Annotated in this window: 41 protein-coding genes and 1 tRNA gene; 16 read left to right on the top strand and 26 right to left on the bottom strand. The window is 72.2% G+C overall.

Annotated features, from left to right (window positions below):
• Positions 1 to 516: 516 nt before the first annotated feature.
• The 4 genes from ABZS42_RS17730 to ABZS42_RS17715 are packed head-to-tail and all read right to left on the bottom strand — an operon-like array spanning position 517 to position 6,402.
• On the bottom strand, positions 517 to 1,755 hold the full coding sequence (locus tag ABZS42_RS17730; RefSeq protein WP_355146458.1) for an MFS transporter: 1,239 nt from the start codon (positions 1,753 to 1,755) through the stop codon (positions 517 to 519).
• Between the two features lie 39 nt (positions 1,756 to 1,794).
• Positions 1,795 to 2,376: a nicotinamidase gene (locus tag ABZS42_RS17725; protein ID WP_355146456.1), complete on the bottom strand. Its 582-nt coding sequence runs from the start codon at positions 2,374 to 2,376 to the stop codon at positions 1,795 to 1,797.
• A 43-nt stretch (positions 2,377 to 2,419) separates the two neighbouring features.
• Positions 2,420 to 3,706, bottom strand: coding sequence for a nicotinate phosphoribosyltransferase (locus tag ABZS42_RS17720; protein ID WP_355146454.1), 1,287 nt, complete (start codon positions 3,704 to 3,706; stop codon positions 2,420 to 2,422).
• Between the two features lie 17 nt (positions 3,707 to 3,723).
• Positions 3,724 to 6,402 (bottom strand): LuxR C-terminal-related transcriptional regulator, encoded by a 2,679-nt coding sequence (locus ABZS42_RS17715; protein ID WP_355146452.1) that lies wholly within the window; start codon positions 6,400 to 6,402, stop codon positions 3,724 to 3,726.
• 204 nt (positions 6,403 to 6,606) lie between these two features.
• On the opposite strand from ABZS42_RS17715, the gene ABZS42_RS17710 reads away from it, so the two are divergent.
• From ABZS42_RS17710 to rdgB, 9 genes are all read left to right on the top strand, one after another.
• A complete protein-coding gene (locus tag ABZS42_RS17710; protein ID WP_355146450.1) occupies positions 6,607 to 8,163 on the top strand; it encodes a hypothetical protein in 1,557 nt (518 codons plus the stop codon).
• 148 nt (positions 8,164 to 8,311) lie between these two features.
• The gene (gene clpS / locus ABZS42_RS17705) at positions 8,312 to 8,602 is read left to right on the top strand and encodes an ATP-dependent Clp protease adapter ClpS (RefSeq protein ID WP_355146448.1); all 291 of its coding nucleotides are present in this window, start codon (positions 8,312 to 8,314) and stop codon (positions 8,600 to 8,602) included.
• Positions 8,603 to 8,663: 61 nt separating this feature from the next.
• Positions 8,664 to 9,164 (top strand): DUF2017 domain-containing protein, encoded by a 501-nt coding sequence (locus tag ABZS42_RS17700; RefSeq protein ID WP_355146470.1) that lies wholly within the window; start codon positions 8,664 to 8,666, stop codon positions 9,162 to 9,164.
• Positions 9,165 to 9,213: 49 nt separating this feature from the next.
• A complete protein-coding gene (locus ABZS42_RS17695) occupies positions 9,214 to 9,702 on the top strand; it encodes a M67 family metallopeptidase (RefSeq protein WP_355146446.1) in 489 nt (162 codons plus the stop codon).
• Positions 9,703 to 9,768: 66 nt separating this feature from the next.
• Positions 9,769 to 10,134, top strand: a complete 366-nt coding sequence (locus ABZS42_RS17690) for a MoaD family protein (RefSeq protein ID WP_355146445.1) — start codon at positions 9,769 to 9,771, stop codon at positions 10,132 to 10,134.
• 10 nt (positions 10,135 to 10,144) lie between these two features.
• Positions 10,145 to 11,110 (top strand): cysteine synthase, encoded by a 966-nt coding sequence (locus ABZS42_RS17685; protein WP_355146443.1) that lies wholly within the window; start codon positions 10,145 to 10,147, stop codon positions 11,108 to 11,110.
• A 241-nt stretch (positions 11,111 to 11,351) separates the two neighbouring features.
• Positions 11,352 to 12,095: an MBL fold metallo-hydrolase gene (locus tag ABZS42_RS17680; RefSeq protein ID WP_355146441.1), complete on the top strand. Its 744-nt coding sequence runs from the start codon at positions 11,352 to 11,354 to the stop codon at positions 12,093 to 12,095.
• Positions 12,096 to 12,225: 130 nt separating this feature from the next.
• On the top strand, positions 12,226 to 12,951 hold the full coding sequence (gene rph, locus ABZS42_RS17675) for a ribonuclease PH (protein WP_355146439.1): 726 nt from the start codon (positions 12,226 to 12,228) through the stop codon (positions 12,949 to 12,951).
• Between the two features lie 52 nt (positions 12,952 to 13,003).
• Positions 13,004 to 13,621 carry an RdgB/HAM1 family non-canonical purine NTP pyrophosphatase gene (gene rdgB, locus ABZS42_RS17670; RefSeq protein WP_355146437.1) on the top strand — a complete coding sequence of 206 codons (618 nt, stop codon included), beginning with the start codon at positions 13,004 to 13,006 and terminating at the stop codon, positions 13,619 to 13,621.
• A 110-nt stretch (positions 13,622 to 13,731) separates the two neighbouring features.
• Here the strand turns inward: rdgB and hutH are convergent, their stop codons facing one another.
• The 6 genes from hutH to ABZS42_RS17640 all read right to left on the bottom strand — a co-directional run bounded on the left by hutH (position 13,732) and on the right by ABZS42_RS17640 (position 21,965).
• Positions 13,732 to 15,267, bottom strand: coding sequence for a histidine ammonia-lyase (hutH, locus tag ABZS42_RS17665; protein WP_355146435.1), 1,536 nt, complete (start codon positions 15,265 to 15,267; stop codon positions 13,732 to 13,734).
• The gene (gene hutI, locus ABZS42_RS17660) at positions 15,264 to 16,499 is read right to left on the bottom strand and encodes an imidazolonepropionase (RefSeq protein ID WP_355146468.1); all 1,236 of its coding nucleotides are present in this window, start codon (positions 16,497 to 16,499) and stop codon (positions 15,264 to 15,266) included. The genes hutH and hutI overlap by 4 nt, the downstream gene beginning before the upstream one ends.
• A 2-nt stretch (positions 16,500 to 16,501) precedes the next feature.
• On the bottom strand, positions 16,502 to 17,860 hold the full coding sequence (locus ABZS42_RS17655) for a formimidoylglutamate deiminase (protein WP_355146433.1): 1,359 nt from the start codon (positions 17,858 to 17,860) through the stop codon (positions 16,502 to 16,504).
• A 346-nt stretch (positions 17,861 to 18,206) separates the two neighbouring features.
• Positions 18,207 to 19,418, bottom strand: a complete 1,212-nt coding sequence (locus ABZS42_RS17650; RefSeq protein WP_355146431.1) for an allantoate amidohydrolase — start codon at positions 19,416 to 19,418, stop codon at positions 18,207 to 18,209.
• Entirely contained in the window at positions 19,415 to 21,100 is a 1,686-nt protein-coding gene (hutU, locus tag ABZS42_RS17645; protein ID WP_355146429.1) for a urocanate hydratase, read from the bottom strand. The genes ABZS42_RS17650 and hutU overlap by 4 nt, the downstream gene beginning before the upstream one ends.
• Before the next feature lie 13 nt (positions 21,101 to 21,113).
• A complete protein-coding gene (locus ABZS42_RS17640) occupies positions 21,114 to 21,965 on the bottom strand; it encodes a MurR/RpiR family transcriptional regulator (RefSeq protein ID WP_355146427.1) in 852 nt (283 codons plus the stop codon).
• Between the two features lie 180 nt (positions 21,966 to 22,145).
• On the opposite strand from ABZS42_RS17640, the gene ABZS42_RS17635 reads away from it, so the two are divergent.
• Positions 22,146 to 23,981 (top strand): trypsin-like peptidase domain-containing protein, encoded by a 1,836-nt coding sequence (locus tag ABZS42_RS17635; protein WP_355146425.1) that lies wholly within the window; start codon positions 22,146 to 22,148, stop codon positions 23,979 to 23,981.
• 58 nt (positions 23,982 to 24,039) lie between these two features.
• Here ABZS42_RS17635 and ABZS42_RS17630 read toward each other — a convergent pair whose 3' ends face one another.
• Positions 24,040 to 25,020, bottom strand: coding sequence for an acyltransferase (locus ABZS42_RS17630; RefSeq protein WP_355146423.1), 981 nt, complete (start codon positions 25,018 to 25,020; stop codon positions 24,040 to 24,042).
• A 192-nt stretch (positions 25,021 to 25,212) separates the two neighbouring features.
• Here ABZS42_RS17630 and ABZS42_RS17625 point away from each other — a divergent pair, with 192 nt between their 5' ends.
• Positions 25,213 to 27,396 carry a sialate O-acetylesterase gene (locus ABZS42_RS17625; RefSeq protein ID WP_355146421.1) on the top strand — a complete coding sequence of 728 codons (2,184 nt, stop codon included), beginning with the start codon at positions 25,213 to 25,215 and terminating at the stop codon, positions 27,394 to 27,396.
• A gap of 39 nt (positions 27,397 to 27,435) precedes the next feature.
• Here ABZS42_RS17625 and ABZS42_RS17620 read toward each other — a convergent pair whose 3' ends face one another.
• The 6 genes from ABZS42_RS17620 to ABZS42_RS17595 all read right to left on the bottom strand — a co-directional run bounded on the left by ABZS42_RS17620 (position 27,436) and on the right by ABZS42_RS17595 (position 34,810).
• Positions 27,436 to 28,743 carry an O-antigen ligase family protein gene (locus tag ABZS42_RS17620; protein WP_355146419.1) on the bottom strand — a complete coding sequence of 436 codons (1,308 nt, stop codon included), beginning with the start codon at positions 28,741 to 28,743 and terminating at the stop codon, positions 27,436 to 27,438.
• A gap of 1 nt (position 28,744) precedes the next feature.
• A complete protein-coding gene (locus ABZS42_RS17615) occupies positions 28,745 to 30,121 on the bottom strand; it encodes an oligosaccharide flippase family protein (RefSeq protein WP_355146417.1) in 1,377 nt (458 codons plus the stop codon).
• Positions 30,118 to 31,182 carry a glycosyltransferase gene (locus tag ABZS42_RS17610; RefSeq protein WP_355146415.1) on the bottom strand — a complete coding sequence of 355 codons (1,065 nt, stop codon included), beginning with the start codon at positions 31,180 to 31,182 and terminating at the stop codon, positions 30,118 to 30,120. Before ABZS42_RS17610 ends, ABZS42_RS17615 begins: the two co-directional genes overlap by 4 nt.
• Positions 31,182 to 32,141 (bottom strand): glycosyltransferase, encoded by a 960-nt coding sequence (locus ABZS42_RS17605; RefSeq protein WP_355146413.1) that lies wholly within the window; start codon positions 32,139 to 32,141, stop codon positions 31,182 to 31,184. The genes ABZS42_RS17610 and ABZS42_RS17605 overlap by 1 nt, the downstream gene beginning before the upstream one ends.
• A 65-nt stretch (positions 32,142 to 32,206) precedes the next feature.
• On the bottom strand, positions 32,207 to 33,568 hold the full coding sequence (locus ABZS42_RS17600) for a sugar transferase (RefSeq protein ID WP_355146411.1): 1,362 nt from the start codon (positions 33,566 to 33,568) through the stop codon (positions 32,207 to 32,209).
• A 297-nt stretch (positions 33,569 to 33,865) separates the two neighbouring features.
• Positions 33,866 to 34,810: an LCP family protein gene (locus ABZS42_RS17595; protein WP_355146466.1), complete on the bottom strand. Its 945-nt coding sequence runs from the start codon at positions 34,808 to 34,810 to the stop codon at positions 33,866 to 33,868.
• A gap of 365 nt (positions 34,811 to 35,175) precedes the next feature.
• Here ABZS42_RS17595 and ABZS42_RS17590 point away from each other — a divergent pair, with 365 nt between their 5' ends.
• Positions 35,176 to 35,994, top strand: a complete 819-nt coding sequence (locus ABZS42_RS17590) for an MOSC N-terminal beta barrel domain-containing protein (protein ID WP_355146409.1) — start codon at positions 35,176 to 35,178, stop codon at positions 35,992 to 35,994.
• 49 nt (positions 35,995 to 36,043) lie between these two features.
• Here ABZS42_RS17590 and ABZS42_RS17585 read toward each other — a convergent pair whose 3' ends face one another.
• The 5 genes from ABZS42_RS17585 to bcp form a co-directional block, all read right to left on the bottom strand.
• On the bottom strand, positions 36,044 to 36,445 hold the full coding sequence (locus ABZS42_RS17585; protein ID WP_355146407.1) for a nuclear transport factor 2 family protein: 402 nt from the start codon (positions 36,443 to 36,445) through the stop codon (positions 36,044 to 36,046).
• 57 nt (positions 36,446 to 36,502) lie between these two features.
• A complete protein-coding gene (locus ABZS42_RS17580) occupies positions 36,503 to 37,036 on the bottom strand; it encodes a GNAT family N-acetyltransferase (RefSeq protein ID WP_355146464.1) in 534 nt (177 codons plus the stop codon).
• A 102-nt stretch (positions 37,037 to 37,138) separates the two neighbouring features.
• A tRNA-Leu gene (locus ABZS42_RS17575) sits at positions 37,139 to 37,213 on the bottom strand.
• Positions 37,204 to 37,800, bottom strand: a complete 597-nt coding sequence (locus ABZS42_RS17570; RefSeq protein ID WP_355146405.1) for an HNH endonuclease signature motif containing protein — start codon at positions 37,798 to 37,800, stop codon at positions 37,204 to 37,206. The genes ABZS42_RS17575 and ABZS42_RS17570 overlap by 10 nt, the downstream gene beginning before the upstream one ends.
• A 30-nt stretch (positions 37,801 to 37,830) precedes the next feature.
• A complete protein-coding gene (bcp, locus tag ABZS42_RS17565; protein ID WP_355146403.1) occupies positions 37,831 to 38,304 on the bottom strand; it encodes a thioredoxin-dependent thiol peroxidase in 474 nt (157 codons plus the stop codon).
• A 161-nt stretch (positions 38,305 to 38,465) separates the two neighbouring features.
• Here bcp and ABZS42_RS17560 point away from each other — a divergent pair, with 161 nt between their 5' ends.
• From ABZS42_RS17560 to ABZS42_RS17545, 4 genes are read left to right on the top strand one after another with little or no spacing between them, the layout of a single operon-like run.
• Positions 38,466 to 39,182 carry an energy-coupling factor ABC transporter permease gene (locus ABZS42_RS17560; protein ID WP_355146401.1) on the top strand — a complete coding sequence of 239 codons (717 nt, stop codon included), beginning with the start codon at positions 38,466 to 38,468 and terminating at the stop codon, positions 39,180 to 39,182.
• Positions 39,179 to 39,613 (top strand): PDGLE domain-containing protein, encoded by a 435-nt coding sequence (locus ABZS42_RS17555; protein WP_355146399.1) that lies wholly within the window; start codon positions 39,179 to 39,181, stop codon positions 39,611 to 39,613. The genes ABZS42_RS17560 and ABZS42_RS17555 overlap by 4 nt, the downstream gene beginning before the upstream one ends.
• Before the next feature lie 5 nt (positions 39,614 to 39,618).
• Positions 39,619 to 40,389 carry a cobalt ECF transporter T component CbiQ gene (gene cbiQ / locus ABZS42_RS17550; protein WP_355146397.1) on the top strand — a complete coding sequence of 257 codons (771 nt, stop codon included), beginning with the start codon at positions 39,619 to 39,621 and terminating at the stop codon, positions 40,387 to 40,389.
• Complete coding sequence (locus tag ABZS42_RS17545; protein ID WP_355146395.1) at positions 40,386 to 41,159, top strand: ABC transporter ATP-binding protein; 774 nt, start codon at positions 40,386 to 40,388, stop codon at positions 41,157 to 41,159. Before cbiQ ends, ABZS42_RS17545 begins: the two co-directional genes overlap by 4 nt.
• On the opposite strand, the gene ABZS42_RS17540 is transcribed toward ABZS42_RS17545, so the two are convergent.
• Genes ABZS42_RS17540 through ABZS42_RS17525 form a run of 4 tightly spaced genes read right to left on the bottom strand, consistent with a single transcriptional unit; the run spans position 41,123 to position 43,946 of the window.
• Positions 41,123 to 42,340 (bottom strand): hypothetical protein, encoded by a 1,218-nt coding sequence (locus ABZS42_RS17540; RefSeq protein WP_355146393.1) that lies wholly within the window; start codon positions 42,338 to 42,340, stop codon positions 41,123 to 41,125. The two genes, ABZS42_RS17545 and ABZS42_RS17540, sit on opposite strands and share 37 nt — an antisense overlap.
• Complete coding sequence (locus ABZS42_RS17535) at positions 42,337 to 43,053, bottom strand: thioredoxin domain-containing protein (RefSeq protein ID WP_355146391.1); 717 nt, start codon at positions 43,051 to 43,053, stop codon at positions 42,337 to 42,339. The genes ABZS42_RS17540 and ABZS42_RS17535 overlap by 4 nt, the downstream gene beginning before the upstream one ends.
• The gene (locus ABZS42_RS17530; protein ID WP_355146389.1) at positions 43,046 to 43,570 is read right to left on the bottom strand and encodes a MauE/DoxX family redox-associated membrane protein; all 525 of its coding nucleotides are present in this window, start codon (positions 43,568 to 43,570) and stop codon (positions 43,046 to 43,048) included. Before ABZS42_RS17530 ends, ABZS42_RS17535 begins: the two co-directional genes overlap by 8 nt.
• A 34-nt stretch (positions 43,571 to 43,604) precedes the next feature.
• Complete coding sequence (locus ABZS42_RS17525) at positions 43,605 to 43,946, bottom strand: hypothetical protein (RefSeq protein WP_355146388.1); 342 nt, start codon at positions 43,944 to 43,946, stop codon at positions 43,605 to 43,607.
• Positions 43,947 to 44,133 lie beyond the last annotated feature (187 nt).

The following is a 44,133-nucleotide window of genomic DNA, read 5'->3' as shown; positions in this document are numbered from 1 at the left end:
GGCCCGGCCCGGTGGGGTCCGGCGTGGTCCGGCGCGGCGTGGTGCGGCCTGGCGGGGCCTGGTCCGGTTCGGTGCGGCCCGGCCCGGTGCGGTCCGGTCCGGTCCGGGGCGGTCCGGGGCGGTCCGGCCCGGGTCCGGTCCGGTGCGGCCCGGTCTGGCGGCGCGCTGCGGTGCGGTTGGGCTCGGCCCAGGCCGGTGCGCCTCAACCGGGTCCGGTTTGTCCTCTGGGTCCGGTCAGGATGGGTCCTCGTTCGGCCCGGACACGCTTGATCGACTCGCCTTCAAGGAAGTCGGGGCTTTCTCGCCACTGGGACAGCCCGACTTCCCTGAAGGCGAGTCGATCAACGGCGCGTCGGTCAGCTGCGGGTCGATCAACGGCGCGTCGGTCAGCTGCGGGTCGGTCAGCGCACGGGTCGGTCAGCGCACGGGTCGGTCAGCGCATGGGTCGGTCAACTGCGGGTAGGTCAGCGCACGGGTCGGTCAACCGACGGCTGTGCCGGGGTCGGGCGGTGAGCCTCAGTGGATGGCGGAGGCGTACTCCGGCTCGGAGCGGACCGCATCGGCACGGCGGCGGCGCAGCTCGATCGGAAGCACCGCGAGCGCCACCAACGCTCCGATCACGCCGGTGACGGCGAAGCCCCACCAGGGTGCCCGAGCGTCGATCACCGCGCCGGCGAGCGGAGCGCCGACGGCGAGTCCGACGGTGACGGCGGAGCCGTGCACGCCCATCGCCTCGCCGCGTACCTCGGCGGGCGCGAGCCGGCTGACCGCGTCGGCGGTCGCCGCGAGGGTGGGGGCGCAGAGCGCACCGGCCGGAATCATCGCCAGGGAGAGCAGCCACCAGTGTGATCCGCCGAGCCCGACCGGGATGGTGCACAGGCTGAGCGCGGCCATCAGCGCCAGCGGCGAGATTGCCCGGTGCGTCGCACCGTACGCGAAACCGCCGACCAGTGACGCGACCGCCCACATGGCGAGGACGAGGCCGGTCCAGCCGACCTCGCCGCTCTCCCGCAGTACGGCGACCACCGCCACGTCGGTGCCGCCGAGCACCAGGGTCGCGGCGAGGCTGACCGCGAGTACGGCCAGCAGCCTGGTGGTCACCCACTCGCGTCGGGGTACCTGCCGTCGGGGCGTACCGGGTTCCTCGAGGCCGTCGGCGGTGGGCGGGTTGAGCAGCCAGAACGCCACCCCGGCGGCGACGATGCCGGCTCCGACGAGGTACAGGGTGTGTCGTGCCGTGATCGTCGTGGCCAGGGCCACCGCCAGCGCCGGTCCGACCATGAACGACAGCTCCACCGACATCGAGTCGAGGGCGTACGCGGGCCTGCGGCGTTCCTCGGGCACCAGCGCGGCGACGGACTGCCGCACCACCGAGAAGATCGGCAGGGCGAGCGAGCCGGCGATGAAGGCGGCCGGAAGCAGCAGTGGGTAGGGCAGCGAGGGCGCGGTGGACCAGAAGACGGCCTCGACGATCCCGGTGAGTACGAGCACCGGCCGCAGCCCCCGGCGGTCGATCAGCCGGCCGAGCAGTGGACCGCCGATCGCCCCACCGACCGTGACCGCGGCACCGACCAGCCCGGCCGCCCCGTAGCCTCGGCCGAGGTCCTGGAGGACGTAGAAGGTGAGCGTCACTCCGGTCGCGGTGAGCGGGATGCGGGCCAGTACCGCCACGAGCAGCAACGACCGGAGACCGGGCAGGGCGAGCGCCTCCCGGTAAGGCTTCAAATTCACGACGGTCCGTACCTCCGGCGTCATCCTCGCCGGAGATACGGCGGTCGCCAACCGATTACCTGGTCATGCGTTCCTGATCACAGGTTCCCCGCGTAGCGTGACCCCGGCGCCGTTCATGGACCGCAGCGCCACGTCGGTGGTGGCCGGGGCGACGGCCGCCGTGAGGTCCAGCAGCACGGTGGTGGTGAAGCCCTCCCGGGCGGCGTCCAGCGCGGTGGCCCGTACGCAGTGGTCGGTGGCGATACCGACCAGCTCCACCGAGTCCACGCCGTGCCGGCGCAGCCAGTCGGCCAGGCACTCGCCGTCCGCGGCGTGCCCCTCGAAACCGGAGTACGCGGCCGCGTGCTCCCCCTTGTGGAAGATCTCCTCGATCCGGTCGGTCTCCAGCGCCGGATGGAACTCCGAACCGGGGGTGCCGACCACGCAGTGCCGAGGCCAGGTGTCGACGAAGTCGGGGGGATTTCCGAAGTGCGCCCCCGGGTCGACGTGGTAGTCCTTCGTCGCCACCACGTGTTCCCACCGGCCCGGGGCGGCGGCGAGCAGCCGGGTGACGCCGGCCGCCACGTCCGCACCGCCGTTCACGGCCAGCGAGCCGCCTTCGCAGAAGTCGTTCTGCACGTCGACGATGATCAGCGCGTTGCTCACCGGGGCTCCCTCCAGACGACCGCGGCCCTCCGCGGGGCCATGTCTACTCCGCCGGTACGACGTTGACCGGGATGGCCGGGTCGCCGCCGGAGAGCTTGAGCCCCTCCCAGGGGATGGAGATCAGGCATTCCCGCAGGTGTTCACGCGACTCCGCCAGGGTGGGCAGCTCGGTCGGCTCGCCGCCGATCACGAACTGGCGCTGGAGCAGCCGGTCGTTGGGCTGCCGCTCGGGCACCCCCTGCGGGACGATCACCTCTTCGGTGGCCGTACCGGTCGGTTTGTGCCGCCGCACCGCGATCTTCCGGCCGCCGATGGTGGCCTTGTGCTCCGAGCGTTTCACCACCGGTCGTCCCTCGACCTCGACCAGCTTGTAGACCAGTCCGACGGTCGGCGCGCCGGAGCCGGTGACGACGGCCGTGCCGGCCCCGTACATGTCGACCGGCTCGGCGGCGAGCGAGGCGATCGCGTACTCGTCCAGGTCACCCGACACGATGATCTTCGTTTCGGTGGCGCCGAGCGAGTCGAGCAGCGCCCGGGACTGCTGGGCGATCACCGCGAGGTCGCCGGAGTCGATCCGGACCGCCCGCAGGTCCGGTCCGGCCACCGCGATGGCGTTGCGGATGCCCTGGCTGATGTCGTACGTGTCGACGAGCAGCGTCGTGCTCTTCCCCAGCGTGGCGACCTGCGAGGCGAACGCGGCCCGCTCGTCGTCGTGCAGCAGGGTGAACGCATGCGCGGCGGTGCCGGCGGTGGGGATGCCGTAGCGCCGGCCCGCCTCCAGGTTCGAGGTGAAGCTGAAGCCGGCCAGGTACGCGGCCCGGGCGGCGGCCACCGCGGCCCCCTCGTGCGCCCGCCGGGCGCCCATCTCGATGAGGGTACGGCCACGAGCCGCGGTCACCATCCGGGCGGCGGCGGCCGCTATCGCGCTGTCGTGGTTGAGCACCGAGAGCACGAGCGTCTCCAGCACCACGCACTCGGCGAAGCCGCCGGAGACGGTGAGGATCGGGGAGTTGGGGAAGAAGAGCTCCCCCTCGGCGTACCCGTCGATGTCGCCGGTGAAGCGGTAGTCCCGCAGCCAGGCCGCGGCCTGCTCGTCGACCACGCCGGTGCGTAGCAGGAAGTCCACCTCGGCCTCGTCGAACCGGAACTCGCGGATCAGCTCGATGAGGCGCCCGGTGCCGGCGACCACGCCGTAGCGGCGTCCGGCCGGCAGGCGGCGGCTGAAGACCTCGAAGACGCAGCGGCGGTCGGCGGTGCCGTCGCGCAGCGCCGCGCTGACCATGGTCAGCTCGTAGTGGTCGGTCAGCAGGGCGGGGCGAAGGGTGCTCACGGACCCAGCCTAAGAGTTCAGTCGGCGTCGCCGCCCTCGTGCCCCGGGATCGCCCGCAACGCCGCGTGCAGCTCGGCCCGGCTGGTCACACCGAGCTTGGCGTAGACGCGCTGGAGGTGGTTCTCCACGGTCCGGGCGGAGAGGTAGAGCTTCTCGGCGATGGCCTTGCTGGTCGCCCCGTGGGTGGCGAGACGGGCCACCTCCCACTCCCGGTCGGTAAGCGTCGGTGTGCCGGCGCGCAACGCCGGGGTGTGGACGACGTCGCAGCGGTTCAGCAGCGCGGCGAGGCGTTCCCGGGCCTCGCCGGCGGCGGCGGGCCGCTCCCGACGCAGCCGGTGCAGGACGGCGGCGGTCGCCTCGGCGGCGAAGACGTTCAGCTCGCGCGCCGCGAGGGCGTCGGCGACCGCGAGCAGTTCGGCGGGGGAACCGGAGACCGCGGCGTGGGCGTGCCGGGCCAGCAGCGGCGGCAGGTCACCGTCGACGCGCTCGGAGAGTTCGCTGAGGCGCTGCGCGACCGTGCGACGACTGCCGTCGGAGCAGGTGGGACCGACCGGCGCGCCGGCCTGGTCCAGCCGGACCAGGTCGTACAGGACGTGGATCTCGTGACCGGCGAAGCCGTCCGCGCGCAGCCGGTCTACCAGGTCGGTCAGCTGCTTCACCGCCCCGGGCAGGTCGCCGGCCGCGGCCAGCGCCGCCCCGCGCGCCTGCTCCAGCCACGGGTAGAGCACCGCCATGCCGGGCGCCTGGGTGCGGTCCGCCTCGGCCATCGCCTCGGCGGCCTGGGTCGCGTCGCCGCGCAGGGCGGCCGCCTGGGCGCGCTCGGCCTGCGCCAGGCCGGCGTACACCCGGCTGGTGGCCAGCACCGCGCAGGCGCCGAGGCTGGTCCGCAGCGCCGCGTCGCTCTGACCGCGCAGCCGCGCCGCGTACGCCTGGAGGATCGCGAGGTAGCCGGTGCCGAGCCGGAAGTCGCCGGCCCCGGCGAGGTCGGCGAACTCGTCGGCCACGATCGCGTCGATCCCGGCCAGGTCGCCGGCGAGCGTGAGGCGGGTGCCCCGGGCCAGCTCCAGGGCGAGTTGCAGGTACGGCATGTCGGCGCGCCAGCGGGCCGCCTCGGAGTGCACCTGGGCGATGGCCGTGCCGCTGCGGCGCAGCTGCCCCTGTGCGGCCTGTAGGTAGGCGATGGTGGACCGGGCCAGCTCGCGGGCGGCGATGCTGGCCGCGGGACGGTCCAGCACGTTCTGGCTGAGCCGCAGGGCGGTGGCGGTGTCGAGACGGTGCAGTCGCATGATCGCTTCGAACGCACGCACCCGGGCCTGGTCGGCCGAGTCGGTGAGGCTCTCCGCCCGCGCCGCGATCTCCTCCACCGTGGACTCGTGGCTGAGCCCCCAGTAGGTCACCATCCCACGCACGGTGAGCCAGCGGGCGAACCGATGGCGCTCGGCCGGGTCGGGGGAGACGGCGTCGAGCACGCCGATCGCCTCATCCGGCCGGTCGGCGAACATGAGGATGGTGGCGAGCAGTTCGGCGGCGTCGAACCCGCCGCCGGCGTCGAGCGCCGCGCGGGCCAGCCGCGTCGCCAGTGGTACGTCGTACCGGCTGAACGCCTGGCCGGCCGCATCGAGCAGCAGCGCAGCGTCCTGGGCGGTGCCGGAGTCGAGCCGCCAGACCGCCACCCGGAGCAGGTCGTCCCGGCGCCGCTTACCCACCCGCTCCAACAGTTCGGCGAGGTCGGCCTGCAATCGGCGGGTACGGCTGACCGGACAGCGGCGGCGCAGGATCTCGCCGTAGAGCGGGTGCGCCAGCCGGACGTTGGTGCGCCGGTCGTGCTGGATGACGCTGATCAGGCCCCGCTCCTCGGCGATCTCCACGTCCTGCTGGTCGACGGCCTGGTTGAGCAGTTGCAGGCCGAGTGGCTCGCCGAACGCGACCAGCTCCACGACCGCCCGGACGGCGGGGGTGAGCTGGCCGATCCGGGTGTCGATCAGGTCGGTCAGGTTCGGGGCCAGCTCGAGCCGGCCGGTCCACTTCCAGATCCCGTACGTGCGGGTCAGTTCCTCGCTGCCCGCGGCGGCGTGCACCAGCTCGCGGAGCAGCAGCGGGTTGCCGGCGGAGAGCCGGCCGAGCCGGTCGGCGGAGCCGGCGTCGACCGGGCCGCCCAGGATCTCGGCGAGCAGACCCGCGGTCTCCGCCGGAGCCATCGGACTGAGCTCGGCCTTGTCGACCAGGTCGTCCGTCCACAGTGCTCGGATCGGCAGCGGGATCTGCTCGCCGTCGCGCAGTGTGCCGATGACGGTGGCGTTGTCGGCGCGGGCGACGAGGTGCACCAGCGCGGCCGACGGCTGGTCGAGCAGGTGGGCGTCGTCGATGGCGAGCACGATGCGACGTCCGGCGGCCTGCTGCTGGAGCACGTCCAGCGCCCAGCGCAGGATGCCGGCGGGGGACAGGCCCTGCGGTTGTTCGGCGGGCAGCACCTGGACCAGGCCGCCGAAGGGGAGGCTCGCGGTGGTGGCGCTGGCCGCGATCGACCAGATGGCGTAGCGGTCGTTGGGCAGCGCCGAGATGCCCTCGCGCAGTAGCCGGCTCTTCCCGATGCCCGCGCTGCCGCTGTAGAAGAGTCCCCGCCCCTCCGTGCTGGTCACTGCCGACAGAAGACGGTCGAGCTCATCCGTTCGGCCGACGAAACTCCACCGACTCATCCCAGCAGCATATCCATCGCAATCGGTCTGGAGGCAGAGCGTCACGCAGCGAAGTTGAGTAATCTCGTGATTACCGGTGAGTATCCGAACTGTTCCGCCGGAGGCGCGGGTCGCTCGTAGTCTTCCGGCATCCGGATCGATTCACCGGAGTTTCCACGCGGCCGGCTGCTGCCGGTCCGCCCGCCACGGGAGGTCGCCGCCCTGATGAAGCCGGGTCCTCGCCCCGCTGTCGACGTGCCCGGCGACCTGCCCGGGCCGCGCGACGTGCCTCGGTGTGCGCCGCTGCCCACCCGGGTCGGGGTGGCCACGCCCGGCTCGGACGAACCGCTCGGGGTGCTGGCCGTGGGACCCGCTGGAGCCGGCCGCCGTGCCGTGCTCGCCACCCTGCTCGATCTCGACCCGGCACTGCTCAGCGTGCCCGACGGCAGCTGGCTGGTGATGCGCCACGGCACCACGGCGACCCGGGCGGCGTACGTGCCGGGCTACCGCCAGCCGCACACCTACGGCGCGGACCGCACGGCCAACGGCCCCGCGTTGGCGCGCCCGCCGCGTCGGGTCGAGCTGCACCTGCCCGACCCGCTGCTGCGCCACTTCAGCCTGGTCGACACGGCCGACACCGGCACGCTCGGCGCCGCCGGTGTGCCGGTGCTGCTGGACGCGGCCGGCCGGGCCGGAGCGCTGCTCTTCGTGGTCGCCGCCGACCAGGTGTGCACCGCCGCGGAACTCGACCTGCTGGCGGAGGTCGCCCGGGCCAAGGTGCCGGTCTTCTTCGTGGTCACTCCGGGCTCGACCGGTTGGTCCGGGTCCGACAGCGCGGCGGCGACGGAGGACGCGGGGGCGTCCGTCCCGTCGTACCGGGCCGGGTCCCCCTCGCCCGGCCCCACGGTCGACCCCGTTGCCGTCACGGTGGAAGCACACCGTGCCGCGCTGCTCTCCGCCGTGCCCGGCCTCGTCGAGGCGCGCTGGTTCGCGCTGCACGGCGCCGCCGCGGCGGACCTGCGCCGGGCACTGGTCGGCTGGGCGGTCGACGAAGGGTTGCGCCGCGCCAGCTCCGATCCGCCCATGCTGCCGGGCGAGCACGTTCGGGTGAACGTGGTGACCGACCCGGGCGACTGGTCCGAGCAGCTGGACCGGCAGAGCCGCTCCTGCGCCCAGCGGATCCGTCAGTACCTCGCACTCGAACTGGCCAACATTCACTTGCGGGTGGTCCAGGAGATCGTCTTCGGGGTCGGCTGCGCCGGGCTGCCGCAGCTGCTCGACCGCGAGACGGAGGCGCTCTCGCTGCTGGCCACCGCCCAGTGCGACCGGGCGGTGGGCGGCCTCCTCGACGAATCCCTCGCCCGGGTCCTCGGGGCGCCGCTGCCCGACGGGGTACGCCAGCGGGTCGTCAAAGCGATCCGCTTCGGTCTCGCCGAAGACCGGCAGGCCCGCGAACTCGACCGGGTGTTGCTCGTCACGAGCACCGCCGGCGTGGCCGGTCTGGCCGGTGACGGGGCGATCGACGCCCTCGCCGGCTATCCCGGTGCCGCGCGGACCGAGATCCTCCCACCGGTCGCCGTCGCCCTCTCCGGCGGCTGCTGGCAGCACTGGCGCAGCCCCGGCAACAATGACGCCAACGAGGCGCGGGCATGGGCCCAGCGGGCGCTGCGGGAAGTCGAGCTGGAGCTGGCCCGGGACGTCTCCCGCCGGTTCGAGGTCGTCCGTGTCGCTCTGGGTGCGGTGCTTTCCGATGCGGTCGACCACGGCATCCTGCTCGCCTGACGGCGGCTCCGACACCCGGCCCGTCGGGCCCGCCCGCCCACCCCTCGGGCGCGGCGCCGACGGGTCGGGCGTGCCGCTGGAGGGCGATCCGGGCCGGTCCGGCGTTCCGGTTCCTCGGTTCCCGGAAACCGGTGGCACGATGGGGGGCATGGCGGCTCCGCAGGTTGCACCGGTCGAGACGCCGGCCACCGAAGAGGTGCCGGCTTCCGACCGGCCATGGGTGACGATCGTGTGGGACGACCCGGTCAATCTCATGACGTACGTGACCTGGGTCTTCCAGAAGCTCTTCGGCTACAGCCGGGAGAAGGCCGAGAGGTTGATGCTGGACGTGCACCACAAGGGGCGCGCCGTCGTCTCCTCCGGCGCCCGGGAGCGGATGGAGCATGACGCGTCGCAGCTGCACGCGTACGGGCTCTGGGCGACGGTGGACCGCTCGTGAGCGCGAGGATCGAGCCGGTGCTGCGGGCTCCGCAGTCGCGAACAGGGATGGCGTCTTGAGTATGTTCCGCCGCCAGAGCGGCCGCTACGTCGCCACGTTCGCCTCCGACGAGGTACGGGTGCTGCGCAAGGTCGCCTCCGAGGTGGTCGGACTGCTCACCGACGGCTTCGACCACTCCGACCCGGTGGTGGGCCGGCTCTTCCCCGACGCCTACCCGGACGATCGCAGGAGCACGGCCGAGTTCCGCCGGTACACGGAGGGCGACCTCAAGACCGCGAAGATCGACCAGGCCGGCGCCATCCTTGCGGCGTTGCCGGGTGAGTCCGGCGGCGAGGTGCGGTTGGACGCCGAGGCGGCCGAGGCGTGGCTCCGCGCGTTGAACGACGCGCGGCTGGCGATGGGCGTCCGGTTGGAGATCAAGGACGGTACCGACCTCGGCGAAGAGTTGGACGAGGCGGTCGCCGAGGACCCGACCTCCAGCCGGGTGTTCCAACTGTCGGTCTACGCGTATCTCGGCTATCTCCAGGAATCCCTGCTCAACGCCTTGATCGACGCAGCGTGACGGCGGCCACGCTCGCGGCCCGCGCTGGCCAGGCGTTAGGCTGGTCGGCGTGCTGAGCATCGACCGGTCGATCATCGACGCGATCGTGGCGCACGCGCGTCGGGACCACCCGGACGAGGCGTGCGGCGTCGTCGCCGGTCCCGTCGGCAGCGACACCCCGACCCGGCTCATCCCCATGGACAACGCCGCCCGCTCCATGACCTTCTACGAGTTCGACTCGATGGAGCAGTTGCGGGTCTGGCGTGAGATGGACGAGCGGGACGAGGAGCCCGTGGTCATCTACCACTCGCACACCGCGACCGAGGCCTACCCGTCCCGCACGGACGTCTCCTTCGCCGGTGAACCGGGCGCGCACTACCTGCTCGTCTCCACCCGCGACGCCGACGGCGAGGAGATCCGTTCCTTCCGGATCGTGGACGGTGTGGTGACCGAGGAGCCGGTCCGGGTCGTGAACGCTGCGGTGGACCCGCACGCCGTGCAGTCCTACAAGTTCGGGCAGAGCCCGACGGCGGTCGACTACGAGTGTTCCGGCAGCTGAACGAGACGCCGTAGCACCCGACCCACGTCCCGTCACCGAGGCACACCCGAGAAGGAGCACGACATCATGGCCATCGAGGTTCGCATCCCCACCATCCTGCGCAGCTACACCGGCGGCGCGAAGGTCGTCGAAGGCGCCGGCGACACCCTGGCCGACCTGCTCACCGACCTGGACTCGCGGCACGGCGGCCTGCGGGCCCGCCTGGTCACCGAGGCCGGCGCCCTGCACCGCTTCGTCAACGTCTACGTCAACGACGAGGACGTCCGCTTCCTCGGCGCGCTGGACGCCAAGCTCAGCGATGGTGACAGCGTCACCATCCTGCCGGCGGTCGCCGGCGGCGCGTTCGGCTTCGCCGCGGCCGCGGCCATCGGCAACCAGAAGCTGGCGGCCACCGTGGAGCCCGACCGGCGCGCCTTCGCCGTCGAACGCTGAGGCGGCCGCCATGGCGCGGTACGAAAGTCTGCTCGACGCCTGCGGCGGTACACCCCTGGTAGGGCTGCCCCGGCTCTCCCCGACGGTGCCCGAGGGGGCACCGCCGGTGCGGCTCTGGGCGAAGCTGGAGGACCGGAACCCGACGGGCAGCGTCAAGGACCGGGCGGCACTGTTCATGGTGCGCGCGGCCGAGGAGGCCGGTCAGCTCCGGCCGGGTGACACCATTCTCGAGCCGACCAGCGGCAACACCGGGATCTCGCTGGCCATGGTCGCGAAGCTGCGCGGCTACCGCCTGGTCTGCGTGATGCCGGAGAACGTGTCGACCGAGCGGGTCCAGCTGCTCCGGATGTACGGCGCGGAGATCATCTTCTCGCCGGCGGCCGGCGGGTCTAACCAGGCGGTCGCCACCGCGAAGCAGATCGCCGCCGAGCACCCCGACTGGGTGATGCTCTACCAGTACGGCAACGAGGCGAACGCCCGGGCGCACTACGAGACGACCGGGCCGGAGCTGCTGCGCGACCTGCCGACCATCACCCACTTCGTGGCCGGCCTGGGCACCACGGGCACGCTCATGGGCACGGGGCGCTACCTGCGGGAGAAGGTCGAGGGAATCCAGGTCGTCGCGGCCGAGCCGCGCTACGGCGAGCTGGTCTACGGTCTGCGCAACATCGACGAGGGGTACGTCCCGGAGCTCTACGACGCGACGGTGCTGTCCCGGCGGTTCTCCGTCGGTACCCGGGACGCGGTACTGCGTACCCGGCAGCTCGTCGAGGTGGAGGGCATCTTCGCGGGGTTCTCCACCGGCGCGATCCTGCACGCCGCCCTCGCGGTCGCCCACGAGGCGGTGCGGGCGGGCCACCGGGCCGACGTGGCGTTCGTGGTCGCCGACGGCGGCTGGAAGTACCTCTCCACCGGGGCCTACGGCGGCACGTTGGCCGACGCCGAAGAGGCCCTGGAGGGGCAGCTCTGGGCCTGACCTGGCAGGTGCCGCGCCCTTACGTAGCGCGACGGCCGGTGTCGCGATGATGTTCGAATTCGGTCACGCGATGCCGGTCGTCCCCGCGGCGGGTGTCACCTTGACGACAACTTTCAACGGATGATTCTTGCGTCCGCGCGTGCCAGCGTAGGCTGCGCTGCGTGGCGTACGCGTCGGTCGAGATCATGAGCCGAGCGACGACCGGCGTGGCGACTACGCAACGTGACAGCGAGACGACTCGATGCGACTGACCGTCCTGGGCTGCGCGGGAAGTTTCCCCGGACCGGAGTCGCCGTGCTCCGCCTACCTCGTAGAGGCCGACGGGTTCAGACTGCTGATCGACTTCGGCTCCGGTTCGCTCTCCACCCTTCAGCGCTACGCGGGCCTGCACGCCCCCGACGCGATCCTCCTCACCCACCTGCACTGCGACCACGTCCTCGACGCCGTGACCTACGTGGTCGTCCGCCGCTACGCCCCCGACGGCCCGTACCCGCCCCTGCCGGTGTACGCGCCCTCCGGCGCCCCCGACCGGCTGATGGCCGCGTACGGCGACGAGCGCACCATGGACGACGTCTACCAGTTCTACGGCCTGCAACCCGGCACCTTCCCGATCGGCCCGTTCACCGTCACCGTCGACCGGGTCAACCACCCCGTCGAGACGTACGGGGTGCGGCTCGAACACGAAGGCCGGGTGCTCTGCTACTCGTCCGACACGGCCCCGTGCGATGCGCTGCTGCGCCTGGCCCAGGACGCCGACGTGTTCCTCTGCGAGGCGAGCTACCTCGACGGCGTGGAGAACCCGCCGGACCTGCACCTGACCGGCCGGGAGGCCGGCGAGGCGGCGACCAAGGCGGGCGTCGGCAGGTTGCTGCTCACGCACCTGGTGGCCGCCTGGGGCAGTGAGGCGCACACCGTCGAGTCGGCCGCCGCCGCGTACACCGGACCGCTCGACGTGGTCCGTCCGGGCGCGAGTTACGAGATCTGACCCGCCGGGCACCAACCGCTCTCGCCGCAGTGGTCGCCGGAGGTGGTCACCGCGGATGGCCCGTGCTGCGGCCAGGCGGGTCGGGGACACCGCGGCGCGGCCGGATCAGCGAACCGCATAGGGTGCAGGCATGGCACGACCCGACGGGCGACGGCCCGACCAACTCCGACCGGTGACGCTGACCCGGGGGTGGAGCACTCATCCGGAGGGCTCCGTGCTCGTCGAGTTCGGTGCGACCCGAGTGCTCTGCACGGCGAGCGTGACCGAGGGGGTGCCCCGCTGGCGGAAAGGCTCCGGCCTCGGCTGGGTCACCGCCGAGTACGCGATGCTGCCTCGAGCCACCAACACCCGATCCGACCGGGAGAGCGTCCGAGGGAAGATCGGCGGGCGTACGCATGAGATCTCCCGGCTGATCGGCCGGAGCCTGCGCGCCAGCGTCGACCTGAAGGCGCTCGGCGAGAACTCGATCGTGCTCGACTGCGACGTGCTCCAGGCCGACGGCGGCACCCGGACGGCGGCCATCACCGGCGCGTACGTGGCGTTGTACGACGCGGTCCGCTGGCTCGCCGACCGCAAGGCGCTGGTCGGCAAGCCGGAGACGGTGATGCACCGGTCGGTGGCCGCGGTCAGCGTCGGCGTCATCGGCGGCGAGGCACGCCTCGACCTCTGCTACGCCGAGGACGTGGCCGCCGAGGTCGACATGAACGTGGTCTGCACCGGCGCCGGCGACTTCGTCGAGGTGCAGGGCACCGGGGAGGCGGGCGTGTTTCCCCGGAGTCAGCTCGACGCCCTGCTCGACCTCGGGGTGGCGGGCTGCGCGGAACTGGCCGAGGTCCAGCGGAAGGCTCTCTCATGAGCGCGAGGAGTGAGCTCGCGAGCCCCGCAGTCGCGAACAAAGGCGGAATGCTGTGAACAAGATCCTGCTGGCCACCCGTAACCGTAAGAAGCTGGTGGAGCTGCAGCGGATTCTCGACGGTTCGCTGGGCGCACACCGGGTCGCTCTGCTGGGCCTCGACGACGTCGAGGAGTACCCGGAGCTGCCGGAGACGGGTCTGACCTTCGGTGAGAACGCTCTGATCAAGGCGCGGGAGGGGTTCCGGCGTACCGGCCTGCCCACCGTTGCCGACGACTCCGGACTGGCCGTCGACGCGATGGGCGGGATGCCCGGTGTCTTCAGCGCCCGCTGGTCCGGACGGCACGGCGACGACCAGGCGAACCTCCAGCTGCTGCTCGACCAGATCACCGACCTGCCGGACGAGCACCGCTCCGCCTCGTTCGTCTGCGCCGTCGCCCTGGTGCTGCCGGGCGGCAAGGAGCACCTGGTCGACGGTCGGCAGTCGGGCCGGTTGCTGCGCGCCCCGCGTGGCGACGGAGGCTTCGGCTACGACCCGATCTTCCTGGGCGACGGGCAGACCCGGACCAACGCCGAGCTGACGCCCGAGGAGAAGGACGCGATCAGCCATCGCGGCAAGGCGCTGCGCGAGTTGGCGAAGCTGGTCGCGAAGCTGTTCCAACCCACCCCCTGACCTTCTGCCGCCTCCCCTTTGCAGGCACCAGTGCACGGAAAAAGCGTGGCCATCCGATGCGGGATGGCCACGCTTTTTTCGTGCGAGAGGCGTTGTGTCGGGGCGGGCGGTCAGGCCAGGGGGCCGAGGTCGCGTTCGATCGCGGCGCGCAGGTCGGGGCCGCGGAGCACCTCGCGCGCGGCCTCCATGAGCGGGGCGAGGAACACGTCCGGACCCGGCTCACCGGCGATCCCTCCGAGCGCCTCGACCGCGGCCCGCCCGGCCGGCGACGGGGTGAGCGGGGCGCGCAGCTGCAGGCCCCGCACCGCGGCCAGCAGCTCGACCGCGAGCACGCTGGTCAGGTTGTCCAGGACCGTACGCAGCTTCTTGGCCGCCGCCCAGCCCATCGAGACGTGGTCCTCCTGCATGCCGCTGGTGGGCAGCGAGTCCACCGAGGCGGGTGCGGCGAGCCGGCGGTTCTCCGCGACGATCCCGGCCGCCGTGTACTGGGCGATCATCAGGCCGGAGTTCACCCCGGCGTCGGGGGAGAGGAACGCCGGCAGGTCCCGGGATCGGGTGACGTCCAGCAGCCGGTCGACCCGCCGCTCGGAGATCGCCCCGACCTCGACGGCGGCGATGGCCAGGAAGTCGGCGGCGAAGCCGAGCGGAGCGCCGTGGAAGTTCCCGGTCGACTCGACCCGGCCGTCCGGCAGCACCACCGGGTTGTCCACCACCGAGATCAGCTCACGGTCGGCCACCGTACGGGCGAAGTCCAACGTGTCGCGGGCCGCACCGGCCACCTGCGGTGCGCAGCGCATCGAGTACGCGTCCTGAACCGCGTGCGCCAGGTCGTCCCGGTGCGAGTCCATCACCGCCGAGTTCTGCAGCAGCCGGTGGATGTTCGCCGCCGACGCCGTCTGGCCGGGGTGCGGGCGGATGCTGTGCAGCTCGGGCAGGAACGGCCGGTCCGAGCCGAGCATCGCCTCGATGGCGAGCGCGGCGGTCACGTCCGCCATGGTGAACAGGTGGGCGGCGTCGTGCAGGGCCAGCAGCAGCATGCCGAGCATGCCGTCGGTGCCGTTGATCAGCGCCAGCCCCTCCTTGGCGGCCAGCTCGATCGGTGCCAGGCCGGCCTGGCGCAGCGCGTCCGCCGCGTCGACCCGCTCACCATCGCGGCCGAGGACCCAGCCCTCACCGAGTAGCACCAACGCGCAGTGCGCCAGCGGGGCGAGGTCGCCGGAGGCGCCCAGCGAACCGTGCTCCGGCACCCACGGGGTGATGTCGTGGTTGAGCAGGTCCACCAGCGCCTCGGCGACCAGCGGCCGGACCCCGGAGCGGCCCAGCGCGAGCGAGCGGACCCGCAGCAGCATCATCGCCCGGACCACCTCCCGGGGCATGGGCGCACCCACGCCGGCGGCGTGTGAGCGGATCAACGCGTGCTGCAGCTCGGCCCGGCGTTCCGGGGCGACGAACGTGTTCGCCAACGCGCCGAAGCCGGTGGAGACGCCGTAGACGGGCCGGCCGGCGGCCTCGATGCCGTCCACGATCGCCCGGCTGGTCGCCATCGCCTCCGTCGTGGCGGGGTCGAGCACGACCTTGGCACCGCCGCGTGCCACGGCGAGGACGTCGGCGGGGGTGATGCCGGTGGGCTGGATGGAAACGGTCATCGTGGTACTCCGTTGTGCAGGACCTGGCGGATCAGCGGCACACCGGGCCGGTAGGCCAGGTGCAGGTGGGTGGGGGCGTCGAGGACGATCAGGTCGGCCCGGGCGCCGGGGCGCAGCACCCCGACGTCGTCGCGGCGCAGCGCCAGCGCGCCACCGGCGGTCGCCGACCAGACCGCCTCCGCCGGGGTCATCCGCATCTCGCGTACGGCGAGTGCGATGCAGAACGGCATCGACGAGGTGTACGACGAGCCGGGGTTGCAGTCGGTCGCCAGCGCCACGGTCACGCCCGCGTCGACCAGCCGCCGCGCGTGCGGGTAGGGCGAGCGGGTGGAGAACTCCGCCCCGGGCAGCAGGGTCGCGACGGTGCTGGGGTGCGACGCGAGCGCGTCGATGTCGGCGTCGCTCAGGTGGGTGCAGTGGTCCACACTGGCCGCGCCCAGCTCGACACCGAGCTGCACACCCGGGCCGGGGCCGAGCTGGTTGGCGTGCACCCGCACGCCCAGCCCGGCGGCCTGCCCGCAGGCGAGGATCGCGCGGGCATGGTCCACGTCGAAGGCGCCCCGTTCGCAGAACACGTCGATCCAACGCGCGTACGGGGCGGCGGCGGCGAGCATCGGCCCGCACACCATTCCCACGTAGTCGTCGGGGCGGTCGGCGTACTCGGCCGGCACGACGTGCGCACCGAGGAACGTGGTGTCCTCGCTGAACTCGGCGGCGATCCGCAGCGAGCGGGCCTCGTCGGCGACGGTGAGGCCGTACCCGCTCTTGATCTCGATGGTGGTGGTGCCCTGCCGCAGCGCCTCGTCGCGCAGCCGTCGTACGTTGTCGCGCAGGTCGCTGTCCGGGGCGGCGCGGGTGGCGCCGACGGTGGTGCGGATGCCGCCCCCGGTGTACGGCTCGCCCGCCATCCGGGCGGCGAACTCGGCCGCCCGGTCCCCGGCGAAGACCAGGTGCGCGTGGCTGTCGACGAAACCGGGCAGCACCGCGGCGCCCCCGGCGTCGATCCGCCGGTCGGCGGCCGGGGCACCCCGGGCCGGTCCCACCCAGGCGACCAGCCCGTCCTCCACCAGCAGGGCGGCGTCGCGGTGGATGCCCAGCGGCCCGCCCTCGCCCTCGTCGAAAGCGTTGGTGATCAGTTCCCCGATGTTGTCCACGAGCAGGCTGCCGCTGCTCCGGACGGTCGGCCGCGCCCGGTCGCCCGGACGCACCGGTCGCGTCGGCCACAGGTCCATGCTCACGAGGTCACCTCCGCGATGGCCCTACCCAGCTCGGTGGGCACGTCGACGCGGCGATGCCGGCCGTCGGCGACGACCGTCCGCCCGTCCACCACCACTGTGGTGACGTCCGTTGCGGTGGCCGCGAAGAACGCGCCGACCGCCGGCACCCCGGCGGTGCGGACGCTGTCCAGCCGGACCGTGACCAGGTCGGCGCGGGCCCCGACGGCGATCCGGCCGGCGTCGGTCCAGCCCAGCGCGGCATGCCCGGCGGAGGTCGCCGCGGTCACCAGGTCGGCCGCGACGAAGTGGCCTCGGCGGCGGGTACGCAGCCGCTCGTCCAACTCCACGGCACGCGCCTCCTCGAAGAGGTCGATCACCGCGTGGCTGTCGCTGCCCAGGCTGAGCGGTATGCCGGCATCGGCCATCCGGCGGGCCGGCCCGATGCCGTCCGCCAGGTCCCGCTCGGTGGTGGGGCAGAGGCAGACACCGGTCCGGCTCTCCGCGAGCAGGCCCAGGTCGGCGCTCGTCGGGTGGGTGGCGTGCACGGCGGTGGTGGCCGGGCCGAGCACCTCCCGGTCGGCGAGCAGCCGCGTCGGCGTGCTGCCGTGCACCGCCCGGCAGGCGTCGTTCTCCGCCGGCTGTTCCGACAGATGTACGTGCAGCGGGGCGTCCCGCTCGCGCGCCCAGCGGGCCACCGTGCCGAGCTGCTCGGCCGGTACGGCCCGCACCGAGTGCACCGCCGCGCCGACCCGGGCGTGCCCGCCCGTCGGGGTGAACGCGGCTGCCCGCTCGCCCCAGCGCACGGCGTCGCCGTCACCGAAGCGCAGCTGCGGCCCGGTCAGCGGCTGTCCGTCCACCGACGCGGTCAGGTAGCAGGTGTCCAGCAGGGTGATCCGGACGCCGGCCTGGGCGGCCGCCTCGACCAGCGCCGCGCTCATCGCGTTCGGGTCGTCGTACCGGGTGCCGTTCGGACCGTGGTGCAGGTAGTGGAACTCGCCCACGGCGGTGATCCCGGCCAGCGCCATCTCCGCGAAGGTGGCCCGGGCCAGCGCCAGGTACGAGTCCGGGTCGAGGCGGACGGTGAGGGCGTACATCTGGTCCCGCCAGGTCCAGAAGTCGCCGCGTCCACCCTGCGTACGCCCGCGTAGCGCCCGATGGAAGGCGTGCGAATGCGCGTTGGCCAGTCCGGGCAGGGTCAGTCCGGGCAGCCGTACCGCGTCGGTGAGCACCTCGACCCCGGCGGTGGGCGTACCGCCGCGGGTCAACGGCGTCACCGCCGTGAAGCGGCCGTCCTCCGCCTCGATCAGCACGTCGGCGATCGGCTCGGCGTGTTCGGGCAGCCAGGCGTACTCGGCCAGCCAGCGGGTGGCGGTCATGCCTTGCGCCCCCTTTCGAGCTGAATCGTCTGTGACATCACCCGATCCTGACGGCACCGCGCCGCGCGCCGCCGCGCGCAACGCGGGCGGCGGCGGACCGTGTGCCGGGGCGGGTGCGCCGCCGCGCGGTCGCGGCCCACCTCGAACGGGTCGTGCGCCTCATCCGCTGGTGATCCCCCGGCCCGGTGGTCCTCCTGCCCGCGGAGCGTGCCAGCCGGTAGTGGTCGGTCTCGGGCGTCGCCAGGGCCACCGGACCGACGCCGAATCGTCTGCGACATCAGGTCCAAAGGGCCCGCGCAGAGGTACCGCGCCCAGGCGAGCGTCGCGCGCCGAGGCGTGCCGGCGGTCAGCACGTCAGCTCCGTCAGCACCCGGGCGAGCGCGGCCACGCCCGCGGCGCAGTCGGCGTCGGTGGCGGACTCGGCGGGGGAGTGTGACACCCCGGTGGGGTTGCGGACGAAGAGCATGGCGGTCGGCAGATGCCCGGCGAGCACACCGGCGTCGTGGCCGGCCCCGGTCGGCAGCACCGGCGCGTCCAGCAGGGCGGCCAACCGGTCGGCCAGCCCGCCGTCGAAGGCGACCAGCGGGGTGGCCGACTCCTCGGTCAGCGTGACCCCGGTGCCGTCGCGCCGGGCCCGCTCCACCGCCTTGTCGTGCACGGCCTCCACCAGGCCGGTCAGGATCTCCGGCTCCGCCGCCCGGGCGTCCAGCCAGCCGGTCACCCGGGACGGGATCGCGTTGGTGGCGTTCGGTTCCACCGACACCCGGCCGACGGTGGCGTGCGCGCCACGCAGCCGCGCCTCCTTGTTGGCGGCGAGCACCGTGAACGCGTACGTCAGCATCGGGTCGCGGCGGTCGGCCATCCGAGTGGTGCCGGCGTGGTTGCCCTCGCCGCGGAAGTCGAAACGCCAGCGGCCGTGCGGCCAGATCGCGCTGGCCACCGCCACCGGCGCGACGGTGTCGGCCAGCGCCTTGCCCTGCTCGACGTGCAGCTCCACGAAGGACCGGAACCGACCGAGCAGCTCCGGGTGGGCACCCGCCGGCGCATGGCCCAACGCCTCGGCGAAGCTCACCCCGTCGGCGTCCCGCAGCGCCGCGGCGCGCTCCGCCGGCAGCGCCCCGGTGAGCAGCCGCGACCCCAGGCACGGTACGCCGAAGCGCGCCCCCTCCTCCTCCACGAACGCGCCGACCGCCATCGGTCGGGCCGGTTTGACACCCGACTCCCGCAGCTCGTCGACGGCGAGGAACGCACTCACGATGCCGAGCGGGCCGTCGTACGCCCCGCCGTGCGGCACCGAGTCGAAGTGGCTGCCGGTCAGCACGGCGTCGCCCGCGTCCGGGTCACCCCACCAGGCGAAGAGGTTGCCGTTGCCGTCCTCGCGGATCGGCATGCCACGCTGCTCGGCCTGGTCCCGGAACCAGCCGCGCAGCAGCAGTTCGGGTTCGGTCAGCGCGTACCGGAGGTAGCCGCCACTGCCGGCGTCCCGGCCGATCGGCGCGATCTCGTCCCAGAGCTTCCGGAACCGTGCGGTGAGGTCGGTCAGGGGCCTCGCGTTCACTCGGCGCCCTCCGCCATGGGGACCCGGACACCGGTGCGCTCGGCCACCTCGCGGGCGTTGTCGTAGCCGGCGTCCACGTGCCGGATCACCCCCATCGCGGGGTCGTTGGTGAGCACCCGCTCGATCTTCTGACCCGCCAGCGGGCTGCCGTCGGCCACGCACACCTGGCCGGCGTGGATGGAGCGACCCATGCCCACCCCGCCGCCGTGGTGGATGGACACCCAGGACGCCCCGCTCGCCGTGTTGACCAGGGCGTTCAGCAGTGGCCAGTCGGCGATCGCGTCGGAGCCGTCGGCCATCGCCTCCGTCTCCCGGTAGGGGCTGGCCACGCTCCCGGCGTCCAGGTGGTCGCGGCCGATCACCACCGGGGCGGAGAGCTCCCCCGAGGCCACCATCTCGTTGAACCGGACACCCGCCTTGTCCCGCTCGCCGTAGCCGAGCCAGCAGATGCGCGCCGGCAGGCCCTGGAACGCCACCCGCTCACCGGCCATCCGGATCCACCGCGCGAGGGACTCGTTCTCGGGGAACAGTTCGAGGATGGCCCGGTCGGTGGCGGCGATGTCGGCCGGGTCGCCGGAGAGGGCCGCCCAGCGGAACGGGCCCTTGCCCTCGCAGAACAGCGGCCGGATGTAGGCCGGTACGAAGCCGGGGAAGTCGAAGGCCCGCTCGTAGCCGGCGAGCTTCGCCTCGCCCCGGATCGAGTTGCCGTAGTCGAAGACCTCCGCGCCGGCGTCGAGGAAGCCGACCATCGCCGCCACATGCCGGGCCATCGACGCCCGCGCCCGGTCGGTGAACTCGGCCGGCTTCGCCGCCGCGTAGTCCCGGGCGTCGGCCAGTTCCACCCCCACCGGCAGGTACGACAGCGGGTCGTGCGCGCTGGTCTGGTCGGTGACGATGTCGATCTCGACGCCCTTGACCAGCAGCTCGGGGAAGACGACGGCGGCGTTGCCCACCACGCCGATCGAGAGGGCCTTGCGCTCACGCTTCGCGGCGAGCGCCCGCTCCACCGCGTCGTCCAGCGAGTCGGCGATCTCGTCCAGGTAGCGGTCGCGCACCCGCCGCTCCAGGCGGGACCGGTCCACGTCCACGATCAGGCAGACGCCACCGTTCATGGTGACCGCGAGCGGCTGCGCGCCGCCCATCCCGCCGCAGCCGGCGGTCAGCGTCAACGTGCCGGCGAGCGAGCCGCCGCTCGGCTGCTGCCCGTCGCCGCGGGCGCCGGCGAGCTTGGCCGCGACCGCCGCGAACGTCTCGTACGTGCCTTGCAGGATGCCCTGCGTGCCGATGTAGATCCACGAGCCGGCCGTCATCTGCCCGTACATGGTGAGGCCGAGCTGCTCCAGCCGGCGGAACTCTGGCCAGTTCGCCCAGTCGCCGACGAGGTTCGAGTTGGCGAGCAGCACCCGCGGCGCCCATTCGTGCGTACGCAGCACGCCCACCGGGCGTCCGGACTGGACCAGCATCGTCTCGTCGTCGCGCAGGTCGGTGAGCGTACGCACCAGCGCGTGGTACGACGGCCAGTCCCGGGCGGCCTTGCCGGTGCCGCCGTAGACCACCAGGTCCTCGGGGCGCTCGGCGACCTCCGGGTCCAGGTTGTTCATCAGCATCCGCAGCGCGGCCTCCTGCGGCCAGCCACGGGCGGTGCGTTCGGCGCCACGGGCGGCGCGGACGGGGTGGGACATCTTGAGTCCTCTCTCAGTCGAGGAACAACTGTCGGCGGGCGGCGGACGCCTCGAACGCCTCCAGCCGACGCTGGGTGTCGGCCGGCGTGGCGTCGCAGATCGCCTGGAGCAGCACCATGGCCAGGGCCATCGGCGCGGTGTGCAGGTCGAAGACGAGGTCGGCGCCGACGGCGGCGGGCAGCAGCACGTCGGCGTGGTCGGCGGCCGGGCTGACCGGCGAGTCGGTGATGGCCACGACGGTGAGCCCGGCGTCGCGGGCCTCGCGCAGCGCGTCGAGGGTCTCGCGGGGATAGCGGGGGAGCACGAAGGCGAGCAGGGCGCTCGCCCCCGCTGCGGCGGCCTGCTCCAGGCGGTCGGTGAGCAGGCTGCCGCCGTCGTCGAGCACCCGTACGTCCGGGTGCACCTTCGCGGCGAAGTAGGCGAAGTACGCGGCCAGCGGCGCGGCGGCGCGCAGGCCCAGGACCGGGAGCGGCCGGCTGGCGGCGAGCAGCTGCCCGGTGACGGCGATCCGGTCCCGGTCGGCGAGTTCCCCGGCGAGCCGGTCCAGGTTGCCGATTTCGGCGCGTACGGCCTGCTGGAGCTCGTTGCCGGCGTCGGCGCGGCCGTCCGGCCCGCCGGCGGTCAGCTCGCGCAGCCGGCGCCGCAGCGCGGGGTAGCCGTCGTGCCCGAGCGCGACGGCGAACCGGGTGACCGAGGGTTGGCTGACCCCGGCCAGCTCGGCCACCTCGGCGGCGGAGAGGTACGCCACAGCCGGGGCGTGCTGCACCAGGCAGTGCGCGATCCGGCGTTGGGTGGGGGTGAGCCGGACCCCGTGGAACAGGTCGAGCACCCGCTCGGTGGGTACGGCGACAGCTCCCTCATTCACGCCGTGACTCTATGCATGAAAACTTTCACGAAGCAAGCCTCGCCAGCTCGCCGCCGTCGGCCGATCGGGCCAGGTCGCGCTGAGCGGCGATCGGTATTATCCGCACGGCGGTACAACGGAGGAGCACGCATGCAGCCGGAAGGCCTATACAGGTTCACTCACGCGCTCGGCGGGTCTCCGGTGGGAAAGGCATGGGCCGCGACCGATGAGCACGGCCGGCTCGTCACCGTGGCGGTGCTCGACGCCGCCGTCGCGGAGACGCCCGGGTGGCGAGAGGCGTTCGTCGCGGCCGCGGAGTCGCTCGGCGAGATCTCCGAGGATTTCACCTACACGTACGCCGACTTCTCGGCCGCCGCGCCCTGGGTGGCCTACCCTGCCGCCGCCGGCTCCAGCGCCGAGATGCTGTTCCGGGCCCTCGGTGTGGACTACACGCCCGTTCCCACGTCCGCACCGCCGGTTTCCGCCCCACCCACCTCGGCCCCGCCGGTCTCCGGCATACCGCAGCAGGTCAGCGGCCCGCCGACGCCGGTCTCTGGTGCGCCCGAGCCGGCGGCGCACACCTCGCAGCTCGCCTGGGCGGCGCACCCGGCGCCGGTCTCCGGGCAGCCGGCGACCACGCAGCCCGCCGTCGAGGCCCAGTCGCCCGCGCCGCTGACCGCCAGCGCACCACCGCAGGACCCGTTCAGCGCTCCCGGACGGCGAATCCAGCCGTCGGAGCGGCCCAAGCAGCCGATCGGGTTGCTCGTGGCCGTCATCGCGCTGATCCTGGTGGCCGTGCTCGGTAGCGGCGTCGGAGTCTGGGCGGTCTCGACCAGCGGCCCCAGCGGGTCGACCCGTGCGACGCCTGAACCGAGCGGCAGCCCGGCGGCACCCGGCCTGAAGCCGTGGGCCGAGGCGATGCTGCACAGCCCGGAGGAGCGGGCTCTCGCGACAGCCGCACCCTCAATGGTCTTCGTGGAGGTCATCCTGACCGGCTACGTCCGCAACAAGCAGGGCAACAGCCTGCTGCGGCAGCAGCCGGTCACGTTCAACCGTCGATGCACGGGCTTCGTGGTCAATCACGACGGGCACGTGCTGACCAACGGCCAGTGCGTACAGCCGACGCCCGACATCATGCTCTCCGGTGCGCTCTCCGCCCTCGCGAACGCTCTCGTCAGTGAAGGCGCGCTCAAGCCCGCTGACGTCGACTCCTTCACCCGCTCCCGGATGAAGACGACGGCCTTCACCGGTGAGGCCCCGTCCTCGCCACCCGAGGTCAAGGTGTACGGCCAGCTCAACGTGGCCAAGGGCAGCACGACGGCGGCCCCGGCGATCGACGCCACGGTGGTCAAGGCGCTGCCTCTGGAAGAGGGCAACCTCGCGGTGGTGAAGCTCGCGCAGGAGAACCTCCCCGTGGCCGAGGTGAACACCGCGGCCACGATCGCCGAGGGAACCCCGTTCGTCGTCATGGGTTACAGCACCAGCGACACCAACTTCCGGGACGCCACCTACACCGTGGTCTCCAAGCCGGTCACGGTCACCTCGGTGGGCAATCAGCCGACCGGCCCCATCTACCGGATCAAGGAGGACATCGGCGTCTACTCGCGCGGCGGCATCGCCATGGACGCCGAGGGGCGAGTCATCGGCATGCTCGACAACGACATCCTGCGCCCCGACCGGGCCAACCGGGTCGTGGTGCCGGTGTCCACGATGGTGGGACTTCTGAGCGCGACCGGGGTCAACAACAGCCTGGGAGAGGCCGACCGTCTCTACCGCAGCGGACTCGAGGCCTACTTCAAGGGCGACCTCGGCACCGCCATCGACCGCTTCGAACAAAGCAGCGCCACGTCGCCCGCCAACGCCCTGGCGCAGGCGTACCGGCAGGCCGCTGTCGACAGCGGTGGTTCGGGGGCCGGCCGGTCGAACCGTCCTGGATGGGCGGTGCCACTGCTCGCCGCCTCCGGCGCGGTCGCGGTGATCGGCCTCGCCATCCTGGTGGTGCTCATCGTCCGTCGCCGCCGAGGCGCCTGGGTCTGACCGTTCCGGTCCGGGGCGGCACCCGCCCGGGCGGGTGCCGTGTGCGGTCCCGGCGGACCTACCGGCCGCGCGTCCGTGGCGCCCCGATGAGGTACGGCGCGAACGGCGTGCGCAGAGCCAGCAGCGCGAACCCCCACGGCAGCAGCAGAGCGGCCGCGAAGTCGAAGAGGCCACCCTGGGCCGGCGTGCCCAGGACCCACAGGACGGCGGCGTGACTGAGCACCACGGCGATGCCGCACGCGGACAGCGCGCCGATCACGGCGGACGCTCGTTGCCGGAGACGACCGTCGAGCGCCTCGGCCAGCAGGATGAGGCCGGCGCTGATCAGGACGGCGGTCAGCACGCCCAGCCCGGGACGCCCGAAATCGCCGGCCTTCATGTCGAGCGGTGTGCTCAGACCGGAGACGACCAGGGCTGCGCCGAGCACGAGTAGCAGGGCGCCCGACCCGGCCGACAACCGTGGCCGCACCTGGCGGAGCAGCCGCCCGGCCAGTACGAACACCAGACACGCGGGTACGAGGAACACCCCGAGGGGCCCTGCCGTCACCGCCTCCGGCGACACGTAGGCGACCGCGAGCCCGGCCAGTGCCATCCCCCACGCGACCGCGACCGGCAACCGCTCCAGCAACCGGTACGCGATCGCGAGCAGGAAGAGAACCGAGACGAACCAGAAGGCGGAGAACGGACGCATGGCCGCGCTGCCGCCGTAGAGAGCGTCGACGAAGGTGCCCGATGCCACCCGCCCGGTCACCGCGTCGGCGGCGAGCAGCATCGCGATCAGCAGCAGGAACCAGGTCAGGTACGGCACCCCGAGCGTCGGCCACCGCCGTTGCCACTCCACACGCAGTGGACGCCCGGGCTTCCACAGATAGCCCGTGAGGACGAAGAAGACCGGCACGTGCCAGGTGTACACGGCCGCCCGGGTGACGTCGTCGCTGCGGACATGGCCGATCACCACAGCGGTGATACCGACGACACGCAGCAGATCGATGCCGGCGGACCGGATGGCGACCGGCGCCGTGGTGCTCGTAGCGGCCATGGCGCGCATCATCGCAGACGGGGTGATCCTCGTTCGGCCCCGCCCCGGTCGGCCTCGCGCCGACTCGATGAGCTGCCCGAGGAGTTGCTCGGCTGCCGTCCGAGACCCGTCGACGCGCTGGTCGGCGACCGCGAAGACGGGCGATCGCATAATCTTGCGGCGACGAAAAGCCTCGGCCGCGGAGGTCCAAGGGTGTCCGATCCGTTCTCGACCGTGATGCGCCGCCGGCGTACCGCACGGTTGGTCTGGGTTGCGCTCGGCGCCCTCGGCGTGCTCGTGGCCTTCATCGCCGCGGCCGCGTGGGCCGCCGAGGACGCGGCGTCGCCGCGGGCGACGGCGACCGCTGCGACGCAACGGCCGATCCCGGTGGACGGCACGTCCTGCGCGGCGAACGTCGATTCGCTGAGCGAGTTCACCCCGCTGGCCGAACTGAACCTGCCCGAACGCGCCAACTGGCTCGGTCGGACACCGCCTTACACATTCGACCGAAGCCGTATCGCGGCGGCCGGAGCGTTCGACCGGGTCGGGTACTGCCTCGAACTCGAGGGACCCGGTGGTTCGCAGTGGGTCTGGTCGGCCATGGAACCCTTCACCGAGGACGCGGGCCGGCTCGGTCTGCCGACCCGCGAGGGGCAGCTCGTCCGGCAACGCGTCGATGATCTGGAAGTGGCGTCCAACGTCGCCGGCCTGCAGACGGGTGCCGGGCTGTCCGGGTACCTGGAGATGTGGCCCAACTCGTACGGCCCCGACAGCTCCGGCCAGATTTCCGGGGCCTCCGCCGACACCTTCGACGCCGACGACGACGTCCTGCCGGCCCTGCGCTACGGCTCATTCCAGGTGCATCTGGTCGGCTCCGACCGCCCGTCGACGTACGCCCCGCAGACCGTCTTCGCCATCAACGGGTTCACCTCCGCGGGCGGCCCGCTCTCGGTAGGCATCGGCCCGGCGCCGGGCGGCAACACCGACTGGACGTTCGCCGGCAACGCCGGCTCCTGGACCCAGCGCCGGCTGACGGTCTACGCCCGCTCCTCCCTTGTCGACGTCGAGCGGCACCCGCAGGACCGGCAGTTGTACCCGAGGGACGCGGCGAACGGAGCCACGGTCACCGTTGCCGGCAAGGTGCGTGACTCCCGGGTCAAGGAGGTTCGTCTTCAGGTGACCAGCGGTCAGGACCGCTGGGAGGACCGGGCCCAGGTGACGACCGGGGGTAAGTTCTCGTTCGAACGTCGGATCACGGCCGCTCTCCGGGAGTACCGGTTCGAGCTGCGCGCCGTCGGTGAGGGCCTGGAGCGCCGGGTCGGCCTGTGGGAAGGCGTTGTCGCGGGGGACGTCTACGTCATCCAGGGCCAGTCCAACGCGGTATCGGCGCCGCACCAGGGCTCCTCGGCAGGCGAGGAGTCACTGTTCATCCGCAGTTACGGCTCCAGCACCCCGCAGCCGGGCATCTCCGCCGCGGATCGGAGTTGGCACTACGGGGTCAGCGAGGCGATCAGGCAGCCGGGGTCGGTCGGTCAGTGGGGGATACGGATGGCCCATCGGATCGTCGACACGTACCGCGTACCGGTGGCCGTCTTCAACGGCGGCGACAACGGCAGATCGATCTGGTTCTTCCAGCGCAACGACGCGGATCCCGGCGACCTCGAGACCAACTACGGACGGCTACGGCAACGGCTGATCGGCGCCGAGGTCATCGGACAGGTGCGCGGGGTCTTCTGGTACCAGGGTGAGTCGGATGACAACAACGTCTCCGCGCACCTGACCGGATTCGGCGCGCTGCTCGCCGACTGGCGCCGCGAGATCGGGCGCGAGGTCGCGGGTGGCAGTCGCTACTACGTGTTCCAGGTGCGCACCTCGCCGTGCGGCGACAGCAGCAAGACCGCACTGCGGGAGGCCCAGCGCCGCCTCGGCGACACCTCGGGCGTGACGGTGCTGTCGACCACCGGGCTCTCCGGGCACCAGGGCTGCCATTTCGCCTGGGAGCAGGGCTACCGGGAGCTGGGCGACCACACCTTCGCGGTGGTGGCGCGCGATCTGTACGCCGGCCCGAGCGACGGGGTGCTTCCCCCGAACCCGCAGTCGGCGGCATTCGCCGACACGGCGCGTACGGAGCTGGTCATCCAGCTGCGCGCCGACGATCCGTTGACGGTCGATCCGGGCGTCGGCGCCGATTTCCGGATCGACGGTTCCACCGTCACCGTCACCGACGTGCAGTACCGCGCCGGCGGGCAGTTGGTGCTGCACCTGTCCGGCTCGGCGGCCGGGGCGACCGGGGTCAGTTACCGGGGCCACTCCGGTGCCGGGCCGTGGATCGCCAACGCCACCGGTGCCGGCCTGCTGGCGTTCAACCGCCTGCCGATCGGTAAAGCTTCGAGGTAGAGCGGGCGCCGCCGGTCCGACCGGCGGCGCGCGCTCCCGTCAGCGTCGCAGTGCGGCCCACCGTCCGCTCGGCTGGTCGCCCGTCGGAGTTCCCGCCGTCGGCTCGACCGCGGACGCCGAGGACGACGTGACGGTCAGCATCAGTACGACGAGGATCCACGACAGCCCGTCGACGGAGAGCGGGTTCCACACGACCTCCGTGAACGAGTAGACGATGAGCAGCACGACCGGTGCCTTGGCGGTGAAGGCACGCCCGTCGAGGACCTTGCCGTGCAGCAGGCTGGTTGCCCAGAGACACCAGATCACGAGCGCCACCAGACCGCCCGAGAAGATGGCCAGCACGTAGCCCGAGTGGAAGAAGTGGGTCGGGGCTTCGCCGATGTCCCGCAGGAGGTACCACTTGGAGACGCCGACGCCGGTGGCCGTGCGTCCCTCGATGTACTCGCGGGCGGCGATCCAGATGTTGCCCCGGTTGCTGAGGGTCGTCTTGGATGCGCTCCACATCAGGTAGCTCGCGAAACCGGCCGCGGCGATCGCCAAGGCGGCGCTGAGCGCGAGGTGGATCCGGACGAACCGCCGCCACCGTTCGAGCAGGAAGCTGCCGAGCAGCCAGGCGCCCACCGCCGCGATGGCCAGATAGCTGGTCCGGGAGCCGGTAGCGACGACGATCAGAAGGCAGAACGAGGCGGCCGCCACCAGCTCCGCCCGGCGCAGCACGCAGAGGCTGGCGACCAGCGTGAACGACGCCAGCAGCGCGATGTAGTTCTCGGAGTCGTAGAAGCTCTTGAACAGGCCACCAGCCAGGGAGCACTTTTCCAGCTTGCCGGCGGTGCACGCCCGCCACGCCGCGTCACCGGAGAACAGGGCGGGGATCGTCATGACCGCGAGGACGGCGAGCCCGGTCCAGGTCATCGCCCGCATGTCCAGCGCGATGTCCCGCGACATCAGCAGCACGGCGAGCAGCAACAGCCCGGACGCCGCGTACGCCACCAGCCTCGAACCGTAGAGCCCGGTGCCGGAGAGGACGTCCACGGCGAAACACCAGGCGAGCAGCGCGCCCGCTGCGATCAGCGACATCCGGCGCCAGACGTCGGCGGGGCCGCGTACGCTACGGCGACCGGTCAGGACCAGCCAGCCGAGCAGACAGAGCACCAGTACGCCGATGAGCGCCGAGCTGCGGTCCCCGGCGAGGGCCGGGGCGGCGTTGGTGAGCACCGCGAACGCGACCAGCGCGATCGCGGTCCCGCTACCGCCGAACGCCGCGGCGACCCGCCGCCTGGTGAACGCCAACCAGGCGGCCACCGCGAGACCGCTCGCGGTGAGCAGGATGCTGAAGAGGATGCGCACCTCATGCCCTTTCTTTGTGCAGCGCCGGTGGCGACGACGGGACGGCCTCGGTCTGCGGGTCGCGGCGCAGCGCGGCGACGACGCAGCCCCACAGCAGCACCGCGAGCAGCGCGTCGCAGAGCAGGCTCGACACGATCGCCCCCTGCCAGCCGTAGCGTGGGATGAGCCAGATGTTGAGGGCCGCGTTGACGACGCCGACGATGATCTGGCAGACCGTCCGGAGGGCCTGCAGCCGGCTGCCGGAGAGGGTGTCCGCGGCGAGATAGTGGATCGTCTTCAGCACGACGAGCGCGCTCAGGCCCTGGAGGGCAGGGGTGGCGGCGTCGTACTCGGGCCCGAAGACCAGGGGCATGGCCCACGCGAAGGCGACGAGCAGGACGGCGGTCGGCACGCTGATCAGCAGGTACCGCGGCATCAGCGTGCGGGCGTATCGCAGCGCCGCCCGGGGGCCGTCCCGTCCCGTCTCGAAGAACCGCGGGTAGGCGACCGCAGCCATGGAGCGGATCGGCGTGTAGGCGAAGTCGATGACCCGGTAGGCGGCCGCGTAGATGGCCGCGTTCTCCGTGGTGCTGAGGCGCGACAACATCACCTTGTCGATGTCGTTGTACACGGTCTGCGCCGAGAGGCCGACGGCGAAGAGCATTCCGGACCGTGATTGCGCGAGCGAGCCACGGAGGTCCAGCGGGACCCGGCCCGCGTCGCGCAGGCCGTACCAGACCAGGAACAGACAGATGATCGCGGAGGTCACGGTGGAGGTCACCGCCCACTCACGGATGGTGATCGTCCCGGGCGTGAGCGCGAGTGCCGCGGCGCCGGCCAGCCGGCCGAGGTGCAGCAGCGCGGGCACGATCGACGCGAGGAAGATCCGGCCCCGAGCCTGGACCGACGCCGCCACCGCCTCGATGAGCCGCCAGGCGACCAGGTCCGCGACGGCGAGGCCGAACACGTCCAGGAGGCTCACCTCGGCGCCCCAGATCACGACTGCCGCCAGCCCGACCAGCGCCGTCGCCGCTGTGCCGAAGATCAGCGACAGGAGCAGGCCACGGACGAGATGCCGGGCCCACTCACCCGGCGCGTCGGCGTGGTTCTGGAAGATCAGGCTCGGTGCGCCCGCCGACGCGAACGGTGACACCACCGCGACCAGGGCGGTCACGCCGACGAACAGCCCGTACGTGTCGATCGACATCTCGCGGGCCAGGAGGACGAAGAGGACCCCCTGAGCGGCGGTGCGCAGCAGGGTTCCGGTGAAGAACTTCCCCGACTTCTGCAGGAAACCGTCGTGCCCGCCGGAGCGCAACCGGCGCAGGACGCGGCGCCTGCCGTTGACGTCGGCGATCGGAGCGGATGCCGTGTCGTCGGTGCCGGAAGCGAGGGTCATGTCAGCGCCTCCACCCACTGACGGCTCACCTCGGCCGGATCCAGCATCTCGGTGCGCGCCTGCCAGGCCTTCTCGAAGTCACACCGGGTGGGCCGTTGCGGGCCCGTCATCCGCAGCACCGTGTCAGCCAGGGCAGCGGCCGTGGTGTCCGCGGCCAGGGCGCCGGGCACGTGCGTGGGGATCAGCTCGTCCAGCGCCGGTACGGGCAGAGCCGCGACGGGAAGACCGGCCTCGGCCGCCTCCACGAGGCTGAACCCGAACGTCTCCGCGCGGGACGGGTGCACGAGCAGGTCGGATTCGGCCAGCAGGGCGCCGACCCCGGGGACCCGGCCGAGGAAGGTCGTACGCCCGGTCAGGCCCAGGTCGCGCGCCATCGCCTCCAGCATCTGCCGTTGCTGGCCGTCGCCGGCCAAGGTCAGGTGGTAGCGCGGCGGCAGCAGCGCGAGCGCGGACAGCGCGCAGGCGTGGTTCTTGTACGGGCGGAAGGCGGCGGTGGTCAGCAGCCGGATCCGCTCGGGGTCGAAGACGTCGCGCGGTGCGACGAACGAGCTGGGCGGCATCGGATTCGTGATGGTCACGACCGGCTGCCCCGGCACGAGAGCGCGGACGGTCTGCGCCACGCCGTCCGACACCGCTACCACCAGCCGTGGCCGTAGCGGCTGCAGCCGAGCGATCCGGGCCAGCGTGCGTACTCGTCGGTCGATGCGCATCCGCTCCGGCAGCAACGAGTGCTCCCAGGCGACGAAGCTTCGGCCGGACCCGGTCAACGCGGCGCCGACCGGAACGCTTCCCCAAAGCCCGCTGGCGACGATCGTGCTGTCAGCCGGAAGGGCCTGCAACCGCCGTCGCAGCGGCGGGACCGCCTCCATCAGCCGTGTGATCCGGGACCCGAGCCCGAGGGAGTCGATCGCCAGGTCGTCGAGACCGGCCGGAACCTCGCGCGACAGGACGGTCGCCGAGACCTCCACACCACGTGCCTGGAGGCCCCGCATGAGCAGCGCTGCGGCGCGCTCCATTCCGTAGAACGGTTCGAGCTGGGGCAGTACGAAGTGCAGACGCATCAGGGGGCCGAGTCCAGGAGAGGGGCAGCATCGGAGGTGACACGCGACTTTCGCATGGCGATGCGCTCCAGGGTGGCTCGGGGTACGAGCCCGAGTGCGGCCAGCACCGCGTTGCGGGCGGACGGGGACGTGTTCCGCCGGATGGCACGCACCATCTCCCGGATCCCCGCCCTGTCGCGCGCTTGGAGGGCGTAACGCAGTGTCTGGGCGGCGATGAAGTCGGAGAAGGTCTCCGGGGACCAGACTCCCTCCCACCGCCGCGCCCAATCCCACGACGTCCGCCAGTCCGCGCTGGCCGAGATGGAGCCGGGGCTGCCCACGGTGTAGATCGCGGTGGCCTCCTCCACCTGCAGGATCCGCACGGACGGGATGCGCGCGACCCGGACCAGCCAGTCCCAGTCCTGATGGCGGGGCAGAGTCTCGTCCCACGGGCAGCGGGTGGCGAGCTCGTGCGTGGTGAGCAGTGTCGACGTTGGCAGGGACTGCCGGCCCACCCCGAGGCGTCGCCGGCGGAACAGGTAGTCCTCCGGGTAGGCGCCCTCGGAGATGAGAGCGACGGGCGTGGCGGTCGGCAGCGGCGCCGCTCCGTCCTTGCGTTGCAGGACGCGAGAGGAGACGACCGGGAGCCAACCGGCTGCGGCCAGCCGCTCCAGCGCGGGCACCTGAACCTTCAGCTTCGTGGACAACCAGGCGTCGTCGTCGTCGAGGAACGCCACGTGGCTGCCCGGCGCCGCGCGGGCGACCCCCAGGTTCCGTGCGTACGAGCCCCGGCGACCGCCACCGGTGCAGACGATCTCGTCGATGTGCCCCCGGAGTTCCGCCACGGACGGCGGCACGTCGGCGAGGTCGCACACGACCACGATGTGTACGGACACGCCTTCCTGGGCACGGGCGGACAGGACGGCTTCCGCGAGGCTGCTTCGGCCGGTCGTCGGGATGACGACCGAAACATCCGGCATCTCAATCTCCATGCAGTTCTGGGGCCACGAGGTGGCTGATCGGGCGGTGGCGCGTGGGTGAAAGGTCAGCGACCGCCGCCGCGGAACACCTCGGACACCGTGCGCAGCAGCACCTTGGCGTCCAACCACAGCGACCAGTTCTCGATGTAGTAGTTGTCGAACCGGGCGCGGTCGGATATCGGGGTGTCGCCCCGCAGGCCGCTGACCTGAGCCAGGCCGGTCAGCCCGACCGGGACGCGGTGCCGCATCGCGTAGTGGGGGTACTCGGCGGAGAACTTCTCCACGAAGTAGGGCCGCTCAGGCCGGGGACCGACCACGCTCATGTCGCCCCGCAGGATGTTCCACAGCTGAGGCAGCTCGTCCAACGACGTGCGCCGCATGAACCGGCCGATCGGCCCGACCCGCCGGTCGTGCGCGATGGACCAGTTCGTCTGCGACTCGTGCTCGTCCAGCGGACGCATGGAGCGGAACTTGACGATCCGGAAGGGCTTGCCGTCGCGGCCGATGCGCTCCTGGTAGAAGAAGATGCCGCGGCCGCCCTCGAAGAAGATGGCGATGGCGCACAGCAGCAGCACCGGGCTGAGCATGAGAAGCGCCAGCGCCGACACGACGATGTCGGACGCACGCTTGAGGCCCCATCGGAAGCCCGAGAGGGTGATGCCGCCGACGCGGACGATCGGGATCGCGCCGATGTGGTCCCCCTGGGAGCGTGAGCCCCAGAGCCGGGGCACGGCCCAGAGGTCGCAGCTCGCGGTGCCCGGCCGGCGCAGGATCTGCGTGAGGAACGCCTCCGAACACTGCGGGTCCGCGATGATGAGCACGTCACACTCGACCGTCGTCACGAGCTGCTCCAGCTGGTCGAACGTGCCGATCAGCGGAAGCGAGCCCGGGCCGCGCCGGGCCGTGGTGTCGACGCATCCGGTGAACCGCAGGCCGTACCGGGGGTAGCGGCGCAGCAGTCGGGCCAGCTCCACCGCGGTCGGGCCGCTTCCGATGATGATCGTGTTGTGCTCCACCCAACGACGCTTGCGCGCGATGGTGGCCAGCTCCCGGGTGATCATCCGCCCGATGACGACCAGCCCCGCGGAGATCGCCACGCCCCGCACGAACCCGCCCACGTACTGGGCGGATTCGTGACGCAGGGCCGCGATGATGGCGACCACCGCCCCCGCGGCGAGCAGCCGACCAGAGATGCTCGGCAGCTCGTCCAGGATGCTGACGTGGCGTCGCGCCCGGTAGAGCCCACCGGCGGCGAAGATCGCCACGGTCAGGCCCGCCATGACCAGCGTCCCCCGCCAGTAGTGGTGGGTCAGCAGCAAGGGCGCCAGCAACGCGGCGACGTCGACCGGCGCGGTCAGCATCCAGGCGCGCAGCCGGCGCGTCCGCCTGGAGGCGCGGGAACCGGCGTAGGGCAGCACTGTGGTCACATCGAGACCTGGCTGCCCCACCCGGTCGCCGGTGCCGCCGCTGGCCGGTGCGGTCTCCCGTGCCCGCTGGCCCGTTCGGCGCGCGTATTCGTCCTGTTCAGGCCTTGTCAGTAGGGCTTGCCGTGGTGGATCCTCGTTCTGCACCTCGCCCGTTGCCTGGTCGGCCGAAGCCGCATGCCCTGACATGGTCGACCCTCCCCGTGAACGGCGCCCGAACCACGCGCCATGGCGTCCGGGCGACCGAAGGATACGACCGGCTACGTTGCACCACCAGAGCTATGCAGACAGTCGGATTTCCTACTTCCCAGCGGCGAGAATCTCTGCTACCGCGTCGCGTCGAACAGCGTCGTAGAAGGACTTGGCCTTCTTCTCGTCGGCGAACACGACGCTCTCGGTGCCGACCCGTCCGGTTCCCTTGGTCGGACTCGTGACGAAGGTCAGGTTGTTGCCGCGCACCCCGTGCATCTGGTTCGCCATGTCGAGCAGCGACATGTTCTTGTCGATGGAGACGGAGTTGGAGGTGGCCTGGAGGAACGAGTTCAGCTTGCCGGGGTTCGTCAGCAGACCACCGGAGGCCGCCTTGTCCAGAATTGCCTTGATGACCTGCTGCTGATGCCGGATCCGGGCGAAGTCGCCGTCGGCGAACTGCTTGCGCTGGCGCGAGTAGTCCAGCGCCGTCTCCCCGTCCATCTCCTGCATCCCCTTGCGGAAGTTGCGGAACGGGGGGTGGATCGAGGTGAAGTTCTTTTCCACGTCGACCTCGATGCCGCCCAGTGCGTCGATGATTTCCTTGAAGCCGGCGAAGTCGATGATCGCGACGTGGTCGACGCGGACGTTGGTGAACTTCTCCACCGTCTGGACCATCAGCGGCACGCCGCCCCAGGCGTACGCGGCGTTGATTTTCGCGTCCCGTCCGCCGTGGTTGCCGTCCTTCGACCGCGGCACCGACACCCAGGTGTCCCGGGGAATCGAGATGAGCTGGGCGCTCGACCGGTCCTTCGGCAGGTGGGCAAGGATGATGGTGTCGGTACGGGAGCCGGACGTCTTCTCCGGATCGCGGGAGTCACTGCCCAGGATCATCACGTTCATGGCACCTTCGACCACCGGCTCGGGGCGGGACTCCACCGGTACGTCCTCGAACGCGTCGACCCGGTCGATGCCGGACTCCACGGAGCGTAGGTAGAGGCCGCCGGCGACCACCGCGCCGCCACCGAGTAGGAGGACCACCACCAGACTGATCAGGACGACCCGCCGCCAGCGGCGGCGCCGGCGCGGCCGCTCCGAGCCGCCATTCGGTTCCGGAGTGGGAGTCACCCCCGAAGGGTCCGCGTCGAAATCTGTGGTCTGTTCATGTCGGCGCATGGCGCGATGCTACTGATTCAGGCGACGAGCCGTGCACCCTCGTCCGGCCGATCCGGTCCACCGGCCGGTCGGGTACCGCCCACTCGATCAGCCTGTTTCCACCCGTCACCGCACGGTGGGCACGCTCGCGCTCCGACGGGCGGTGAGAGGCGGGTGAAGCGGCTCAACCGGGAAGACCGTGCCCAGCCGGTGGCCGACCATCGGCGACGGCATCGGCGACGGCATCGGCGTGGCATGGTGAGCGGATGCGTCTGAGCACCATCCACACGTACCCGGTCAAGGGCTGCCACCGGCTCGACCACGACGGCGCGCAGGTGCTGGCGTGGGGGCTGGCCGGTGATCGGCGCTGGATGGTGGTGGACGCCGACGGTGTCGGCGTCACCCAGCGGGAGACCCGCCGGCTGGTCGGGCTGCACGCCAGGCCCCGCGACGGTGGCCTTCTGCTGCGGGCGGACGGGCGGCCCGACCTGGACGTACCCGAGCCGACCGGCGGCGGGCCCGTCCCGGTGCGTACGTTCCGCAGCCGCAAGCTGCCCGTGCCGGCGCTGCCCGCCGGCCCGGCCGCGGACGACTGGCTGGGCGCGCTGCTCGGCCGGCCTGTTCGGCTGGTCTTCCTGGCCCGGCCCGCCCGGCACCTCGCCGCCGACGAGCGGGAGCACGACACCGGCGACCAGGTGAGCTTCGCCGACGCCTACCCGCTGCTGCTGGCCAACGCCGCCTCGCTGACCGCGCTCAACGACTGGCTCGCCGAGGCCGGCGAGCCACCGGTGCCGATGAGCCGGTTCCGACCCAACCTGGTCGTCGAGGACGCGCCCGCCTGGGCCGAGGACGAATGGGTGGGCCGCCCGCTGCGTATCGGTGAGGTGACGTTCCGCGCCGCCGGGCCGTGCGACCGCTGCGTGGTGACGACCACCGACCAGGAGACGGGTGTACGCGACCACGAGCCACTGCGCACGCTCGGCCGTTACCGCAACGTGCGGCAGAAGCTCCTCTTCGGACTGAACCTCGTGCCGACCGGGACCGGCGCGCTGAACGTCGGCGACCCGCTGACGCCGGGCAGCTGACCGCGCGCCTCGTGACCCACGAGCCCCGACCCGGCCGAGCCGGCGCGCTTCAGGCCGGGGTGATGACAGCCGCGAGCACCCGCCAACCGTCGTCGGCGTCGTAGACCCACGTCCGCGTGTAGCGCAGCCGAGCCGCGAACGGCGAGCCGTTGGACGTGCCGGCCACCCGTCCGACGAAGAACGTCACCCCGGTGGTGCCCTCGACGAGCAGCTCCACCTGCTCCTCGACGAGCTCGTCGATCACCGACGTCCCGCTGTGGTACGCGACGAGATCGTCCTGCTTGCCGTACCTCCCGCCGTCGGGGCCGACGGCGATCAGTTGATCGCCGAGCAGTTCGTCGAGCGCGGCGACATCCCCGGCCCGCTGCGCGGCCTGAAGGCGGCGTTCCGCGCCCAACAGGGCTGCCTCGAGTTCGCTGTCCGGCACGGTGTAGCCCTCCTGACCTGCCATCTGCCGACGTCCGGCGGGTCTGATTGTGGCAGTTGGCGGGCGGCCGGCGGGGCGGATCTACCGTCCGGCGACCGGTGCGAGGTCGAGCCACATGAGGACCTCGTCCCGGTCGTCGCCGGCCGCCACCCGCAGCGCGCGGGGCAACCGGCCGATCTCCCGGTAGCCGAGCCGGCCGTAGAAGCGGTCGAGTCCGAGCCCGTCCCGCAGGGTCACGTGCAGCGCCTCGAAGCCAAGCGCCCGGCCGATCCGCTCGGCCTCCCGCATCAGCTCCGACCCGTACCCCCTGCCCTGGGTGTCGGGGTGGACCATCACCCGCTTCAGCACACACCAGTGCTCCTTGAGGGCGAACCGGTTTTCGGTGAAGATCAGCGCGGCGACGGGCCGGTCTTCCTCGTACCCGAGCAGCAGCCGGTCCGGACCGTCGGTGATCCCGGCGAACGTCGGTTCGGCGAGGGCGCGCACGTCGGCGGCGGTCACCGGCGGCACGAAACCGACCGCCCCACCGGCGTTGCTGACGTCCGCCCACAGCGTCACGATCTGTTCACGCAGCTCAGGGGTCAGCTCGGGGTCGAGGACGAAGCGCAGGCTCACACCGGCAATCCTCACCCGCGGATCGTGCCCGTCGACCATGATCGTGACGCGGACGACAGTGCCTGGTCATCATGCGGCGGCGCGCACCACCAGGCTGTTGAGTAGGGCCGGCGGGATTCGAACCCGCACTGTCACGGACCTAAACCGTGTGCCTCCTGCCAGTTGGGCTACGACCCCTTCATGCGGTACTCCACCATGGTCCATGGCCATTCTGGCCGATGAGGCAGACGCCTGCCTATTGGAAAGCCTGTTGGAGTGACGGCTTCAGGATCGTAGACCACGTCGGGTGAGACCAGGGCGGGGCGGCGTTGGCCTGCGTACGTGGCGGTCTGGCTGTGGCAGTTCGGGCAGAGCAGCCGGAGATTATGTGGCCGATTGTCGAGAAAGTCGCCGTTGATGTGGTCGACATGCAGGGTGAGCTTGGCACCCTGCCAGGTCGGCCCGATACCACACGCCTCGCAATCCTCCGGCAGGCCGATCGTCGCCAGTGCTCGCTTGAGCCGGGTGCCGGGAATCCGGCGAGACCCTTCAGGCAGCCTCACCAGAAGTTGCGTTGCTGACCTTCGCCGGCCGCGCTGCCCCTTGTTGTGGGCGTGCCCGGTGAAGTGCGACGTGTCGATGCCGAAGCGTTTCAGCTGCCGGCTGATGTGCGCGTGCGAGCCTCCGCTGACCCGTACGCCGAGCAGCCGCATCACCTCGGTGACGCTGCGCGCGGCGGCTGTGGCCGCGGCGAGCGCTTCCGGCGCGTATTTGTATCGGACCACTCACGCAAGGTAGTGGTCCGATACGACACTTCAGTCGAGGCCGAGGTCGCGGCGGAGCTTGGCGACGTGCCCGGTGGCCTTCACGTTGTAGAGCGCCCGCTCGATCTTGCCGTCGGGGTCGATGACGAACGTGGACCGGATCACGCCGGTCACGGTCTTGCCGTAGAGCTGCTTCTCGCCGTACGCGCCGTAGGCGGTCAGCACGCTCTTGTCGGTGTCGGACACGAGCGGGAAGGTGATGGCGTCCCGCTCGCGGAACTTCGCCAGCTTCTCCGGCTTGTCCGGTGAGATGCCGACCACTTCGTAGCCGGCGGCCTGCAGGGAGGCGAGCGAGTCGCGGAAGTCACAGGCCTGCTTGGTGCAGCCGGGGGTCATCGCCGCGGGGTAGGCGTAGAGGATCACTCGCCGACCGCGCAGGTCGGCCAGGTTGAGCGTGTCGCCGGTGTCGGTGGGCAGGGTGAACTCGGGCGCCGGGTCACCGGGGGCGAGGCGGGTAGCGGTCATTGCCCGACCCTACCGCCGGTGCTGAGCGTCGGGCCGGTGCCGGCACGCGCCCGTTCGTTGATCAACACCGGGGCTTAATGCCATCTCTTTGCAAGAGACAGGTACGGGAAATAGTCTGACCCGGCCGGCGAGGACGGGCCCGCCGGCGCGTGGGAGGTCGCGTGGAAAACCTGGCGATGCACATCTCGAACGGGATCATCAACGGTCCCGTCGCCGCGATCTTCGCGGCCCTCGCACTGGCGACCCTGACCGTCTGCGTGCTGCGCGGGCGGCGGGACCTCGACGACCGTCTCGCGCCGATGGCCGGGCTGGTCGCCGCGTTCATCTTCGCCGTGCAGATGCTCAACTTCCCGATCTTCACCGCCGGCGTGAGCGGCCACCTGCTCGGCGGCGCGCTCGCCGCGATGCTGGTCGGCCCCTGGGTCGGCGCGCTCTGCGTCTCGGTCGTGCTGGTGGTGCAGGCGCTGGTGTTCGGCGACGGCGGGGTGGCGATGCTCGGGTTGAACATCACGAACATGGCGCTCGTCGGCACCGCCGCGGCGTACCTGCTCATCGCCCTGCTGCTGCGGGTGCTGCCCCGTACGCCCGCCGGTCTGGCGGTCACCGCCTTCGTCTCGGCGATGCTCAGCGTGGTGGTCGCGTCGCAGGGCTTCGTCGTGCAGTACTGGCTGGGTGGCACCACCGATCTCGGCAGCAACCTGGCCGGTCTGGCCGGCACGATGGCCGGCGCCCACCTGCTGATCGGCATCGGTGAGGGCCTGATCACCGCGACCACGGTGGTCACCGTCGCCAAGGTACGTCCCGATCTCGTCTATGCGCTGCGCGGACTGCGCCCCGCCGCGGCGTCCACCGTTCCGGCCGTCGGAGGTGTCCGGTGAGAAAGCGTCCCTGGGCTTTCATCGTCGGCGGCCTGCTGGTCGCCCTGGTGCTGGCCGGCGTGGTCAGCAACTACGCCTCGTCGCACCCCGACGGGCTGGACTCCTCGCTGCTCAAGGGCTGCACCGTCGACGCCGACGACAACATCGTCGGCGGCAGCTGCCCGGCGCAGCAGGCCAAGGATCACGAGCTGGCCGACAGCCCGCTGGCCGACTACGGGGTACGCGGCATCGAGAACGGCTTCCTCTCCACCGGCCTTTCCGGGGTGCTCGGCGTACTGCTGACGTTCGCGATCGGCGGTGGCGCCTTCTGGCTGCTGCGCCGCCGCTCGTCCGGCGCGGCGGTCGACGGTGTGACGTCGGGCGCCGTCGCGGCGGCCGGCAGTGACGCGACTTCCGAGGGCAGCGCGTCGGCCCCGACCGGCCGGAGCTGATGGCGGTGGGGGCCGGTCACGGGCACGTGCTGTACCGGGAGAGCTCCTCGCCGGTGCACCGGCTTCCGCCCGAGGTCAAGATCGTGGCGATGGTGGTCTTCACCCTTGCGGTGGTGGCCACCCCGCGCGAGGCGTTCTGGGCCTTCGGCGGGTACGCCCTCCTGGTGGCGGCGGTCGCGGCCCTGGCCCGGGTGGGGCCCCGTTGGCTGCTCAGCCGGGCTCTGATCGAGCTGCCGTTCGTGCTCTTCGCGGTGGCGCTGCCGTTCCTCGGGGCGGGCGAGCGGATCACCGTCGCCGGGCTGCACCTGTCCGTGGACGGGCTCTACGGCAGCTGGAACATCCTGGCGAAGGGCACCCTCGGCGTCCTCGCGTCGCTGCTGCTCGCCGCGACCACCACCACTCGGGACCTGATCCTCGGCCTGGACCGGCTGCGCTGCCCGCATCTGCTCACCCAGATCGCCAGTTTCATGCTGCGCTACCTCGACGTGCTGGTCGGCGAGGCGCGGCGGATGCGGGTGGCCCGGATCTCCCGGGGCGACGATCCACGGTTCCTCTGGCAGCTGCGCGGCTTCGCCGCCGGCGTCGGCGCGCTCTTCCTGCGCGCGTTCGAGCGGGGCGAGCGGGTGTACCTGGCGATGTTGTCCCGCGGCTACTCGGGGCGGATGCCGGCGGTCTGGCAGGGTGCGGGCGGGGCCACCACCGGGCAGTGGCTCGTCGCGGCCACCGTGCCGGTGCTGGCGGCCTCGATCGCGGCCACCGCCCTGGTGCTGGGATGATCGGCACCGTGCAGCCGACGACACCCAGCCTGGACGCCCGTGGGGTCCGTTTCGCGTACCCGGACGGGCATGTGGCCCTGCACGGGGTCGACCTCACCGTGCCGCGCGGTGAGCGGGTGGCGCTGCTCGGCCCGAACGGTGCCGGCAAGACCACGTTGGTGCTGCACCTGAACGGCATCCTCACCCCGACCGAGGGCAGCGTGAGCGTCGGCGGGCTGACGGTGACGCCGGACCGGGCCACCCTCGCCGAGGTACGGCGTCGGGTGGGCATCGTCTTCCAGGATCCGGACGATCAGCTCTTCCTGCCCACCGTCGCGGAGGACGTGGCGTTCGGCCCGGCCAACCTGGGGCTGCGGGGGACGGAGCTGGCCGAGCGGGTCGACGAGGCGCTCGCCGCGGTCGGCATGTCCGAGCACCGGGACCGCGCGCCGCACCACCTCTCGTTCGGGCAGCGCCGCCGGGTGGCGGTGGCCACGGTGCTGGCCATGCGTCCGGAGATCCTGGTGCTCGACGAGCCGTCGTCGAACCTCGACCCGGCGGCCCGGCGTGAGCTGGCCGAGATCCTCCGTACCCTGCCGGTGACGATGCTCATGGTGACCCACGATCTGCCGTACGCCGCCGAGCTCTGCGACCGCTCGGTGATCCTCGACGGTGGCCGGATCGTGGCCGACGCCCCTACCGGCGACCTGCTCGCCGACGCCGACCTGCTGGCGCGGCACCGTCTCGAGCTGCCCTACGGTTTCGATCCCCGCGCGGCTGCCCGCTCCTGACCCGCGCCGCTCGCCGCCGGATCCGTCGCGGTTCCCGGCTCCGGGCCGGCGGTGTCGTCCCCCGCAACCGCGGCGGCGTTCTTCGCCTTCGCTGCGGCGCCGACCGCCGGGATGGGCCGGGGCGAGGAGTTGCGCGCGGCGTGCAGGCGCAGCGCGCCGGCGGCGGTGGCTCCCACGCCGGTGATCAGAATGGCCGCGAGGAGCACCCGTGCCCACGTCGCCGACCAGGGCGCCGGGGCAACCGCCCGGGCGAACACGGTGGCGTTCGCCACCCCGGCGAAGAGCGCCAGGCAGGCGCCGGCAAGCGCCACGGTGAAGTCGGCGGCGGGCCGGCGGGCCAGGGCGTACGCGCCGGCCGCGATCGCGCCGAGGCCGGTGAGCAGCGCCCAGAGTTGCCCGGTGAGCAGCCCGAGCAGTACTCCGCCCAGCCCCAGCGCGCCGCCGTCCAGCGCGCGTCCCACGGTGTACGCCACGGCGGCCGCCCCGCCGGCGGCCAGCAGCGCACCCACCCCGGCCAGCGCGCGCCCGCCGGGCACGGAGCCCGCCCGCAGCAGCCCGAGCGCGCCGACGGCGAGCAGGCCGACGATCGTCACGGCCCACCAGGTGTACGAGTCGGGTGGTGGCACCCAGTCGAGCGCGCCGCGGATCTCCATCGGCTGGGATCCGGCGCGCAGCGGCACCGACCAGTCCCGGACCCGGTGTTCCCGATCCGGGGCGGCCAGGGCGGCCGCCGGCGGCGCGGCCTCCTGGTACAGGGCCCGCTGGTCGTGCCAGCGCACGCTCGGCCCGTCGGCGACCCGACGCCAGGACGGCTCGGCGGCCGGGTCGGCCTCCGGCGGCAGCGTGGTGTCCCCGGAGATGGTGCGGTTGAGGTAGGTCGCGGGGGAGCGGGTGTTCTCGTACACGCCGTCCGGGCCGACCCGCAGGTACGGCTCGCCGGAGTAGCCGATCACCTCGACGGGACGGCCGGTGTGGTTGGTCAGTTCGAGCCGGGCACCCGCCTCGACCGCTCGCACCTCCAGCCCGTCGAGGGCCGGGGCGATCCCGGTCACGGTGGTCCGGTAGTCGGTGCCGTCGGGGGCGTCGGCGCCGTGCGCGGCGGCCGGTGCGGCGGTGGCGAGGGTCGCGGTGAGCGCGGCGGCCGCTACCAGCCCGGCCCGCGTCAGTAGGGTTCGGATCACTTGCCGGCCGCCTCCACGGCTGCCCGGATGCCGTCCGGGCTGCGGTCGGTCACCTGCCGACCGTCGATGATCACGGTGGGTGTGCCGGTGACGTTGTTGCGGCTCGCCGTGTCGGTGACGTGTTCGGTCCAGGCCTTGAAGGTGTGGTCGCGGACGCAGGAGCCGAAGTCGTCGCGGTTCAGGCCCACGCCCGCGCCGATGTCGATCAGCTCGTCGTCGGTGAGCCCGGCGCTGCCCTCCGGCGGCTGCCGTTGGTAGAGGGCCTTGGCGTACTCGGCGAACTTGCCCTCGTCGGCCGCGCAGCCGGAGGCGGCGGACGAGCGGGTGGAGTACTCGGTGGTGGAGAACCGGTTGAGGTATGCCACCGGGTGGTACACGGCTCGGATCTTGCCCTCGCTGATCAGCTGGTCGACGGTGGCGCCGCTGGTGTCCTGGAACTGCTTGCAGACCGGGCAGAGGAAGTCCTCGTAGATGTCGACGGTCACCGGGCCGGAGCCGACCACCACGCCGGTGCCGGCCTCGGCGGTGTTTTTCGGGGCGGTGAACTCGTCCGACTTCTGGCTGGACCAGACGCCCCAGCCGATCAGCCCGGCGATGAGCACGACGGCCACGGCGGTCACCGAGACCCAGATGGTGCGGCGGCGTCGACGTTCGCGGGCGAGTTGCTGCTGGACGACCTTGGCCGCGCCCTTCTGTCCTCTGCGACTACTCATCCTCGTCCTCCACGACGGGTTCTCCCGTCAGCCAGCCGTCCACCGAGACGGGCGTACGCGGCCAGATCAGTAGGAATCCCGCCATCACCAGGAATCCCAGGTCCCGCAGGATCTCCGGGAGGTAGCTCGGCGCCTGCCCCTCGGCCAGCTGGCCGCCGCTGCCGAAACAGCCGCAGTCGATGGCGAGCCCACGGGCCCAGGCCGACGCGATGCCGGTGATGAAGATCACCAGCAGGGTGGCGGAGATTCCCGCGGTGAGCCGGGTCGCCAGCCCCAGCAGCAGGAGTACGCCCAGAGCCAGCTCGACGAAGGGCAGCGCGGCGCCGACCACGGTCGCCACGTCGTACGGCAGCACCTGGTACGCGTTCACCGCTCGGCCGGAAGCGGCGAGGTCGTCGACCTTGGACGCGCCCGCGAGCAGCCACACGGCGGCCAGACCGAGGCGAGCGGCCGTGCCGAGCCAGGGCCGGACGGCGGGCCACCGCAGAGCCCGGGTGCTCGGTGCTGTCACGGTCATTAGTCGTACCGCCTCCACCGGAAGTTCCGCCCGGTCAACCGGCCGGGGCGTCGCCGACCGCCTCGACCAGATCGTCACGGGACCGGGCCACCCGGGGACGGACGGTGCCCAGCGGCACCCACACCACGACGGCGGCCTCGGCGTAGGCGGGGCCGAGCGGTCGGGTGAGCGCGATCGCGGCCCGCCGCGCGACGGGAAGCCGGCGAACCAGGTTCGTGGCGAAGCGCCGCATCTGCACCTGCGTACGCCGGACGAACGCGGCCTGCGCGGCCGGGTCGCTCGCGCGCGCCGCCAGCGCCCGCTCGGTGATCGGATCCCGGGCAGCGCCGACCGGCTCGGCAGGGCCGGCGGTGGCGTCGCGCGGGGCGGGGATCACGACAAACCAGGTTACGCGGCAGGTGACGGGCGGCGGGGATGCTTGGACTCATCCATGGTCTGCACCACGCCGGGAACTTTCTCCGGGTTCCCGCCGACTATCTCGTCATGACATGCGACGACGGACGGGCGGCGCTGTCGGCACGGCCGGACGGGGTGGATCCGCAGGCGGAGCCGGCGGTGCCGGA

It is taken from the genome of Micromonospora sp. NPDC005367 (genome assembly GCF_040606825.1).
Lineage (GTDB): Bacteria > Actinomycetota > Actinomycetes > Mycobacteriales > Micromonosporaceae > Micromonospora.
This window is presented reverse-complemented; position numbering and strand designations above follow the sequence as displayed.

Coding starts and splice junctions, on each gene's coding strand:
- ABZS42_RS17730 (WP_355146458.1), bottom strand. CDS start 1,755: ATGACGCCGGAGGTACGGACCGTCGTGAATTTGAAGCCTTACCGGGAG.
- ABZS42_RS17715 (WP_355146452.1), bottom strand. CDS start 6,402: ATGAGTCGGTGGAGTTTCGTCGGCCGAACGGATGAGCTCGACCGTCTT.
- ABZS42_RS17710 (WP_355146450.1), top strand. CDS start 6,607: ATGAAGCCGGGTCCTCGCCCCGCTGTCGACGTGCCCGGCGACCTGCCC.
- clpS (WP_355146448.1), top strand. CDS start 8,312: ATGGCGGCTCCGCAGGTTGCACCGGTCGAGACGCCGGCCACCGAAGAG.
- ABZS42_RS17700 (WP_355146470.1), top strand. CDS start 8,664: ATGTTCCGCCGCCAGAGCGGCCGCTACGTCGCCACGTTCGCCTCCGAC.
- ABZS42_RS17690 (WP_355146445.1), top strand. CDS start 9,769: ATGGCCATCGAGGTTCGCATCCCCACCATCCTGCGCAGCTACACCGGC.
- ABZS42_RS17685 (WP_355146443.1), top strand. CDS start 10,145: ATGGCGCGGTACGAAAGTCTGCTCGACGCCTGCGGCGGTACACCCCTG.
- ABZS42_RS17680 (WP_355146441.1), top strand. CDS start 11,352: ATGCGACTGACCGTCCTGGGCTGCGCGGGAAGTTTCCCCGGACCGGAG.
- rph (WP_355146439.1), top strand. CDS start 12,226: ATGGCACGACCCGACGGGCGACGGCCCGACCAACTCCGACCGGTGACG.
- hutH (WP_355146435.1), bottom strand. CDS start 15,267: ATGACCGTTTCCATCCAGCCCACCGGCATCACCCCCGCCGACGTCCTC.
- hutI (WP_355146468.1), bottom strand. CDS start 16,499: ATGGACCTGTGGCCGACGCGACCGGTGCGTCCGGGCGACCGGGCGCGG.
- ABZS42_RS17655 (WP_355146433.1), bottom strand. CDS start 17,860: ATGACCGCCACCCGCTGGCTGGCCGAGTACGCCTGGCTGCCCGAACAC.
- hutU (WP_355146429.1), bottom strand. CDS start 21,100: ATGTCCCACCCCGTCCGCGCCGCCCGTGGCGCCGAACGCACCGCCCGT.
- ABZS42_RS17630 (WP_355146423.1), bottom strand. CDS start 25,020: ATGGCCGCTACGAGCACCACGGCGCCGGTCGCCATCCGGTCCGCCGGC.
- ABZS42_RS17615 (WP_355146417.1), bottom strand. CDS start 30,121: ATGACCCTCGCTTCCGGCACCGACGACACGGCATCCGCTCCGATCGCC.
- ABZS42_RS17610 (WP_355146415.1), bottom strand. CDS start 31,182: ATGCGTCTGCACTTCGTACTGCCCCAGCTCGAACCGTTCTACGGAATG.
- ABZS42_RS17605 (WP_355146413.1), bottom strand. CDS start 32,141: ATGCCGGATGTTTCGGTCGTCATCCCGACGACCGGCCGAAGCAGCCTC.
- ABZS42_RS17590 (WP_355146409.1), top strand. CDS start 35,176: ATGCGTCTGAGCACCATCCACACGTACCCGGTCAAGGGCTGCCACCGG.
- ABZS42_RS17585 (WP_355146407.1), bottom strand. CDS start 36,445: ATGGCAGGTCAGGAGGGCTACACCGTGCCGGACAGCGAACTCGAGGCA.
- bcp (WP_355146403.1), bottom strand. CDS start 38,304: ATGACCGCTACCCGCCTCGCCCCCGGTGACCCGGCGCCCGAGTTCACC.
- ABZS42_RS17545 (WP_355146395.1), top strand. CDS start 40,386: ATGATCGGCACCGTGCAGCCGACGACACCCAGCCTGGACGCCCGTGGG.
- ABZS42_RS17535 (WP_355146391.1), bottom strand. CDS start 43,053: ATGAGTAGTCGCAGAGGACAGAAGGGCGCGGCCAAGGTCGTCCAGCAG.
- ABZS42_RS17530 (WP_355146389.1), bottom strand. CDS start 43,570: ATGACCGTGACAGCACCGAGCACCCGGGCTCTGCGGTGGCCCGCCGTC.